The sequence below is a fragment of the Caldanaerobacter sp. genome (assembly GCF_049701115.1).
GTDB lineage: Bacteria > Bacillota > Thermoanaerobacteria > Thermoanaerobacterales > Thermoanaerobacteraceae > Thermoanaerobacter.
In genome coordinates this window covers 1-40,458 of the sequence record NZ_JBNATX010000016.1, presented here as the reverse complement: position 1 = coordinate 40,458, position 40,458 = coordinate 1, and the positions used below count along the sequence as shown (strand labels likewise).

General features: G+C 37.4%; 33 protein-coding genes, 5 tRNA genes, 1 other RNA gene and 2 other annotated features. Of the genes, 7 read left to right on the top strand and 32 right to left on the bottom strand.

All coding sequences use genetic code 11. The annotated features are described in order from the left end of the window. Positions 1–333: 333 nt before the first annotated feature. The 14 genes from ACPLVE_RS06375 to ACPLVE_RS06310 all read right to left on the bottom strand — a co-directional run bounded on the left by ACPLVE_RS06375 (position 334) and on the right by ACPLVE_RS06310 (position 10,435). The gene (locus ACPLVE_RS06375) at positions 334–600 is read right to left on the bottom strand and encodes a DUF1657 domain-containing protein (protein ID WP_424610732.1); all 267 of its coding nucleotides are present in this window, start codon (positions 598–600) and stop codon (positions 334–336) included. An 82-nt stretch (positions 601–682) separates the two neighbouring features. Then, positions 683–955 carry a pro-sigmaK processing inhibitor BofA family protein gene (locus tag ACPLVE_RS06370; protein ID WP_424610731.1) on the bottom strand — a complete coding sequence of 91 codons (273 nt, stop codon included), beginning with the start codon at positions 953–955 and terminating at the stop codon, positions 683–685. 53 nt (positions 956–1,008) lie between these two features. Next, positions 1,009–1,281: a DUF2508 family protein gene (locus ACPLVE_RS06365; RefSeq protein ID WP_424610730.1), complete on the bottom strand. Its 273-nt coding sequence runs from the start codon at positions 1,279–1,281 to the stop codon at positions 1,009–1,011. A gap of 50 nt (positions 1,282–1,331) precedes the next feature. Beyond that, positions 1,332–2,504: an HD domain-containing phosphohydrolase gene (locus ACPLVE_RS06360; RefSeq protein WP_424610729.1), complete on the bottom strand. Its 1,173-nt coding sequence runs from the start codon at positions 2,502–2,504 to the stop codon at positions 1,332–1,334. Positions 2,505–2,642: 138 nt separating this feature from the next. After that, positions 2,643–3,245, bottom strand: a complete 603-nt coding sequence (recR, locus tag ACPLVE_RS06355; protein ID WP_424610728.1) for a recombination mediator RecR — start codon at positions 3,243–3,245, stop codon at positions 2,643–2,645. Between the two features lie 9 nt (positions 3,246–3,254). Beyond that, positions 3,255–3,590 carry a YbaB/EbfC family nucleoid-associated protein gene (locus ACPLVE_RS06350; protein ID WP_424610727.1) on the bottom strand — a complete coding sequence of 112 codons (336 nt, stop codon included), beginning with the start codon at positions 3,588–3,590 and terminating at the stop codon, positions 3,255–3,257. Between the two features lie 61 nt (positions 3,591–3,651). After that, complete coding sequence (gene dnaX, locus ACPLVE_RS06345; protein ID WP_424610726.1) at positions 3,652–5,211, bottom strand: DNA polymerase III subunit gamma/tau; 1,560 nt, start codon at positions 5,209–5,211, stop codon at positions 3,652–3,654. A 94-nt stretch (positions 5,212–5,305) separates the two neighbouring features. Continuing rightward, on the bottom strand, positions 5,306–7,204 hold the full coding sequence (locus tag ACPLVE_RS06340) for an HD domain-containing phosphohydrolase (RefSeq protein WP_424610733.1): 1,899 nt from the start codon (positions 7,202–7,204) through the stop codon (positions 5,306–5,308). Between the two features lie 164 nt (positions 7,205–7,368). Next, an RNA gene (ffs, locus tag ACPLVE_RS06335) (signal recognition particle sRNA large type) lies at positions 7,369–7,635 on the bottom strand. Positions 7,636–7,660: 25 nt separating this feature from the next. Beyond that, a tRNA-Ser gene (locus tag ACPLVE_RS06330) sits at positions 7,661–7,754 on the bottom strand. A 12-nt stretch (positions 7,755–7,766) separates the two neighbouring features. Further along, positions 7,767–7,857 (bottom strand) — tRNA-Ser (locus ACPLVE_RS06325). A 4-nt stretch (positions 7,858–7,861) separates the two neighbouring features. Beyond that, a complete protein-coding gene (tadA, locus tag ACPLVE_RS06320) occupies positions 7,862–8,308 on the bottom strand; it encodes a tRNA adenosine(34) deaminase TadA (protein WP_424610725.1) in 447 nt (148 codons plus the stop codon). Positions 8,309–8,375: 67 nt separating this feature from the next. Further along, positions 8,376–9,698: a transglutaminase-like domain-containing protein gene (locus ACPLVE_RS06315; RefSeq protein ID WP_424610724.1), complete on the bottom strand. Its 1,323-nt coding sequence runs from the start codon at positions 9,696–9,698 to the stop codon at positions 8,376–8,378. Then, complete coding sequence (locus tag ACPLVE_RS06310) at positions 9,698–10,435, bottom strand: SGNH/GDSL hydrolase family protein (protein WP_424610723.1); 738 nt, start codon at positions 10,433–10,435, stop codon at positions 9,698–9,700. The genes ACPLVE_RS06315 and ACPLVE_RS06310 overlap by 1 nt, the downstream gene beginning before the upstream one ends. A gap of 131 nt (positions 10,436–10,566) precedes the next feature. Between ACPLVE_RS06310 and ACPLVE_RS06305 the strand changes: the two genes are divergently transcribed. Next, positions 10,567–12,264 (top strand): ABC-ATPase domain-containing protein, encoded by a 1,698-nt coding sequence (locus tag ACPLVE_RS06305; RefSeq protein WP_424610722.1) that lies wholly within the window; start codon positions 10,567–10,569, stop codon positions 12,262–12,264. Here the strand turns inward: ACPLVE_RS06305 and ACPLVE_RS06300 are convergent. The 4 genes from ACPLVE_RS06300 to ACPLVE_RS06285 all read right to left on the bottom strand — a co-directional run bounded on the left by ACPLVE_RS06300 (position 12,251) and on the right by ACPLVE_RS06285 (position 18,705). Continuing rightward, on the bottom strand, positions 12,251–12,895 hold the full coding sequence (locus tag ACPLVE_RS06300; protein ID WP_424610721.1) for a hypothetical protein: 645 nt from the start codon (positions 12,893–12,895) through the stop codon (positions 12,251–12,253). The genes ACPLVE_RS06305 and ACPLVE_RS06300 overlap by 14 nt on opposite strands. An 88-nt stretch (positions 12,896–12,983) precedes the next feature. Then, positions 12,984–15,596: a calcium-transporting P-type ATPase, PMR1-type gene (locus tag ACPLVE_RS06295; protein WP_424610720.1), complete on the bottom strand. Its 2,613-nt coding sequence runs from the start codon at positions 15,594–15,596 to the stop codon at positions 12,984–12,986. Between the two features lie 240 nt (positions 15,597–15,836). After that, positions 15,837–15,913: transfer RNA gene (locus ACPLVE_RS06290), tRNA-Arg, on the bottom strand. A gap of 53 nt (positions 15,914–15,966) precedes the next feature. Beyond that, a complete protein-coding gene (locus tag ACPLVE_RS06285; protein ID WP_424610719.1) occupies positions 15,967–18,705 on the bottom strand; it encodes a UPF0182 family protein in 2,739 nt (912 codons plus the stop codon). A 192-nt stretch (positions 18,706–18,897) separates the two neighbouring features. Here ACPLVE_RS06285 and ACPLVE_RS06280 point away from each other — a divergent pair, with 192 nt between their 5' ends. After that, positions 18,898–20,112, top strand: coding sequence for an LCP family protein (locus tag ACPLVE_RS06280; protein ID WP_424610718.1), 1,215 nt, complete (start codon positions 18,898–18,900; stop codon positions 20,110–20,112). Between the two features lie 51 nt (positions 20,113–20,163). Here the strand turns inward: ACPLVE_RS06280 and ACPLVE_RS06275 are convergent. The 4 genes from ACPLVE_RS06275 to lepB form a co-directional block, all read right to left on the bottom strand. Continuing rightward, positions 20,164–20,258, bottom strand: a tRNA-Ser gene (locus ACPLVE_RS06275). 12 nt (positions 20,259–20,270) lie between these two features. Next, positions 20,271–20,359: transfer RNA gene (locus ACPLVE_RS06270), tRNA-Ser, on the bottom strand. Positions 20,360–20,433: 74 nt separating this feature from the next. After that, entirely contained in the window at positions 20,434–21,711 is a 1,278-nt protein-coding gene (serS, locus tag ACPLVE_RS06265; protein WP_424610717.1) for a serine--tRNA ligase, read from the bottom strand. 39 nt (positions 21,712–21,750) lie between these two features. Next, positions 21,751–21,944 (bottom strand) — a binding site (T-box leader). Between the two features lie 52 nt (positions 21,945–21,996). Then, positions 21,997–22,527: a signal peptidase I gene (gene lepB / locus ACPLVE_RS06260; RefSeq protein WP_424610716.1), complete on the bottom strand. Its 531-nt coding sequence runs from the start codon at positions 22,525–22,527 to the stop codon at positions 21,997–21,999. Between the two features lie 127 nt (positions 22,528–22,654). Between lepB and ACPLVE_RS06255 the strand changes: the two genes are divergently transcribed. Both ACPLVE_RS06255 and ytvI read left to right on the top strand, forming a co-directional pair. Next, a complete protein-coding gene (locus ACPLVE_RS06255; RefSeq protein WP_424610715.1) occupies positions 22,655–22,825 on the top strand; it encodes a hypothetical protein in 171 nt (56 codons plus the stop codon). Between the two features lie 76 nt (positions 22,826–22,901). After that, positions 22,902–23,966, top strand: a complete 1,065-nt coding sequence (gene ytvI / locus ACPLVE_RS06250; RefSeq protein WP_424610714.1) for a sporulation integral membrane protein YtvI — start codon at positions 22,902–22,904, stop codon at positions 23,964–23,966. Positions 23,967–23,995: 29 nt separating this feature from the next. Here ytvI and ilvB read toward each other — a convergent pair whose 3' ends face one another. From ilvB to gyrB, 10 genes are all read right to left on the bottom strand, one after another. After that, entirely contained in the window at positions 23,996–25,654 is a 1,659-nt protein-coding gene (gene ilvB / locus ACPLVE_RS06245; protein ID WP_424610713.1) for a biosynthetic-type acetolactate synthase large subunit, read from the bottom strand. Beyond that, the gene (ilvD, locus tag ACPLVE_RS06240) at positions 25,651–27,321 is read right to left on the bottom strand and encodes a dihydroxy-acid dehydratase (protein ID WP_424610712.1); all 1,671 of its coding nucleotides are present in this window, start codon (positions 27,319–27,321) and stop codon (positions 25,651–25,653) included. Before ilvD ends, ilvB begins: the two co-directional genes overlap by 4 nt. Positions 27,322–27,325: 4 nt before the next feature. Continuing rightward, positions 27,326–28,393 carry a 3-isopropylmalate dehydrogenase gene (leuB, locus tag ACPLVE_RS06235; RefSeq protein WP_424610711.1) on the bottom strand — a complete coding sequence of 356 codons (1,068 nt, stop codon included), beginning with the start codon at positions 28,391–28,393 and terminating at the stop codon, positions 27,326–27,328. Next, positions 28,393–28,878: a 3-isopropylmalate dehydratase small subunit gene (leuD, locus tag ACPLVE_RS06230; RefSeq protein ID WP_424610710.1), complete on the bottom strand. Its 486-nt coding sequence runs from the start codon at positions 28,876–28,878 to the stop codon at positions 28,393–28,395. Before leuD ends, leuB begins: the two co-directional genes overlap by 1 nt. Further along, a complete protein-coding gene (leuC, locus tag ACPLVE_RS06225) occupies positions 28,878–30,137 on the bottom strand; it encodes a 3-isopropylmalate dehydratase large subunit (protein ID WP_424610709.1) in 1,260 nt (419 codons plus the stop codon). Before leuC ends, leuD begins: the two co-directional genes overlap by 1 nt. Next, positions 30,128–31,321 carry a 2-isopropylmalate synthase gene (locus tag ACPLVE_RS06220; RefSeq protein WP_424610708.1) on the bottom strand — a complete coding sequence of 398 codons (1,194 nt, stop codon included), beginning with the start codon at positions 31,319–31,321 and terminating at the stop codon, positions 30,128–30,130. Before ACPLVE_RS06220 ends, leuC begins: the two co-directional genes overlap by 10 nt. 18 nt (positions 31,322–31,339) lie before the next feature. Continuing rightward, complete coding sequence (gene ilvC / locus ACPLVE_RS06215; protein WP_424610707.1) at positions 31,340–32,335, bottom strand: ketol-acid reductoisomerase; 996 nt, start codon at positions 32,333–32,335, stop codon at positions 31,340–31,342. A gap of 1 nt (position 32,336) precedes the next feature. Further along, positions 32,337–32,840 (bottom strand): acetolactate synthase small subunit, encoded by a 504-nt coding sequence (gene ilvN / locus ACPLVE_RS06210; protein WP_424610706.1) that lies wholly within the window; start codon positions 32,838–32,840, stop codon positions 32,337–32,339. 39 nt (positions 32,841–32,879) lie between these two features. Continuing rightward, positions 32,880–33,130, bottom strand: a binding site (T-box leader). Between the two features lie 288 nt (positions 33,131–33,418). After that, a complete protein-coding gene (gene gyrA / locus ACPLVE_RS06205; RefSeq protein WP_424610705.1) occupies positions 33,419–35,842 on the bottom strand; it encodes a DNA gyrase subunit A in 2,424 nt (807 codons plus the stop codon). 12 nt (positions 35,843–35,854) lie between these two features. After that, positions 35,855–37,756 (bottom strand): DNA topoisomerase (ATP-hydrolyzing) subunit B, encoded by a 1,902-nt coding sequence (gyrB, locus tag ACPLVE_RS06200; protein WP_424610704.1) that lies wholly within the window; start codon positions 37,754–37,756, stop codon positions 35,855–35,857. 169 nt (positions 37,757–37,925) lie between these two features. On the opposite strand from gyrB, the gene ACPLVE_RS06195 reads away from it, so the two are divergent. The 3 genes from ACPLVE_RS06195 to ACPLVE_RS06185 are packed head-to-tail and all read left to right on the top strand — an operon-like array spanning position 37,926 to position 40,363. Continuing rightward, positions 37,926–38,255: a tRNA-binding protein gene (locus ACPLVE_RS06195; protein WP_424610703.1), complete on the top strand. Its 330-nt coding sequence runs from the start codon at positions 37,926–37,928 to the stop codon at positions 38,253–38,255. A 12-nt stretch (positions 38,256–38,267) separates the two neighbouring features. Next, complete coding sequence (locus ACPLVE_RS06190; RefSeq protein ID WP_424610702.1) at positions 38,268–39,620, top strand: MurT ligase domain-containing protein; 1,353 nt, start codon at positions 38,268–38,270, stop codon at positions 39,618–39,620. Then, positions 39,620–40,363, top strand: a complete 744-nt coding sequence (locus tag ACPLVE_RS06185; protein WP_424610701.1) for a type 1 glutamine amidotransferase — start codon at positions 39,620–39,622, stop codon at positions 40,361–40,363. The genes ACPLVE_RS06190 and ACPLVE_RS06185 overlap by 1 nt, the downstream gene beginning before the upstream one ends. Positions 40,364–40,458 lie beyond the last annotated feature (95 nt).

Sequence of the window (40,458 nt, the reverse complement as noted above, 5' to 3'; positions counted from 1 at the left end):
CGTTCGTCCTGAGCCAGGATCAAACTCTCCAGCTAATCCCTCTAAAACTTCCTTATCTGCCTCGCTGTCCACTTTTCAAGGTCCCTCTATAAAGCTTTTTTATCATATCATAAATTTAAGTCTTTGTCAACTAGAACAAAAAAACAATAATGCTCAAACATGTAGTTGTATTGTATCATAATTATAAGTTCAGCTCAACTTTTAAAAAAACCTATTAATCTCAAATACCAGCCATTTAATCCTTAATTTCGACCCCTTTTAGCTATATACTCATTTTTATTCCCTTTATCTGCGTAAACCTTATCTTAATAAAAGGAGGCACAAGGCCTCCTTTTATTGTTTTTTATTCGTGAGCACATTTTGCTGATTCTGCTGCGTAGCTTGCTGAGAAACTTGCGGTTGCTGATTTAACTTATTATTTGTATTAAGATAATTCAATCTATTAGTGAGCATCGTCACATGTCTCTGCATGTCCTGTTGCATCTGTTGAAACATTTGTTTAGCAGCCGGATCTTCTGTAGCACTGGCAAATTGAGCATAAGTTCCAAGTGCCGCCTGCGCCGATGCTATAGCCTTTTCTATATCACTTTTGACAGTCATAAACAATCCTCCTTTTGTCTTTTTTCAAAACTTATTATTTCAAAAAGAAGAGGGATTTAAACTGTCTATTTCTGTACTAAATTCAAACAATATACTTAAGAATTATAAGTAAAATTATCCCTGGTATCCCTAAAAAACCAGCTACAAGCGCAGTCACAGGGTTTACAGCTATTGATATGTCAAAAGGTTTTCCTACTATATTTATGAAAAAGAGAACTATACCTCCTATGATGCCATTTAATATAATTCTAATCAAAATTTTACGAGGCACTACCAAGAGCCAGCCTAAGAAATAAAGTAAGAACAAACCTATCAAATACGCTATTATTATATTATATTCGATGCTTATGTTCATAATAAAACCCCCTAAGAGTTTACTGTTATATTTATACTTAGGGGGAGGACAAATTATGATAAGAGAGAAGAAAAATTATCAAAATTAATTCCTTCCTTTTTTGCTTTTTTTATTAAGTATATGTACTTTCTTTTTAGACTTTCTAACCTGTATATAGCGTAATCTACCAAATCAGGGTCTGTAACATTGTGAAAATAAATTTCCGCTTCATTAAGCTCCTTTATCGTTCGTCTGACCTCATCCACTAACTGCATTTCGTCTATATTGTAGTCGTATGTATTTTTGGTAGCTGCCATTTCTTTTAAATAATCGAAAAGTATGCCCATATAATCCCTCCTCAACCGTATTATTTCCTAAAATACGGTTGAGTATACCTTCAAAAAACCACTTTTTTCAAAATCTCCAGAGACTCTTCATTTAGCTTTCCATTTTTTACTTCTTTTTCAATAATCCTTATAGCCTCCATGGTGTTCATCCCCTTTCTGTAGGGCCTATCCTCCGTCAAAGCTTGAAATATATCGCATACAGCAAGGTGTTTATCAATATCTCCCATTTCGTATCCTTTCAACCCTTCAGGATATCCACTCCCATCAAGTTTCTCGTGATGATTTGCTGCCCATTCGGCTATATCGTCTATTCCATCAATCTCTTTCAAAATTATTTTTGTATAATAAACGTGAGATTTCATTATCATAAATTCTTCTTCTGTAAGTTTCCCAGGTTTATCAAGTATAGAATTAGGCACCGCCAATTTCCCTAAATCATGCAAAAGTCCCGCAACTTTTATTTTCCTGCAGGTTTCTTCATCATATCCTGATACTTTAGCCATTTGATAGGCTAAATTTGAAATTCCTCTAGAATGCGTGTAAGTAAAACGGCTCCTTGTATCTATTATATCTGCAAAAGCCTCCGCTATATTCTCTAATTCCTCTATTCCTATCGTAATCACGTCTTTAGGTTCCATTTTTTTTAAAATGCTCTTCATGTCAAAAAACTTATAATCAAGCCAAAACTTCTCTTGCTTCATAAGATCAAGTAATGCCTTCGAAACCAAGGGATTAAACATCTTTCCTTCATTATCCTTTATGCACTGTTTCAGGTCTTCTCTTATATTATACTCCCTTTCCTTTTGGGCCATAGCAATATAGCGTATGTCAAATTGGTCAGAAATAAAGACTATCTGAGCTCCTAATGGAATTTCATCACCTTTTAATCTGAAATATCCACTTCCGTCATAATTTTCATGGTGATACCTTATAATTTCTGAAAATTTCTCCCCAAATGGCAATTTTAAGACAATTTTGCTACCCCTATCAGCGTGTTTCCACCACTCATCCGTATAAAAATCTTCATATATATCGCCTTTACCTACATCGTGTAAAAGAGCAGAGTAATAGATTTTTTTCCTCTCTTCCTCGTCAAGTCCCAATGTTTCTGAAATTCTGAGAGAAACATATGCAACCCTTCTTGCATGTCCCATGTTTTTATATTCTTGAACGTCAAGAGCTAGAGAAAAAGCTGATAATAGATTGTTATAACTTAAATTCACATTTTATTCCTCCTAACTAATAATTCTTTTCATCTGATAATATTATACATTAATTTTCTAAAAGTGCATAGACAATTTTCGACATTATTCTAAAAATTAATAAAAAATTCCCCAACAGGTTTGTACCTGTTGAGGAATTTAAAGTATTTCTCTTCTTCCCTCAAGCGCTCTCGAAAGAGTAACTACATCTGTATATTCCAAATCCCCTCCCACAGGTATACCGTGGGCAATCCTTGTCACCTTAACCCCAAAGGGCTTTAAGAGTTTTGCTATATACATTGCAGTAGCTTCTCCTTCTATATCCGGATTTGTAGCAAGTATTACTTCTTTTATATTGCCCTTTTTCACTCTTTCCAGTAGCTCCTTCAATCTTATATCTTCCGGCCCTACACCTTCTATAGGGGAAATAACACCATGCAGCACATGATATACTCCCCTATACTCTTTAACCTTTTCCATCGCTACTACATCCATCGGATGGGAAACAACACATATAGTAGAATGGTCTCTATTTTCATCACTGCAGATATCACATATTTCTTTATCAGTTATATTAAAGCAAATCTTACAATATCTTAATTTTTCTTTTGCTTCTATAATAGCTTGAGAAAGGTTTCTAACTTCCTCCAATGGCATATTTATTATGAAGAAAGCCAACCTTTGAGCAGTTTTAGGGCCTATCCCCGGTAATTTGGAAAATTCTTCTATAAGTTTTGCTATAGAAGTAGAATAATAACTCATTTTTTCACCTCAAAACAAGCCTGGAATATTAAATCCTCCCGTTATTTTGGCCATTTCGGAAGCAATCATCTCCTCCGCATTCCTCAAAGCCTGATTTACAGCGGCTAATACTAGATCTTCTAAAGTTTCTACATCCTCCTTATCCACCACTTCAGGATTTATGGTTATGCTCACAAGCTCTTTTCTACCATTCGCTACAGCTTTAACCATACCTCCTCCCGAAGTTCCCTCCACCGTTTTTTGCATCAGCTCTTCTTGCATCTTCTTTATTTCTTCTTGCATCTGCTGCGCCTGCTTTATCATGTTGTTGATATTGAATCCTCCTGGAAAACCACCTTTTGCCATTTCGCTACCTCCTAATTTTTCTACTTTATTTTAAAAATATGCAATTTACGTGCACCTTGCTCTATATCACCTCTATGTCAATACCTTCACCAAAAATTTTTTTAACCTGGTCAATCAAAAGGTCCTCTTCTTTTTTTTTCACAACAAACTCAACAGGGATTTTCTTTCCTACAACCTTTTCTACTGCATTATCGATGAGTGATTTGTTCTCCGGTTTTTTCAATTCCTCCACCAAAAGAGCCTCTTCTTCTGAATACTCTATAACAATTTTCCCGCTTTCCCATTTAGGAGAACCTTTCTCTAAAAAGGTAAAAAGGATCATCCTATCTTTCTTGACAACTCCTTTTACTTCTGGCCATACTTTTTTTAAGTCCAAACTTTTTTCCTGCATTTCAGATATTCCAGCACCATTTTCCGTTTTTTCAGAAACCTTTTCCTCGGTCGTCACTGCAACTTCTTTTTTTCCCTTTATCTCATCTCCCTTATACATCTTTTTTTCTAGATTTTCTATCCTCGCAATCAAACTAGCCATGTCATGAGAAATCTCTGGCTTTATCATCTTCAAAATAGTTAGCTCAAGTAAAGTAACAGGCGAAACAGCATATCTTATTTCTCTCTGCAAAGAAGTAAATCTTTCTAAAGCATTTGTCAAAAATTCCAACGTATATTTCTGAGATTTTTCCTTAATAGTATCATAATCTCCATATATGATGTCACTAAGGTCATCTCCACCTGTCTTGTAAATAACCATGTCTCTTAAAAGATAAGTGAAAGACCTCAAAAAGTTACCCAGGTCTATTCCATAAGACAGTATTTTGTCCAAATTAATAAGAGAAGCCAAAGCATCTTTCTCGTACAAACTATCCAGCAAAGAAAAAAGCATCTCCTGGTTTGCAATTCCTAATATCTCACAAACATCCTCATAGGTAATGAGCCCTTCTTTATAAGAGGCAGATTGCTCTAAAAGACTTATAGCATCTCTCATTGAGCCATTTCCGTAAAGGGCAATAGCTTTTATTCCATTATACTCAATTTGTATCCCGCTATCTTTACAAATCCTCCCCAAGTTCTCTACGATTTGTTTTGTAGGTATCTTTTTAAAATCAAATCTTTGACAGCGGGAAAGAATAGTATCGGGCAGTTTTTCGGGCTCAGTAGTAGCAAGTATGAATATCACATGCTGAGGAGGTTCTTCTAAAGTCTTTAAAAGTGCGTTAAAGGCTCCTGTAGAAAGCATATGCACTTCATCTATTATATATACTTTGTACTTTGTCAAAGAAGGAGAATAAATTACTGATTCCCTAAGCTCTCTTACGTCATTTACACTATTATTAGAAGCAGCATCTATTTCTAGTACGTCCATAGTTGATCCAGTATTTATCGCTTGGCATACTTCGCAGGAATTACATGGTTCTCCATCTTTTGGATTTAAGCAGTTGACGGCTTTTGCAAAAATTTTCGCTACACTAGTTTTCCCCGTCCCTCTTGTTCCGGTGAAAAGATAAGCATGCCCTATTCTGCCCAGTTTTATTTGATTTTTCAAAGTTCTTACTATATGGTCCTGTCCTACTACTTCACTAAAACTTTTTGGCCTGTATTTTCTGTACAAAGACTGATACATACGCTAACACCCCGTTATATTAAATTGTAGCAAAAAAACTTCTCCTTCGCTATACCTTTTCAAAATAAAAACTCGGCTTCTTGATAAAGCCGAGTTAAGAAGCAGATTCTAAAACTTGATTTTTTATCTCTTCTAATCTGTGCCTTTCATTTATATATATAGATATCAAAGCATCCACCACATCGGGATGAAATTGGGTACCCTTATTTTTTAAAACTTCATTTATTGCTTCTTCTATGCTCATGCCTTTTCTATAAGCTCTGTCAGAGGTCATCGCATCAAAAGCATCAGCAACCCCTAAAATTGCAGCTTCTTTTGGTATCTCCTCTCCTTTTAATCCATAGGGATAACCTTTACCATCATATCTTTCATGATGTTTGGCAACCGCCTCAATTATCTCTTTAGGCAAGTCTATCGGAGCCAATATTTTTCTCGCTATCTCCGGATGCAATTTCATTATCTCGTATTCTTGTACTGTCAATTTCCCCTTCTTCAAGAGAATAGAATCTTTTATTCCGATTTTCCCTATATCGTGTAAAATACCTGCAATTCTCAATTGTTCAACCTTTTCTCTGGGAAATCCCATATATTCCCCTATCAAAGCCGCATATTGAGACACTCTCATCGAATGACCTTTTGTGTGGACGTCCTTTGCTTCTATGGCATAGGCCAGGGCCTCTATAGTTTTAATGTATACCTTTTTTATTTCCTCATAAAGTTTAGAATTTTCCATTGCTAAAGAAATAGCACTGGCAACAGATCTTAATAAGCTCATGTTTTTAACCGTATTAGTAGAAGCCCATACAGTAAAAATACCTTTTGTTTCGCTTCTAAAGATTAAAGGAACCACTACTACAGAATACACGCCCCTACTTTTAAAGATAGGGTCTATTCTTTCACTATGAGGGAACTCATCAACATCTTTTATCTTTATCTCTTTCGAAGTTACTAACTCCTCAATGTCTTTTTCCGTCAGTCTTATCTCTTCAGAAACCGGATAATTTTTTAATTCTCCCCCTTTGGCCAACAATACAAATTTTCTTGAAGCAGCATTATACTCTCTTACAGTACAAAGAGGAGAATTCAAAAGGCCGGCTATTTTCTCTACAATAGTTTCTAAAACTTCCTTCATGTCACTACCAGAAATGATCAATCTGCCTACATCGCTTATAGCAAGGATTTCGTTGTTCTTTTCCTCAATTTGCTTTTTTATATAGTAAGTCTCGGTAATATCCCTTGAAATGCCCTGCAAACCTATAATTTCTTCTCCGACTTTTAACCTTTTCACCTGAGTCTCCGTTAAAACCAAAAGCCCGTCTTTCGTTCGAAAACCTATTTCTGCAAACCTAACTTTTCCTTCCAGCATGTTCTTTAAAGTATCTTTTGATTCTTCATCTACTATCTTAAAAAGGCTTTCTCCAATTAATTCTTGAGGTGTATAGTTAAGATATCTTACTACTCTAGAATTTACAAACTCAATCTTAAATTCCTTATCAGTCACCCATAAAATATCCCTTATATTTTCCACTAAAAATCGATATTTTCTTTCGGAAAGCTCAAGTTCATGAGTCAAAGCCTCTAACTGCTCATAAGAAGCTTCTAATTCCGCATTAAACTCCTGCAATTCCTCATTTTGCTTTATAAGGCTCTCTGTCTGCTCTTTTAACTTGTCATAAGCTTCTGCGAGTCTTTCCGCCATGAAATTGAAATTTTCTGAAAGTTCCTTAAACTCCTGTGAGGATTTCAATTCTAAGCGATAACTAAAATCTCCTTCGGCTACCCTTTTCACCCCTTCTTTCAATTTTTCCACAGGCTCAGATAACCTTTTCGCTAACAATCCAGATAAGGTTACAGACAACACTAAAATTAATCCACCTATGAAAAGCCTTCTTTCAGTGCCTGATAAAAAATGCAAAAGAGATAAAAAATACACCAAAGCCGAGAGTCCAGTCAAAACCAGAAAAAGCTTCCTCCTATACTCTTTTCTAAACATAAGCTCCTCCATTTTCTCTTATGTGAAAATATATACCCCTCATTTTATTTCGGCAAAAAAATCTCAATCTTAAGCTATTAATTTTAGATAAAGGAGCAAATGTTTAAAGATTTTTAAAGGAAAATAAGTAAAATTTTTACATTAAAAGGGCATAAATATAGGGGCCGTACACCCAGCTTCGACCCGTCCCCATAAGCGTTACGCAAGCAGTTAGCTCCACTCAAGCGCCCCTGCGGCACACGGAGGTGTTTGCTTACCGCTGCTTCCTTCCGGACCTGACGGGGTTTGCAAATCTCCGTTGCGCAGGACTCAAGTATCAACGCCACTTACTTGCGCCAGACCTTACAAAGACAAGGCCTCAGCCTGGGAATTCGACCCTGCTATAGCGGGTTGCAGGTTACAGGGCACCGCTACCTCCCCGTCTAGTACGGCCCCAATTTGCTTTTCTAAATTAAATGGCGGAGAGAGAGGGATTCGAACCCTCGGTACCCCTTTTTAGGGGTACACACGATTTCCAGTCGTGCACCTTCGACCACTCGGTCATCTCTCCGCGGTCTTTTAATGGCGGAGAGAGAGGGATTTGAACCCTCGAGGCGAAAAATTCGCCCACTCGCTTTCGAGGCGAGCGCTTTCGACCACTCAGCCATCTCTCCGCACTTACTCTCTTAAATTTTCAAAAAACTTCTTTAAGAGTTCTTTAGCTTCTTCTTCCATTATTCCAAAGTAAACTTCGGTGTTAGTTCCCAGATCTTTATTATTTAAGATATTTATTACAGAACCAGCTGCTCCTGTTTTCGGACTCTCTGTCCCTATATAAACCCTTTTTATTCGGGCTTCTACAATAGCACCCGCACACATAGGGCAGGGCTCCATGGTAACATATAGGCTACAATCTTCAAGCCTCCAACTCCCCAACCTTTTGCAGGCTTCTCTTATGGCAATTATTTCTGCATGAGCTGTCGCATCGTTTGACGATTCTTTTTGATTATGTCCTCTTGCTATTATTTCCCCATCTTTCACTATGACAGCTCCGACAGGAACTTCGCCTAATTCGAAGCTTTTTTTAGCTTCTTTCAAGGCCTCCTCCATAAATTTATTTGCCATTGCTTTTCACTCTCTGCATGAATGTATTTTATCAGAGAATCTCTCACATGTCAAGTGAACACAATCATTAATTTGTGGAATTAAACTCCAAAATATTTATTTCATATAAAAAATTGTAAATATTGTTATACACTGTCTCCACTTCACCTACCTGGTTATCACAAGGGTCACTTCTCCAATGAGTTTTAGATGGAATAAAATCTTTCATAAAATCACTATTAGCCACCATTCTAAACCCATCCAAATTCCCAAAGTAGAAATTGCGAAACTCTTCCTTCGTCTTGTAACGGCCTCCAAAAGAAAGGTCTGCAGGCAACCAGCCGTAAGGTGGTACAAAAAACAGCGCCCAATCATGGGGAGATGTAAAGAAGGGACTTATGTACCATCCAGACTGCCATCTTGCAGGTACCCCCACAATTCTACAGAGGGTTATGAATAAAAGTGCTTGAAAACCGCAATCCCCCTTCAAATTAGAAGCGACAAACTGAGATATATTGTCATAAATGGCGTAAGGTTTAACGTAAGAATAATTTACATTTAAAGTAATCCAATCGTATACTTTTTTAGCTTTATAATATGGATTCTTCTCATCTCCTACAATTTCGTAAGCAAGCTTTTTAAGATAAGGAGTAAAAACTATGTGCGGAGGTTGTTCTTCTAGAAAAACACTGCCCTTTGCTTCTGGGATTTTTTCAGGTTCCACTTTATTTACCCACTCTGTTATGGTATATTCAAATTCCACAAAATACTCCTCCGAGCTTTTCCCTTCAAAGTAAATCGTCCTTTGAGGAGCTTCACTGGGAGCAAGTATGTATTTTTCATGGCTCTTTGATATAAGTTTCACATCTTTTTGCTGAAACTCTTCTTTAGGGAAAGGAAGCCATACTCTTACCTCATCTTTTACATCCTCTTGTACTTTTAAACTTAACCGCGCTTTAATTCTATATTCCTCTGGCTTATCTCCTTTTATCAGACTACTAAGCCTATCCTCGAGTAATTTTCTGTCCTTTTCTATGCTTTCAGACCTTTTTATCCTCTCTTTATACTCAGGAAGAGCATAGCCTATATTGTATGCATACCTTCTTTCATACTTTTTCACTCCATCCACAACGATGTAATCAATAAGCCCTTCTTTAAAAAGCTCATAAAACTCCTCTTCAGTAAAATCCTTTATTATTTCTTTTCCTCTTTCAATTGCCTCCTCTTCCACGTAAGGGTAGCTTGAAAGAAGAAGTTTTATCCTATACTTTTCAAAGTCAAGTCTTTTTTTAAGCCACGTAGGAATGTCCTTCTTTAGCCATCCGTCAATAAGCTTTAAAGCCCTGTCATAATTCCCTAATCCCTCCTCTCTTTCGATCTCTTCCGGAAGAGGTACATTCATAAAATCCATTAAAATCCCCCTCTCATATTTTTAAAGTTCTTTAAAATATAAGGATAATGACACTCTAAATATTCAATTATTTTCGAAGCCATTATTTTATGCCCCTCTTCATTCGGATGAATCCCATCTTTGCAGAGGAAATTTCTAAAATCAGATTGATGTAAAAAAGCCGTTCGTAAATCTATCAAAAGAGTATTTGTATGTTCTGCCACCATCCGTATTGCTGAATCGTATTTTTCATGCCACCAATATATTTTCGTCACACTACCAAGCCATGTAAGGATATTTTGCTCCATTTCTTTGTTCATTTTACTGATCCATTTAAGATACCTATCTGCATCCAAAGGAGGTAAGGTCATAAGCACAGGAATTACTCCAAAATCGCGAGAGAATTCGATGATTTCTTTAAGTTTTTGAATGAATAGATGATAACCGGTTTTGGGAAAATGTTCTTCACCGGGTTTTTTAGCTACTTCCTCCCAGTTAAAATCGCAGTCATTTCCTCCAAATTCTAATACAATTATATCGGGCTTTTCTTTTTTAAATTCCCTATCCACCATTTCTATCCCTTTTAAAATAGTTGCTCCAAACTTAGATATATTCTTAACCGTACCTTTTATCTTTTCTTTCACAATATTGACATAGTTTTCATCTGTAACTATGTATCTATTCCTCTTTTCTTCCAATATCACACCTTTTGATATAGAATCTCCTGCGAGCAATATTGAATAGCTTTCTCGTGTCATTATTTACCACCTCAAGGAATTTAATCCCACTATCATTATATCACTTTTAAGGCAAGGTCAAAAGCTTTTGAATTTATTTCTAAAAAGTATTAAACTAATTATTAAGACACTTGCAAAAGGAGTTGAAGGAGATGACAAAAGAACAACTAGAAAAAATAATAAAAAAAATCGATGGGAAGGGATATAAAGCTTATAAAGAAATAGAAGGAGAATATCAGTTTGAAAAATTTACACTTTATATAGATCATGTCCAACCAGACCCTTTTGCTCCACCCTCAAGAATTAGGGTACGGATTCCCCAGTCTATATCAGGCTTTGAAAAGGAGTTTTTTAGTAACTCCTCTAGGCAAGTAGCACTGGAAGATTTTTTAGCAAGGTCAGTTGCTCAAGTAATAGAAAAGCTCCCTTCAATAAAAGGAACGGGTCATAGCGGTAATATATACATAGACAGAGGAGGACAGGAAATATTAAAAAGAAGCGCAATGGTAGTAACAGAAAACCATATAGAAGCGAGGATGAGCGTTGGTCTTCCCGCTTTTGGAAGAAAAATAAATGGAAGAGGAGCTTTGACACAATTTTTAGATTTTATACCTCAAATCGTGGAAAAGGGTCTTTTAAAGAAAAATTTAAATCTAGATAAAATATGGCTTTGGGTCACCACTGTAGAAGACCAGGACTATCTAAGAAATCTTCTAAAAAAATTAGGGCTTGTGGCTTTTGTAGCGGATGGGTCAATACTTCCAAGGGAAAGCGGCGTAAGCGACAAACCTTTGAAGGGCAAAAACGTAGTGCCTTTCAAATCCCCTGAAAGTCTAAGGGTCAATGTAACTCTCCCAAATAGAGGAGAAATAACTGGAATGGGCATTCCTCAAGGAGTCACTCTTATTGTCGGCGGAGGGTACCATGGAAAATCTACCCTTCTTAAAGCCCTAGAAAGAGGTATCTACAATCACATTCCGGGGGATGGAAGGGAATTTGTAATAACTGTAGAAGATGCCGTAAAAATAAGGGCAGAAGATGGAAGGCGGGTAGAAAAAGTAGATATAAGCGCTTTTATAAAAAACTTACCTAACGGCGAGGACACCACCTCTTTTTCTACAGAAAATGCTAGCGGTAGTACTTCTCAAGCAGCAAACATAATTGAAGCTATTGAAATAGGTACCAGCCTTCTCCTTCTAGATGAGGATACATCTGCTACAAATTTCATGATAAGAGATGCCAGAATGCAAAAATTAATAGCCAAAGATGAAGAGCCTATTACACCTTTTATAGATAGGGTAAAGCAACTTTATGAGCAGAATAAAATATCTACCATCTTGGTGATGGGTGGCAGTGGAGATTATTTCGATGTAGCAGACTGCATCATAAAAATGCACAATTACAGGCCTTTTGACGTAACTGAAGAAGCTAAGAAAATTGCACAAGAAATAAAGACAGAGAGGAAAATAGAGTCAGGAAACACTCCTATTACAGTAAAAGACCGAATACCTCTCAAAGAAGGGCTTAGAGCAAAAGGGAAAAAAGTAAAATCAAAAGACAAAGAAACTATACGCCTTGGATATGAAGAAATTGAACTTGATTATGTTGAACAAATCGTAGATAAGAGCCAGACTAATGCCATAGCAGAAATAATACGATACATGGAAAAATACATAGATGAGAAAAAAAGTTTGAAAGAAATTTTAAAGGCAGTATTCAAGGATATAAACGAAAAAGGCCTGGAAATAGTTTCCCCATTTTATGGGAAACACCCAGGCAATTTAGCTCTACCTCGAATCCAAGAAGTAGCAGCAGCCATCAACAGGTTAAGAAGCTTTAAAGTGAAATGAGGTTTACTACAAACTGCAGATTGTCCAATTTAAATAGAGAAAAATTATCCCAAAAAATACAGCTTCCACAGACTATAAGCTTACTTCCAGAATCAAAACTTTTCTGTGCTATCAATACGGGAGAAGTCCCATTGCTATCTGTAAAGCTGGTACTTCTCCCTTTTAACACTACTTCTACTCTGTCCCTAATTTCTATAGGAGCTGCATAAGGAAAGACTATTTCCTTTACTCCTTCAGAATAAAGGAAAATCTGGTCAGTAGTTATTATGAAAGGGTCTTCTTCTAGATAAAACTCCTTTTCTTTTACGCCTTCCGGAAGTACATATATTCCGTAATCCTTTGTAACCCCATTACAAATCTCTGAAACTTCATCTTTATTTCTAAAGTGGGATGCAAAGATTATTTTCTTCTTCCCACTTTCTAGGGCTTTTTTTATAATCATCTTCTCTTTCTCATCAAAAGGGTCTTCTGGATAATTAAATATTACCACATCGTATTGAAACAATTTCTCAAAATCTCCTACTTCTTCTACCACTATCCCTCTTTTTAAAAGTTCTCTGTGAAGGCCTGAAAAGTAATACCCATCTGAGAGCAAAAACTCACTGTGGGTCGCACTCCATGCCACCTTCATCGCAAATTCACCCAAGCTCTATTTTTAAATTAAAATTCGGCTCTTTCCTATTATACTCACTCAATTTAATTTTGTCTAGCATAAAAAGTCAATTCGCTTTTTTGAAAAATTTAACCACTTCCATTACTAAAAGAGGTAAAATTGCTATTGCAATAATTATATCCCAATCATAGACATTAATATTTTTAAGTCCAAAGACTTCGTTTAAAGGAGTTACAATCAGAATAACCTGTAACAAAATCGCCACTATCAAAGCAAGAATCATGTACTTATTTGTAAACAATCCTATCTTAAAAATGGACTTGTCTGACCTTACATTTAAAGCTTGGGCAAGCTGTGATAAAATAAGCACCGCAAAAGCCATAGTCCTCGCAGTTTCTATATTTTGTTTAAGCCCTATCATAAAAGCAATTAATGTTGTGAGTCCAATTAACATACCTTCAAAAAGTATTCTATAAGCTAACCCTCCTGCAAAAATACTCTCCCCCTTTGGCCTGGGCTTCTTCTCCATTATATCTCTTTCCGGCGGTTCAAATCCAAGAGCAAGTGCCGGAAGACTATCAGTTATAAGATTTACCCACAGTATATGAACAGGCTTTAAAGGCATTGGCATTCCTAGTATTGTAGCGATAAAGAGCGCAACTATTTCACCGAAATTGCAACTTAATAAATAGTGAATAGCTTTCTTTATATTTGCAAATATAGTTCTACCCTCTTCTACTGCTGCAACGATTGTCGCAAAATTGTCATCCGCTAAAACCATATCTGCTGCTTCTTTTGCAACATCAGTACCAGTTATACCCATTGCGACTCCGATATCTGCTTGTTTGAGGGCAGGTGCGTCATTCACACCATCACCTGTCATTGCCACAACAGCACCTTTTTTTTGCCACGCTTTTACAATTCTCATTTTGTGCTCAGGAGATACCCTTGCAAAAACAGATATTCTTTTTATCCTTTCTGCCAACTCGTCATCAGAAATTCTGTCAAGGTCTTCACCTGTTACTGCTTCATCATTATCCTCAAGAATTCCAAGTTCTCTCGCTATCACAGAAGCCGTTATCTTATGGTCACCTGTTATCATAACAGGTTTTATTCCTGCTTTTTTGCATATCTCAACTGAATGTTTTGCTTCACTTCGCGGTGGATCTATCATACCTATAAGCCCTATAAATATCAAATCTCTTTCCATTTCATCGCTACTCAAATTTTCAGGTATTTCTTTTATATCTTTATACGCAACTGCAATAACTCTTAAAGCCTCTCTTCCCATTTCTTCGTTGATAGAACTTAGTTTATTTTTTTCTACTTCATCAAAGGGTAAAATCTTATTTTCTTTCAAAATATATTTACACCTTTTTATGATATTATCAGGCGCTCCCTTGGTAATTAATCTAAAACCTTCTTTATCCACTGTATGTATTGTTGACATCATTTTTCTATCCGAATCAAAAGGTATTTCTGCAACTCTTGGAAATTCTTTTTCTATATCGGCTTTTTTTAAGCCTACCAAATCATTTAACGCAGCAACAATCGCAACTTCCGTAGGATCGCCAATTCCTTTTCCTTCCTCATCTATAAAAGCATCAGTACATAATGCAGCATTCTTTAAAAGGAAATAATCTTCTTGTTTTAATTCATCTTTTTGAACATTCACTTTTTTATCATTAACATAAAACTTCACAACACTCATCTTATTTTGTGTAAGGGTTCCTGTTTTGTCAGAACAAATAACACTTGTACTGCCAAGCGTTTCTACAGCCGGAAGTTTTCTTATTATCGCATTTTTCTTGCTCATTTTCTGCACACCAAGAGCAAGGGTAATAGTTATAATGGCAGGAAGCCCCTCAGGAATCGCAGCAACAGCAAGACTAACAGCCGTCATAAACATGTCAAATATTGGCCTTTTTTGAAGCACTCCTACTCCAAACATTATCCCACTTATAATGAGGGCAGCTGTCCCCAAATATTTACCCAATTCTTCCAGCTTTATTTGAAGAGGTGTTTTAACGTCTCTTTCATTTTCTATTAACCTGGCTACTTTCCCCATTTCGGTATCCATGCCCGTAGCGGTCACAATAAATTTTCCTCTACCGTAAGTAACAGTAGTTCCCATGTAAACTAAATTAAACCTGTCACCCAAAGGTATATCCTCTTTTTCTATTACTGTATCAACTTTTTCAACAGGTACTGACTCACCAGTCAATATTGATTCATCTACTTTAAGATTTTTAGCCTCTACCAGTCTCCCATCTGCAGGTATGATATTCCCTGCCTCTATTAACACTACATCTCCTACTACAAGAGATGATGCTTCAACCTCTCTTACTTTTCCATCTCTTATTACTTTTGCAAGGGGCTGAGACAATTTCTTAAGAGCTTCAAGCGATTTCTCAGCTTTATTTTCCTGAACCGTTCCCAACAACGCATTTAAAATCACAATAGCTAATATTATACTCGCATCCGTCGTCTCCCCAAGAAAGAAAGATATAATCGACGCAACTATAAGGATCAGGACCATATAATCTTTAAACTGTTCAATAAATAAAGAGAATACAGATTTTCTTTGCTTTTCTCTCAAAATGTTCTTGCCGTGTTTTAACAATCTCTCATTGACTTGCTCTTGCGTCAACCCATACACATCATCAGTTTCTAATTCTTTTTTTATTTCTTCTATTGACATATTCCAATACTTTTTCATTAGCACTCCTCCTTACAGAAATTTTGCAAAATGAAAAAGACCTTTACTTTGTAGTATTCTACAAAGTAAAGGTCTCACTCGCATTATCTGCTCAATCAGCCGGGCAAAAGCCGTCATGACGACTGATTGATTTAGAGTTACTCCCCTTTACCAAGAAAAGAAAATTATACTTTTGTCCTCCACAAAATTAGAAACTAAAATTGCATTGAAATCGCATCAATATGAAAGCATTGATTTTACTGGTGCGCCCGGAGGGACTCGAACCCCCAGCCTTCTGATCCGTAGTCAGGCGCTCTATCCAATTGAGCTACGGGCGCAATCATTTTTACTATCAATATAATAGCACATTTCACTTTAGTTTTCAATCTTTTTAATCTTTTACTCCTTCTCTAAGAAGTTTTAAAATCTCTTTGAGTTCCTCCATGTACTTTCCAAAAGAAGCCCAATCTCCCTTTTTCACTGCTTCCATGGCTTTTTCATAGGTATCATGGGCTTTTATTATTAATTCTCCTTGTTCTTCTACTGAACCCTTTCCCCTTCCTTGAGTTTGTTCAATAATTTCAGAAGCTGCGGCATTCCCCAAAAATAGTTTCTTAAGAGATTCTTCTAAAGTAGGTTCCATGGCTATCTGGTCCTTGTACGCTACAATAACTCTCTTTACTTCAGGCAGAGCATTTTGATTTTGTGATTGTATATAAAGAGGCTCTACATAAAGCACAGAATCGTCTATCGGGATTACCAGCAAATTCCCCCTGCTTACAGTAGAACCTTGTTGGTTCCATAGGCTTAGCTCTTTTGAAATACTAGGGTCTTGATCTATCATGTTTTCTATTTGTAAAGGTCCGTACACAATTGTGTTCTTGGGGAACTTATATACCACCAGTTTGCCATAATTGTCATTATCCATCCTTGCAGCCATCCAAGCTACCATGTTAGCCTTAGTTGAAGGAGTATAAGGTATCATCAGTATAAACTCTTCTTTTTGCTCTCCTGGCAGTTTCATTATCATGTACTGGGATTCCTGATACTGAACTTCGTTGTCAAACTTCTCTTTTGCAATGTCCCACGCATCTTCTTTATTGTAAAAAACCTGAGGATCTGTCATATGGTAAGTCTTATAAACTTCTGTTTGTATATCAAATAAAAATTGTGGGTATCTTATATGCTGTCGGAGTCCTGCCGGCATTTTTTCAATGTCTTTAAAAAGACCGGTAAAAATCTTTCTATATGCCTGGATGAGGGGATCTTTTTCATCTGCGATATAAAAATCCACTTCTCCGTTATAAGCATCTACTACAACTTTTACAGAATTTCTAATATAATTAATTCCTATATTACTATAAGGTTGTGAATAAGGGAAATTTGCAGAATAAGTGTAAGCATCTATTATCCAGTAGAGCTTGCCATCGCTCACTACTATATATGGATCATCATCATACAGAAGAAAAGGAGCTATCTTTTTTGCCCTTTCAAGTATGTTGCAGTGAATCAAAATCTTGCTATCTTTTGTTATGTCAGCAGAAAGAAGGATCCTCGGCTCCTTTTCATAAAGAGCAAAAAGAATCCTATTGGGAAATGTCATTTGAATACCTGTCGTGCCATTATAATTCGTCTGTATATTTTTATCTCCAGAGGGATAATCAAACTCGCCTGTCTTAGTGTTTACAATAACATAGTCATTAGTGAGTTCTCCAAAGTAAATTTGAGGAGTCTCTATTTTTATATCGGTGGAAGTAGTCGGCGGAATATCTTTTACTATCATTTCAGGAAGCCCTGTAGAAGTAACATCATTTACTAGAGACATAACTATTCCATAACCGTGGGTGTACTTGAGGTGTAAGTTTATCCAAGTTTTAGCTTGAGAAGATAAATTTTCTTTATCTATTTCCCGAGCAGCTATAAAAACTTGCTTATATTTACCATTTGTTGTATATCTGTCTATGTCTATATCATTAAATTTATAATAGAGCCTTAACGCTTGCAATTGATTATAAGCCTGTTTTACAGGACGATAGTCATTTATCATTATATTATCTATGGTAGCTCGATTTTTCTGTAAAACTTCCCAATTTAAATCCTCTTTTGAAGGATAATTTTTTTCTTCTATTTTATCAAGCGCAAAACCTTTCCGAGTGTATTCTATGTTGTAATTTATATACCTACTTTCTTTGTCAAGCTCATTAGGAGATACTATCAAATTTTGAACCGCTGTTTCTGTTAAAGCCATTATAAGAGAAAATAGTGGCAATAAAAGGACAGAAATTATGGCATATTTTAAATTTTTCTTCATCAAAAATACAAATACTAAAAAAGCTACTACAATAGAAACGGCAGATAGGATGTAATAAAAAGGTAAAACCACGTGAACATCTATGTACGTTGCTCCGAAGACTCTCCCTTTTGTAGAATACAAAACCTGAAATCTAGCAAAATAATATCCAACCGCTAAAAACAAGAAAAATATGGCGGCAAGAGGAGCTATTTCTTTAAAAGCTTTTTCCAAAATCTCTTTATTGTATATTGCTTTAAACAGATTTCCATCTATTTCAGATATTTCATAAAATCTGGTTTTATCTGAAAGGTACATAAGAACATAAGCTATAATAGTAACAGATATCACTAGAGTTAAAATGGCTATTAGAAGATGGTAAATGTCATAAATAAAAGGCAATTTAAACACATAAAAACTGATATCTTTTTTAAAAATAGGGTCAGAATAGTCATAGCTTACAGCATTTTTAAAGAAAAGCCAGTCATTCCACCAACTCAAAGCCGCATACAAACTTACGAAAAAACTTACAAAAAGAGAGGTGTAAACACCTATTCTTTTATACTTACCTGCACTTCTTTTCACCACAATATCCTGAGCAAAATTTATATAATCATTAACCACTTTCACTGAGTAAAAATACAAGAAAACAAAAGTGACTAGAAAAATGGGTATGCCCAGTTCTAGCTGGGCTAAAAATTTCCTAAAATATACAGAGAGATAGTTAAGATCTGAAAACCATTGCAAGTCGACTATAAAGTTTATTATTTCTTTTCCTACAGAAATAACCAATAAAATTAAAAAAGCCATCAGTAAAAGCTTTATATTAGGCTTTTTCAAATCTAGCACCCCTTTTAATAGTCTCTTTTATAATTATAGCATACTTTTATACATCACCGATAAGGAAATACTTTGCGAAATTAATAAAAATTTAAGAATTTGTAACATTGTATTAATTGACATTATTAGACTGTAGTGTTATATAATTAGGATATGATGTAAGTGATATAACAATCACTGGGAGGCAAGAAAATGAAGAAAATAGCAAAAATAATGGGCATAGTACTTTTAGGAATAGTACTTTCTGTCGGAATAGGCGTTTACATATTTTATAAAAATATTCACGTACCTACTGCCCAAGAAAATAACTTAATATCCTCTTCCAATCCAACAGAAAAAAAAGATGAAGATTCTTCTCCTAAGAACATACTGGTCGTTGGCAGTGATGAAAACAATTTGAGTGATACTCTTTTTGTGGCCAATTACAATCCCAAAAATAAAACTATAAGTATAATATCTATTCCACGGGATACCTACTACCCACGGCCCGGTTATAATTCTCCCGGAGATAAAAAAATAAATGCAGCCTTTGCGGAAGAAGGGATCAACGGCACAAAGAAAGCGGTAGAAAATCTCCTTGGCATAAACATAGACCACTATATTACTTTAGACTACGAAGGTTTCAAAAAAGTGATAGATTTAATAGGTGGCGTAGAAGTAGATATCCCTTTTGACATGAAATACGATGACAACAGTTCTAATCCCCCTCTTCACATCAATTTAAAAAAGGGTCGTCAGGTACTGGATGGTGAAAAAGCAATACAATTTGTAAGGTATAGACATGGTTACATTGATGGTGATTTGGGAAGAATAAAGGCTCAGCACCAATTTTTAGAAGCTCTGTTTAAAAAATTAACACAGCCTTCTACCCTGCCAAAACTTCCTTCTTTAGCTATAGCTGTAAGCAAACATTTGAAAACCGACCTCACAGCAACAGAAATTGCTCAGTACGCTTATCAATTCGTAAAGGACAGGCCTTCTTCCATAAGGTCTTTTACCCTGCCCGGGGAACCGGATTATAAAGATGGGGTAAGTTATTTCTTTCCAGATAATACAAAAATCCCTGAAGTTGTAGCAGAATTTTTGGGGGATAAAACTATTTTTTCTTTTGACTCTTCCGAAATAGAAAAAAACAAGACTATAAAAGTCGAAGTCTTAAATGGAACAAATACGCCTGGCCTTGCTTCTAAATATGCTGATATGCTTAGAAAACAAGGTTTTGATGTAGTAAGGATAGGAAATATAACAGGGACTACTTTCTCCACCTCCCGCGTATATGCTAGAAGCGATGAAGAGAAAGCAAAAAGAGTGGCAAATGCTCTTTCTATAGTCCATGTAGAAAAAGATATTACTCCGGATTCAAATGTAGATGTAACTGTCATACTTGGTAAAGATAAATCAAAATAAAGACAAAAAGCTGTGAAGAAGCTCTTCACAGCTTTTATTTTCTTAAATAAATGGCGGAGAAGGTGGGATTCGAACCCACGCGCCGGGGTTTTTCCCCGACCTACAGTCTTAGCAGGACCGCCCCTTCACCACTTGGGTACTTCTCCGCGAAAACTTTCTGGCGGAGAGGGTGGGATTCGAACCCACGGCCCCTTGCGGGGTCACTGGTTTTCAAGACCAGCTCCTTAAACCACTCGGACACCTCTCCCAGCTGGGACGATATAAAGTATATCACAACCCAGCCTTATTGTCAATATTATCTACCAGTAAAATATTGTAAAATTATTCTTCTTTTCTTATAACGTCTACTTTCATATATGGCCTCAATACTTCAGGCACAACTACAGACCCATCTTCCTGCTGATAGTTTTCTAAAATTGCTGCAAAAGTCCTCCCAACTGCCACTCCAGAACCATTTAAAGTGTGAACATATTGTAGTTTACCTCCACCTTTTGGCCTATACCTTATGTTAGCTCTTCTGGCTTGAAAATCCTCGCAATTGCTGCAAGAAGATATTTCTACATATCTTCCATAACTCGGCATCCAAACTTCTATGTCGTATTTCTTAGATGCAGTAAATCCCAGATCCCCTGTACATATAGCAACTACTCTGTAAGGAAGACCAAGAGCCTGCAAAACCTCTTCTGCATCTTTAGTCATTTTTTCTAATTCCTCGTAGGATTTGTCCGGTTCAGTAAATTTTACCAGTTCTACTTTGTCAAATTGATGCTGTCTTATAAGCCCTCTGGTATCTCTTCCTGCAGCTCCAGCTTCTTGCCTAAAGCAAGCACTGTAAGCGCAGTGGTATATAGGAAGTTTCTCCCCATCTATTATAGTCTCTCTGTAAAGATTAGTCACAGGAACTTCTGCAGTTGGAATCAGGAAATAGTCTGTTCCTTCTACTTTGAAGGCATCTTCTTCAAATTTTGGAAGCTGACCCGTGCCAAACATGCTTCTTCTATGTACAAGGAATGGCGGAAAGACTTCTTTATACCCGTGCTTTTCTATGTGGAGGTCCAGCATAAAGTTTATCAAGGCCCTTTCAAGCCTTGCTCCTAGCCCTTTATAGAAGACAAAACGAGACCCTGTAACCCTAGAAGCCGCCTCAAAATCCAGTATTCCTAAAGCTTCGCCTATCTCCCAATGGGGTTTAGGTTCAAACTCAAATTTTCTAGGTTCTCCCCACCTTCTAACTTCTACATTGTCTTCATCGCTCTCTCCTATAGGAACGCTCTCATGAGGAATATTGGGAATCGTCCAGAGGATCCTCTCGATTTCCTCTTCTATCTCCCTCAATTCCTGTTCCATGTCTTTTATCTTATCTGAAAGTTGTTTCATTTCAGCAATCAATGCTGACGCATCTTTACCTTCTCTTTTTAAACGGGCAATATTGTCCGATTCTGTATTCCGCTTATTTTTTAATGCTTCCAACTCCACCAACATTTCTCTTCTTTTCTCATCCAATGAAAGTAGCCTATCCAAATCCGCTTTTTCTCCTTTTAATTCTATAGCCCTTCTGACTACATCTGGATTGCTCCTTATAAATTTTATGTCAAGCACTTACACCCCTCCTCCTTTCTAAAAATAATTCCCGTCCCACAAAGGGACGGGAATCCCGTGTTGCCACCCTCTTTCGGCCCAAAAATTGGGCCCTCCACATGATTTAACGGTCGCCCGAAGGTCATTACACCCTAGCTCCGGGATGGACTTCATAAGTAAAACTTACTGGTTCGCACCACCCACCAGCTCTCTTAAAAGTCTTTACTTACTACTCGTCCCTTCATCGCTTAAAGCTATTCACTTTTTTTAAATTATTATACTACTTTATCAAAGTATTTTCAACCCTCATTTTCCTTCCATGCATCCAATTCTGCTGGGAGGCCATATTCTAAATACTACTTTACCCAAAATCTGATCTTTTGATACGTATTTGTGCTGCCAGAATCGACTGTCCATAGACTCATTCCGATTGTCTCCCAACATAAAATAGTGACCTGGAGGCACCACATAGGGGCCAAAATTTCCTTTCATAGGTTCTTTTACATAAGGCTCATTTACAACCTTTCCGTTTCTTATTAATTTCCCATCTTTTATTTCTATTACATCTCCTCCTATTCCTATTACTCTTTTTACGAAATTAATCTTCGGATTATCTGGAAAACGAAATACCACTATATCTCCTCTTTTTACAGGTTCAAATCTGTATATAAATTTGTTTACAATGAATTTGTCGTTTATGTGTATTGTGTCCATCATTGAACCCGTAGGGACATCTACAAGCTCAAATATATAGGTCCTTATGAAAAGCGCAATTACAAAGGCAAGAAGTATAGTAAAAATCCAGCTCAATATCTCTTTCCCTGTATTTTTCCTCATACTTACTCTCCTCACTCGAAAGTACAATGATATTATAACATAAATTACAAATAAATTCTAACCTCACTGTATATTTTGCTAATATTTGTCAATAATAAAATCAGGACAAAATAAAGGAGAGATAAAAATGAAAGAAATTGAATATCTTATCACTTTAGCTGAAATAAAAGACACAGAATATAAAAATTTGCTGGCATTAATTTCCCTTATAGATTTATTAGTAGAAAAGGGAATTATAACAAGAAGTGAGCTTGTACAAAAGTCAAAAGAAATAGCAAAAATAAAAACCGCCCTTTAAAATTTTCTGGCGGTTTTTTTGTTAAGTAGACTTTTCAATTTCCGAATATTATAATAAGTGTGAGGAGGGAAACATCGTGGAGAATTTTTTTGCAAAATATGGAAGTATAATAAGGCAAATTTTTATAGTAATATCCGTCTTTTTAATCTTTTACATCATCATATTTAAATTGATTCCATTTTTAATGCCCTTTGTAGTAGCACTCATTTTTGCGGTTATAATAGATCCCGGAGTAAATTTCTTAGAAAAAAAACTCCGAGTTCCTCGCGGTTTGGCCTCATTTTTTCTTCTTCTTTTATTAGTGGCTTTAATCACATATGCAATTGTCTTGGGTATATACCAGCTTATATACGAATTTAACAGCCTAGCAGAAATGGCTCCCGCTTTCACACCTTCTCTTAATACTTATGTCAACAATCTTATAGAAAAGGTAAAAAGCTATTACATAACTTTGCCACCAAACATCACTTCCTTTGTGGAAGGTGAAATTCAAACTATTGTAGATTATCTTTCTAATTTTGCTAAAAATATAGCTGGGTGGTTAATAGCACTTGCAACAAAACTACCAAATTTCTTCTTTATGACCTTGATATCGCTTGTATCTGCTTTTTTTATGAGCAAGGATAAATACCTTATATTAGACTTTATAAAAAGACAATTTCCTCCCCATTGGTCTGAACACGCAAAGAACATTCAAGTAGACCTTTGGAAAACGGCTTTTGGTTATCTAAAAGCCACCCTAATAGTACTTTTTATAAACTTTCTTGAAGCATCAATAGGCCTCGCAATAATTGGAATAAAATATTATATTCTTCTAGGCCTTTTGATTAGTGTCGCAGATCTTTTGCCCGCTTTAGGTTCGGGTTTTGTGTTAATTCCTTGGGCTTTGTATCACATACTGACAAAAAATTATCTTTTAGGAATTTATCTTTTGATACTCTATGGAGTAATAACGGTGGTAAGACAAATGGTAGAACCAAAAATTCTAGGGGTGACAATTGGACTTCATCCTCTCGTCATCCTTCTATCAATGTTCATAGGCGCTAAGCTTTTTGGGTTCATAGGACTTATAATGGGACCTGTTTTCGTAGTAATATTCAAAGCCTTGCAAAGAGCCGAAATAATTCCTCCTTGGAAATAAAAAGAAAGGGCATAAACCCTTTCTTTTTATTATGCAATGGTATCTTCGACAGTACCACCGGCAGGAATAAAAGGAAGCACCATCTCATCTTTATCTATAATGCACTCTATCATAAAAGGTCTCTTTTCGCTGTAAGCCTTTCTAAAACTTTCTTCAAACTCTTCTTTCGTGGTAACTCTTATCCCCTCAACACCAAAATCTGTAGCTATTTTTGCAAAATTAAGGTGTGGATTCAAATCTGTATGAGAGTATCTTTTTTCATTGAAAAGATGCTGCCACTGTCTAACCATTCCAAGGGACTGATTATTAAGAAGGACGATTATCACAGGAATGTTGTAAAAAGCTGCTGTCTCTAAAGCATGTATATTCATCCTGAGGCTTCCATCTCCTGCAATATTCACTACTCTTCTATCTGGTCTTCCTACCTGCGCACCTATTGAAGCTGGAAGCCCAAACCCCATTGCTCCTAATCCCCCTGATGTCACAAAGGTTCTGGGCTCCTTAAATTTAAAAAATTGTGCCGCCCACATCTGATTTTGCCCCACTTCCGTTGCTATAATTAGGTCGCCATTTGCAATTTCCTGAATTTTTTCCACAATCCATTGAGGCCTCAAAAAATCGTCTTTTTTATACCTCAATCCATGCTTTTCTCTTAATTCTCCGATCTCCCTTATCCACTCTCTTCTATCCATGTGCGAGGTCCTATCAATGAGGAGCTTCAAAACCCCTTTTATTCTCCCAACTATTCCTACATCCACTTCAACATTTTTCCCTATTTCTGCCGCATCTATATCAATGTGTATAAATTTTGCTCTCGGTGCAAGGCCTCCTGCCTTTCCTGCCACTCTATCGCTAAATCTCGTTCCTATAGCTATTACAAGGTCTGAATGGTATACAGCTAAGTTTGCAAATCTGCTTCCGTGCATTCCTATAAGTCCCAAAGACAAAGGATGGTCTTCTGGAAAACAACCTAACCCCATCAGAGAAGTTGCAACAGGGATATTCGTCTTTTCAGCAAATTCCAAAAGTTCCCCACAGGCTTCTCCCCATATCACTCCCCCGCCTGCAAAGATAACAGGCTTCTTGCTTTCTAAAATCAACTCCACCGCCTTTGACAAGCTCTCTTCAGAAATAATTTCTTTTATCCCATTTTTGTATTCTATTGCTCCCTTTCTTTCATACTCTATTTCTGCATTTTGTATATCCTTTGGAATGTCCACCAAAACAGGCCCTGGCCTTCCGCTTTTTGCAATTGCAAATGCCTCCCTTAAAGTATCTGCCAGCTTTTCAGGAGATTTTACCACAAAATTGTGCTTTGTAATGGGCATTGTGATGCCTGTAATGTCTACCTCCTGAAATGCGTCCTTTCCTATCAGGTAAGTTGGAACCTGGCCGGTTATAGCGACAACCGGAACAGAATCCATATAAGCATTGGCAATCCCTGTAACTAAATTAGTAGCTCCTGGCCCTGAAGTTGCAATGCACACTCCAACTTTTCCGGTAGCCCTAGCATACCCATCTGCCATATGAGCAGCCATTTGCTCGTGTGTCGCCAGAATATGCCTTATATCAGAATCATACAACGCATCATAAATTGGAATAACTGCGCCTCCAGGGATTCCAAATACAGTGTCAACCCCCATCTCCTTTAAAACTTCTATCACAACTTGAGATCCTTTTAGCTTCATACTCCTCCCTCCCCAAATACCGCTCCTTTACTCCCCGAAGTTACCTCTCTTGCATACCTCGCCATATAGCCCTTCTTTATCTTTGGTTCTGGCCTCTTCCAATTTGCCATCCTTTCCTTTATTTCCTCATCACTCAATTTGACATTTATCTTCCTCGCCGGAATGTCAATTTCAATAATGTCTCCATTCTGAATTATGGCAATCTCTCCTCCCTCCATTGCCTCAGGAGAAACATGTCCTATAGAAGCTCCCCTTGTCGCTCCTGAAAACCTTCCATCCGTTATTAAAGCAACATCTTTATCAAGACCCATACCTGCAAGGGCAGATGTAGGGCTAAGCATTTCTCTCATGCCCGGCCCACCTTTAGGTCCTTCGTATCTTATAACCACAACGTCTCCTTTTTGTATCTTTCCGCCGTATATTGCTTCAATAGCCTCTTCTTCCGAGTCAAAAACCCTGGCAGGTCCCTCATGTCTTAACATCTCTGGTGAGACAGCAGAAGCTTTCACAACAGCCCCTTCCCTAGCTATATTGCCAAATAATATAGCTATTCCACCCGTCTTACTATACGGATCTTCTACGGGTCTTATAACATCTCTATTTTTAACCTTTGCATCTTTTATGTTTTCTCCAAGAGTCTGACCTGTCACTGTCAAAGCATCAAGGTGTAAAAGGCCTGCTTTTGAAAGCTCTTTTAGCACAGCAGAAACTCCACCTGCAAAGTGAAGGTCTTCTATGTGGTATTTCCCTGCAGGACTTAACTTGCAAAGGTTTGGAACCCTATCGCTAATCTCATTTATCTCTTCTAAAGGAATATCTACTCCTGCCTCATGAGCTATGGCTTTTAGGTGAAGGACCGTATTAGTAGACCCTCCTAATGCCATATCCAGACTAAAAGCATTTACAAACGCTTCTTTTGTGAGTATCTGTGAAGGAGTTATGTTTCTTTCAACAAGCTCTACTATTTTCATCCCGGCTTCCTTTGCAAGCCTTATCCTATCTGAATACACGGCCGGTATTGTACCATTGCCGGGAAGACCCAAACCTAAAGCTTCTGTAAGGCAGTTCATTGTATTTGCTGTAAACATTCCTGAACAGGACCCGCAAGTAGGACAGGCATTTCTTTCTATACTGTAAAGTTCCTCTTCTGTTATCTTGCCAGCCTTTAATGCTCCTACCGCCTCAAAAACTGTGCTCAAATCACAAGTTGTGCCATCACAAATACCTGCCAGCATGGGGCCGCCGCTTACTACAATCGCTGGAATATCAAGCCTTGCCGCCGCCATAAGCATGCCTGGTACTATCTTGTCACAATTGGGTATGAGTACAATTCCATCAAAGCCATGAGCCATTGCCATTATCTCTATACTGTCAGCAATTACCTCTCTACTTCCTAAAGAATACTTCATCCCTCCATGACCCATGGCAATGCCATCACACACTCCAATGGTAGAAAATTCAATTGGTGTCCCTCCTGCCATTCTTATACCTGCTTTCACCGCTTCTGCTATTTTATCAAGGTGAATATGCCCTGGAATTATTTCATTTTTTGAATTGGCAACCCCTATTATAGGCATTTTTAGTTCTTCATCAGTAAGACCTAGAGCATAAAGCAAGGACCTATGGGGCGCTCTTTCTACCCCTTTTTTTATTGCGTCGCTTCGCAAAATATCACCCCTTTACATACTCGACAATTTTATCACCCATCTCTTCCGTAGAGAGCACTATCCCCTCACCCAAATCCGCTGTTCTAAAACCTTCCTCTAAAGCTCTTTCCACCGCCTTCCTTATATCTTGTGCAGCCTCTTCCTCACCAAAAGAATACTGAAGCATCATAGCAACGGATAAAATTGTAGCAAGAGGATTTGCTATTTTTTTTCCTGCAATGTCAGGAGCAGACCCGTGTATTGGCTCATAAAGTCCCACTTTATCTCCCCTCAAGCTAGCAGAAGGGAGCATTCCAATAGAACCTACTATTTGCGCAGCCTCATCGCTTAGAATATCGCCAAACATGTTATTGGTGAGAATCACATCAAACTGAGTGGGATTTTTTACAAGTTGCATAGCACAATTATCCACGTACATGTGCTCAAGCTCTACTTCAGGATATCTCTTAGCAACTTCTTCTACGGTCTTTCTCCAAAGTCTTGAAGATTCCAGTACATTCGCCTTGTCAACAGAAGTAACTTTTCTTTTTCTCTTTAAAGCCGCTTCAAAAGCAATAACCGCGATTCTCTCTATCTCATGCGTTTCATAAACTTCCATATCATAAGCCCTAAACCCTGAATCTATAGGTTCAATACCCTTTGGTCCAAAGTAGATTCCTCCTGTAAGCTCTCTCACAATAAGTATATCTATACCCTTCTCTAAAAGTTCGTCTTTCAAAGGGGAGGCCTTTTTTAAATAAGGATACAAAACTGCTGGTCTCAAATTTGCATATACCTTCAAACTTTTTCTAAGCGCTAAAAGTCCTGCTTCAGGCCTTTTATTTCCTTCCAACCGATCCCATTTAGGTCCCCCTACGGCTCCTAAAAGAACTGCATCACTTGAAAGGCATCCGTTCTTTGTCTCCTCAGGATAAGGATCGCCATACTTATCAATAGCCTCTCCTCCAAAAGGATATTCCTTTATCTCAAACCTAAGGTTGTACTTTTCGCCAACCGCTTTTAAAACTTTTAAACCCTCTTTTATCACTTCTGGACCTATCCCATCTCCTGGCAAAATTGCGACCTTGTACACTAGCGCACCTTCTCTCTTACATAATTTATAAGACCTCCATACTTCATAATCTCTTTTATAAATTCTGGAAATGGCTGTGCACTAAATTCCGTCCCCTTGCTGACATTTCTGATTATTCCTCTATCTACATCTACAGAAATTATGTCTCCTTCTTCAATGCCCTCCACAGCTTCTTTGGACTCCAGTATGGGGAGGCCTATATTTATAGCATTTCTGTAAAAAATTCTGGCAAAAGACTTGGCAATTATACAAGAAATTCCAGAAGCCTTAATGGCAATAGGAGCATGCTCCCTTGAGGAACCGCAGCCAAAATTTTCTCCTACAACGAGTATATCTCCTTCTCTTACCTTATTTTTAAACTCTTTATCCAAGTCTTCCATGCAGTGCTGGGCTAATTCTTTTGGATCGGAGGTATTTAAAAATCTGGCAGGTATTATTACGTCTGTGTCGATATTGTCTCCATATTTTATGGCTTTACCCTGCATTATTCCACCTCCTCTGGACTCACAATGTATCCAGCTACTGCTGAAGCTGCTGCGACTGCCGGACTTGCGAGATAAACTTCGCTCTCCGGATGCCCCATTCTTCCAACAAAGTTTCTATTAGTTGTGGCTATAGCTCTCTCTCCTTTAGCAAGTACTCCCATGTGTCCTCCAAGACAGGGTCCACACGTAGGAGTTGAAACTGCTGCTCCCGCCTTTATAAATTCTTCAATATATCCTCTCTTTACGCACTCAAGGTAAATCTCTTGAGTAGCTGGGAAAATTATGAGCCTTACATCTGGATGAACCTTTTTCCCTTTCAATATTTTATATGCTATCTCCATGTCAGAAAGCCTTCCGTTTGTACAAGAGCCTATGACCACTTGATCCACTTTTATTTTTTTGTTTATCTCATCCACATCCACTGTATTCTCTGGCAGGTGAGGCAATGCTACCTGAGGCCTTATTTCTTCGAGATTTACCTCGATAATCTCACTGTATTCTGCATCTTCATCCCTTTCAAAAATCCTGTAATCCCTCTTAGCCCTATCCCTAACATATTCTTCTGTAATCTCGTCAAAATCAAAGATTCCATTCTTCGCTCCTGCTTCAATCGCCATATTTGCAATTGTAAACCTGTCATCCATCGACAAGGCCTTTATATTCCCTGTAAATTCCATGGATTTATATAAAGCCCCGTCAACTCCAATCTTGCCAATGATATAGAGTATCACGTCCTTTCCACTCACCCATTTGCCAAGATTCCCTTTTAAAACAAACTTTATTGCCTCCGGCACCTTAAACCAGGCTTTTCCTGTCGCCATAGCAGCTGCCATATCGGTACTTCCTACACCTGTGGCGAAACAGGTAAGAGCACCGTAAGTACAGGTATGAGAATCAGCTCCTATCACTACATCACCTGGTAAAACAAGGCCCTGTTCTGGAAGGAGGGCATGCTCAATGCCCATCCTTCCTACTTCAAAGAAATTAACTATATTATATTTTTTGGCAAATTTTCTCATTATATTTACCTGTTCTGCTGATTTTATATCCTTGCTGGGTACAAAGTGGTCTGGCACCAAAGCTATCCTTGTGTTGTCAAAAACTTTATCTACCCCTATTTTTTCGAACTCTTTTATTGCAACAGGCGCTGTGATATCATTACCCAACACCATATCCACGTCTATCTCTATCAATTCACCGGGTTTTACTTCTTTTCCGGCTTTTGCAGATAAAATCTTCTGTGTTAAAGTCAAGCCCAAGCTTCTCCCTCCCTAAAGCTTCTGAATTCTTCTAACGTTTCTTCTACTACAAACCTTATATCTTCTTCCACTATCACTTTTTTCCTATCTGCCAAATCTTTAAATCTTCTAAAGGCTTCGTTTATTTCTCCTGGTGAGAGATTATAGCCTAATTGCCTTACTTTGAGCTCAAAAGCATTTCTCCCAGAAAGTTTACCTAAAGCAAAAGTATCTGGAACAATTCCTATGTCCTCTGGTTTCATTATTTCGTAAGTCAACCTGTTATTTATCACCCCATGCTGATGTATACCCGACTGATGCCTAAAAGCATTGGCACCAACTATGGCTTTGTTCGGCTGGAGTTTTATTCCCGTTAATTCACTGACTAGCCTGCTAGTGTTGTATATCTCTTTTGTGTTTATGCCGTGTATAAGTCCGAAATAGTCTTTCCTGGTATTTAAAGCCATTATTACTTCTTCCATCGCTGCATTTCCCGCTCGCTCTCCTATTCCATTTATGGTAACCTCCACTTGAGTTGCTCCATTTTCTATGGCAGAAAGGGAATTTGCTACAGCAAGCCCTAAATCATTATGACAGTGGGCACTTATTACAACACCATCAATATTTGGTACATTGTTTCTTATATATTTTATAAGTTCTCCGTACTCCCTCGGCATAGCATAACCTACCGTATCAGGCACATTTATAATATGGGCTCCTGCATCTATAACTTCACTAAAAACTTTGACCAAAAAATCCCAATCAGTTCTTGAAGCATCTTCGGCCGAAAATTCTATTTCATCAAATTTCCCTTTAGCATACTTCACCATTTCTACTGCTTTTTTCAGAACCTCATCCCTCGTCATTTTCAACTTATACTGAAGGTGTATATCTGAGGTAGCTATAAAAACATGCAAGCGAGATTTCTCTGCATTTTTAAGGGCATTGCTAGCCCTGTCAATGTCTTCTTTTACCGCTCTTCCCATTGCAGCTATTGTAACTCCTTTTATGTGGTCGGCAATGTTTTTCACGGCTTCAAAATCTCCATTAGAAGCCGCAGGAAATCCAGCTTCTATCACATCTACTCCTAATTTTGTCAGCTGATATGCTATTTCAAACTTATCTTTTGCATTGAAATTAACACCTGGAGTCTGCTCACCATCTCTTAAAGTAGTATCAAAAATCATCACTCTTTTAACTCCCATCTTAAATCTCCCCCCTCTTTATTTTTTGTTAAGCCAAGGCATCATTTCTCTTAAATTTTTACCAACTTTTTCTATAAGGTGGTTCGCTTCTCTTTGTTTTATAGCGTTATACTGAGGCCTTCCTACCTGATTTTCCAGAAGCCATTCTTTCGCGAACTTTCCTGTTTGGATCTCTTCCAAAACTTTCTTCATTTCCTTTCGCGTCTCTTCTGTTATTATCCTTCTGCCCGTCATGTAGTCACCAAACTCTGCAGTATCAGAAATTGAATATCTCATATAGCTAAATCCACCTTCATATATAAGGTCAACTATTAGCTTCATCTCATTTACACACTCGAAATAGGCGATCTCCGGCTGATATCCTGCTTCAACAAGCGTTTCAAATCCCGCTTTCATAAGTTCAGTCAAACCTCCACAAAGTACAGCCTGTTCTCCAAATAGGTCTGTCTCCGTTTCTTCCCTAAAAGTTGTCTCTATAACACCTGCCTTTGTCCCTCCTATTCCTCTGGCATAAGCCAAAGCCATTTCAAAAGCCTTGCCTGTGTAATTTTGATGCACTGCTACAAGACATGGTACTCCCTTTCCTTCCTGATACATCCTTCTTACCAAATGTCCCGGTCCCTTAGGAGCAACCATAAACACATCTACATTCTCAGGAGGGACTATCTGCTTAAAATGAATGTTAAAACCGTGAGCAAAGGCTAAGGCTTTACCTTCTTTTAGGTTTTTCTCTATGCTTTCTTTATACACTTTTGCCTGTTTTTCATCTGGTATGAGCATCATTATTACGTCCGCTTTTTCTGCTGCCTCCTCCACAGTCAAAACAGTGAGCCCCTCTTTTTCTGCTCTTTCTTTTGACTTGCTCCCCTCATAAAGCCCTACCACTACATCAAAACCGGAATCTTTCAAATTTAACGCATGCGCATGCCCCTGACTTCCAAAACCTATAACTGCAATCTTCTTTCCCTTAAGAACTTCTGTATTAGCATCTTTGTCATAGTACATCTTTGCCATCTTACAGTTCCCCCTCATATTCTTTTAGTGTTTTATTACCCCTTTCCAAAGATATAAGTCCTGTCCTTACCATTTCTTTTACGTCAAATTTTTTAATGAGATTTAAAAAAGCTTCTATCTTTTCTGGATCTCCTGTCATTTCGATAATCAAAGATTCAAGAGAAATATCTATTACTCTTCCCCTAAAAGTCTCCACAATGTGCATTATGTCGTCTCTGTTGTTTGAATCATATCCTACCTTTACCAATAGAAGTTCTCTTGCCACGTTATCCCTAACTCCTATATTCTGAACTTTTATCACATCCACTAGTTTGTTAAGCTGCCGGATGATTTGAGTAACAGTGTATTCATCTCCTAAAACAGTAAGTGTGATTCTTGATACATCATCTCTTTCCGTAGTACCAACAGCAAGACTTTCTATGTTGTAGCCTCTCCTCGAAAAAAGTCCTACAACTCTTGACAAAACTCCTGGATGATTGTTTACTAGAACTGAGATAATGTGCAAAAAACATCACCCCCCTTAAAAACTTTTCCCCGCCCTTTGTAACAGGGCGGGGACTTTTCATCCACGCGGTACCACCTGTCTTCGCTATCGCCTCACGGTCGATAGCCTCACCAAGTTTTTGCAAACTTGAACTGTAACGGGCAAGCCCGGTGTAGCCTAGTGAGCCCTTCTTAAAGGACCGTTCAGCCACACAGCTCCAGAGCGATCCAATATGTGCCTCGGCACCGGTTCGCACCAACCACCGGCTCTCTTGAGCCTTAGCACATACCCCTCTCCTTCATCGCTTTTTAACATTACTATTTTGAAACTGTAAATTTTCATGAAAGTTACTTGTTATTTTATCAGGCTATCTTACTTTAGTCAACTAAATTATTTGTAAATTTACAAAAATCCATCGTTTACATTTACTAAAAAATTTTAAAAAGATATCAAAAAAATTGCCTATTTTTATAGTAAAAATAAAAAACCCTCTTTTCCAGGAGGTTGGTTTGTTTATAAAAACAAAGAAGTGGCAATTTATACACAAAACGCCACTTCTTTGTTTTTAAACAGTTTACCTTCATTTTTCAGGAGGCTTTTCATTCTTCGGCTTCGATCCTTGCAGTAGAAACCACTCTATCTCCATCTTCCAACTTCATCAACGTAACTCCTTGAGTATCTCTATGCATTTTTGATATATCTTTTACCTTCATCCTTATCAGAATTCCATTGGCAGATATTATCATAAATTCATCCTCTGGATGAACACATCTTATAGAAACTAGATTTCCCGTCTTTTTGCTAAGTTTCATAGCAATAATGCCTTTTCCTCCTCTGCCTTGTATTCTATACTCTTCTACGTCTGTTCTTTTACCAAATCCGTTTTCTGTAACAGTTAAAATCTCTCCAGTAGGGTCTACTAAATCCATCTCTACTACTTCATCACCTTCTCTTAAGGATATGGCGATGACTCCCCTTGCAACTCTACCCATCGGCCTTATATCTTTTTCACTAAATCTTATAGCATACCCCTGACGAGTTCCCAGTATTATCTCTCTCTCCCCATTTGTCAGTTTGACGTTTATTAGCTCATCATTTTCCTCTAATGTAATTGCTATTATCCCATTTTTCTTAATAGACTTGAACTCCTCAATAGAAGTTTTCTTTATTATTCCTCTTCTAGTGCACATGAGTACATACTTTATTTCATCAGATTTTTTAAGAGGAATAACAGCCGTTACCTTTTCTCCTTGAGAAATTTGTATCAGATTGACTATAGCGGTACCCTTTGCCTGTCTTCCACTTTCAGGAATATCTATTGTCCTTAGACTATAAACTTTACCTTTATTAGTAAAAAACAGCAATCTGTCGTGGGTGGTTGTTATGAATATATCCTCTACAAAGTCATCTTCCCTTGTAGATATTCCTAAAATCCCTTTTCCTCCTCTTTTCTGAGATTTATAAGTATCAAGAGGCATTCTCTTTATATACCCGTAGTGGGTCATAGCCACAACCACATCTTCCAGCTGAACTAGATCTTCAAAGTCCAATTCTTCTTCCTTTGCTACTATTGCCGTCCTTCTTGGAGAAGCATATTTACCTTTAATTTCGAGAAGCTCTTTTTTGATTATCTCAAGAACCTTTTTCTCATCAGCCAAAATCTCTCTGAGCTCTTTTATCTTTTCTGTAAGTTCTTTAAGTTCATCTTCCACTTTTTGCCTTTCAAGCCCTGTCAACCTTCCCAATCTCATATCAACGATAGCTTGGGCTTGTTTATCAGAAAGTCCAAACCTTTTCACGAGATTTTCTTTAGCTATGGCTTCTGTCTTAGAACTCCTTATTATGTTTATTACCTCATCTATGTGATCTAAAGCTATTTTTAGCCCTTCTAAAATATGCGCCCTTTCTTCCGCTTTTTTTAAATCAAACCTCGTTCTTCTTGTTACAACTTCTGCTTGATGGTCTACATATTTTTCGATAATCTGCTTGAGATTCAGTATTTTTGGTTCTCCATCTACTAACGCTAACATTATTGCTCCAAAGGTCTGTTGCATCTGGGTGTGCAGGTAAAGCTTGTTTAAAACAACTTTTGGATTGACATCTCTTTTGAGCTCTATGACTATCTTCATTCCATTTCTGTCCGATTCGTCTCTTAAATCAGCAATTCCTTCCAATTGTTTGTTATGAACTAATTCGGCTATCTTTTCAATCAACTTAGCCTTTAAAACCATGTAAGGAATTTCTGTTATTACAATCCTTGTCTTCCCTTTGTGTTCTTCAATTTCAGCCTTTGCCCTTATTACAATTTTGCCTCTTCCCGTTTCATACGTTTCTTTTATGCCATCTCTTCCTAAAATTATTCCTCCTGTCGGGAAATCAGGTCCCTTTATATATTTCATGAGCTCTTCTATCGTAATATATGGATTATCTATATAGGCAACTATTCCATCTATAACTTCTGCCAGATTGTGGGGAGGTATATTTGTAGCCATTCCCACTGCAATTCCCTGCGAACCATTGACTAAAAGGTTTGGAAATCGGGAAGGTAACACTACTGGTTCTTTTAATGTTTCGTCAAAGTTTGGCACAAAATCTACGGTCTCTTTATTTATATCTGTGAGCATTTCAAGGGCAATTCGGGAAAGTCTGGCTTCTGTATATCTCATTGCAGCAGGAGGATCACCGTCTATGCTTCCAAAATTTCCATGTCCATCTACCAAAACCTCTCTCATTGAAAAATCCTGTGCAAGTCTGACAAGCGTATCATATACTGCTGCATCTCCGTGAGGATGGTATTTCCCTAAAACTTCTCCAACCACCGCAACACTTTTTTTATAAGGCTTGTCTGGCGTCAGACCCATCTCATTCATTGCATAAAGAATTCTTCTGTGAACGGGCTTTAACCCATCTCTGACATCAGGAAGAGCCCTTCCTACAATAACACTCATCGCATAGTCTATATAAGAATTTCTCATCTCATCTTCTATGTCAACTGGAATGACCTTCTCCATCTCTTCGCTCATCTATTTCACCTCTCATATATCCAAATTCCTTACTGTTTTAGCGTATTTTTCTATAAATTCTCTTCTTGGTTCAACCTTATCCCCCATTAGGATGGTGAATATCTCGTCGGCAGCAATAGCATCCTCAAGAGTTACCTTAAGCATTGTCCTTTTCTCTGGGTCCATTGTAGTTTCCCAGAGCTGGTCTGCATTCATTTCACCCAAACCCTTATACCTCTGCACTACAATATTGTCTCTACCTATCTCACTTAAGATTTTTTCCAGTTCCCTGTCCGAATAAGCATAGTACACCTTTTTCCCTTTAGTAATTTTGTAAAGAGGAGGCTGAGCAATATATATATGCCCATTTTCAATAAGAGGTCTCATGAATCTGAAGAAAAACGTGAGAAGAAGAGTCCTTATATGGCTTCCGTCTACATCAGCATCTGTCATGATTATCACCTTATGATATCTCAATTTGCTTATATCAAAATCCTCTCCAATTCCTGTTCCCAAAGCCGTTATTATAGCCCGAATCTCTTCATTAGAAAAAATTTTATCCAAACGAGCCTTTTCTACATTCAAAATCTTACCTCTTAAGGGTAGTATCGCTTGAAATCTGCTGTTTCTTCCCGCCTTGGCAGAGCCTCCTGCTGAATCACCCTCCACAATAAAAAGCTCGCATTTTGCAGGATCCTTTTCCGAACAATCTGCTAATTTTCCGGGCAAAGTGGTATTTTCAAGAGCAGATTTCCTTCTTGTAAGCTCCCTTGCCTTTCTCGCTGCTTCTCTGGCTCTAGCTGCTTGCAAAGCTTTTTCTACGATCACACGCGCTACAGAAGGATTTTCCTCCAAATATGCCGAAAGTTTTTCTGTAACAATACTTTCAACTATAGACCTCATCTCGGGATTCCCTAATCTGGTCTTCGTCTGCCCCTCAAACTGAGGGTTTTTAAGCTTGACACTTATTATAGCGGTTAGTCCTTCTCTTACATCCTCCCCCTGAAGGTTCTTCTCCCCGTCTTTTATCATCCCATATTTTTTGGCATAGTCATTTATTACTTTGGTTAAAGCAGCTTTAAAACCTATTAAATGCGTTCCTCCTTCTTTCGTGTCTATATTGTTGGCAAAACTGTATATGTTCTCATTGTAGCTATCATTGTATTGCATGCACACTTCTACTTCATAATCGCTGTTTTTTGCTTCCATGTATATAGGCTCTTCATGAAGTACCTCTTTGTTCCTGTTCAAATACTTTACAAAAGCTACAAGCCCACCCTCATAATTAAAAACTTCTTCCTTTCCATCTCTTTCATCCAAAAGCCTTATGTTTATTCCCTTGTTTAAAAAAGCTAATTCTCTTAATCTCTGGGAGAGTATATCATAATCAAATACAATTTCATCAAAAATTTCCTTATCAGGCTTAAAAGTAATAATGGTTCCCGTTTCTTCTGTCTCTCCTATTACCTCAAGAGGAGTCTTTGGCACTCCCCTTTCATACACCTGCCTAAAAATTTTACCTCTCTGCTTTATTTTAACTTCAAGCCTTTCTGATAAAGCATTTACAACTGACACACCGACTCCGTGAAGTCCACCGGATACCTTATAAGCTTCATTATTAAACTTGCCTCCGGCGTGAAGCATTGTTAGAGCTACTTCCACCGCAGGTTTCCCAACTTTTGGATGTATATCCGTAGGAATTCCCCTACCGTCATCTTCCACTGTAATAGAATTATCTTTGTGAATAATTACAGTTATATTTTTACAGTAGCCCGCTAAAGCCTCATCTATGCTGTTGTCAACTACTTCATAGACCAGATGATGTAAGCCTCTGCTTCCAGTAGAGCCTATATACATCCCTGGTCTTTTTCTAACAGCTTCTAAACCTTCTAATATCTGTATTTGACTCGCAGTATAAGTTTCATCCTTTGCCATATCCATGCCCTCCAAAAATTTATCCAACAGTTTTATTTTATCATTCTTTTTTAAATTGCTCAATTGAAAGAAAATTTCCCGGGAAATGTTTATTTTTATTATTCCCTATACTATAATATACTTAACAAATCTGCCTATATTATAATATACTTAAATTGAGGTGAATTCAATGGCCACCTATGAAGATTTTTTGAAACTTGACATACGGGTGGGAAGAATAATAGAAGTAGAGGATTTCCCAAAAGCCAAAAAGCCCGCTTACAAGTTAAAAATAGACTTTGGGGACCTGGGCGTAAAAACCTCTAGTGCTCAAATAACAAAATTATATAAAAAGGAAGATTTATATAACCGCTTAGTTGTGTGCGTAGTAAACTTCCCTCCTAAAAAAATAGCAGATTTTCTTTCAGAAGTTTTGGTATTAGGAGTCGACGACGATGAAGGAAACGTCGTTCTTCTTCAACCAGAAAGGGAAGTAAAAGTTGGGAATAAAGTATATTGAAGGTGGGAAAAAGTGAAGGGATTAGGAGTAGCGATAGGTAAAATAGTCAATATATCCTGCAAGATAACAGGAAAGGGAGGCACCTCTCTTCCTGGCAAAATTGCTCTTATGACAGATAAAGATATTATAAAAAAACTTTTATCCTCCTTAGAAAAAAATAAAGTAATAGTTACGGGTACTAATGGCAAAACTACTACTTCTGGACTTGTAGCTCATCTTCTATCATTTTCGGGAATGAAAGTCGTTCATAATAAAGAAGGGGCAAACATGAGAACAGGAATAGCTACTTCTCTTGTAAAAAACAGCAATCTTATGGGTTATTTAAAAAAAGACGCCGCGATTTTTGAGGTAGATGAAGCTAATCTCGGATTACTAGTCGACGAAATAAATCCAAACATAGTTATAGTGACAAATTTCTTCAGAGACCAATTAGACAGATTTGGCGAAATAGACCTAATAGTAGACAAAGTGGCAAAGGCTTTATCACGCTTGCAAAAAGACTCCATAGTTCTTCTCAATGCAGACGACCCTTTTGCTTCTTCCCTTGGTGACACCCTAAGGTCAAAAGTCATGTACTATGGAATCGAAGAAGAGGTAGAAAGCATAAAATCTTTTTCTTTTGAACAAAAATTTTGTCCCGTGTGTGGAACAAAATATGAATACAAAAAAATATATTACGGTCACCTGGGAGATTACTATTGCCCGAAGTGCGGTAAAAAACGCCCTGATCCCGATTTTAAAGCCAGTGGTATAATTTTAAGCGAAGAAAATGGAATAAAATTCAAAATATCTTACAAAAATAAAAACTTCACCGTAAAAAGTGGCCTTATAGGCCTATACAATGTGTATAACCTCCTCGCTGCAGTATCCGCTGGGATTCTACTGGGTTTAGAAGATTCCGTTATTTTAAGGGCTGTAGAAACCTACAACCCTATAGAAGGTCGTCTCCAAAAAATTCAATGGAAGGATAAAAAAGCTATAATAAACCTCGTAAAAAATCCTGTAGGCCTTGAAAGTACTCTTAATATGCTCCTACAGTTTGAAAAACCACTAAATCTTTTAATAATAATAAATGACAATTACGCAGATGGAAGAGATGTTTCCTGGCTCTGGGACGCAAATTTAGAAGAATTTTTATCCAAAGCCAATGTAAATTACGCAGTGGCTTCTGGGCTAAGGGGAGAAGAAGTGGCTTTGAGGTTAAAATACGCAGGTTTCGACAGCAAAAAAATAAAAGTTATACCGCTTGAAGAAGCTGTAAAGGAAATTTTCAATGTGACAGATAAAGAAATTATCGCAATACTTCCCAATTACACCGCTTTGCAGGAACTAACCAAATATCTCAAATCTCAGGGGGCATTATGATGAAGCTTGTCATTGGATATATGTATCCAGAGCTTTTAAATCTGTACGGAGACAGAGGAAACATAATAGCGCTGAAAAAGAGATGTGAATGGAGAAAAATAGATGTGGAGATAAGGGAAATAAAGGTTGGAGCAGATGAAAATTTTAAAGACATTGACCTTCTTTTCCTTGGAGGAGGGGCTGATAAAGACCAGAAAGTAGTTAGTGAAGACCTTAAAAACAAGAAAAAAAACCTGATACAAGCGGTAGAAGATGGCCTTACTCTTTTAGCCATATGTGGAGGATATCAGCTTTTAGGAGAATACTATGAAATCTCCAAAGAAAATAAAATAGAAGGAATTGGAATATTAGATGCCTATACCGTGGCAGGCAACAAGAGGTTAATAGGAAACATCATAGTAAAAGCAAATTTTCTCGGAAAAAACTCTTTTCTGGTAGGTTTTGAAAACCATTCTGGAAAAACTTTTTTGAGAAATTGCAATCCTCTTGGCACCGTAATCATAGGGCATGGCAATAACGGCGAAGACAAAAAAGAAGGGTGTGTATACAAAAACGTATATGGAACATACTTGCACGGCCCTCTTCTCCCTAAAAATCCTGAATTTGCCGATATGCTTCTCAAGATTTCTCTCTCAAGAAAATATGGCAGAGTCAACCTTGAACCTTTAGAAGACACCTTTGAAAATAAAGCAAAAGAAGCTTTCTTAAAAAGATTTTTAAAAGATAAAAAGCTGAGGTTTTAAATAGAACCTCAGCTTACAGATTGTTGATAAAGTGCTTCTTATTTAAGTGGCATTTTGTGTTAATGCTCCAGAGTTGCAAAGCGACTAAACTAAGG

What these genes read in the sequence shown, in the direction of transcription:
- ACPLVE_RS06220 (WP_424610708.1), bottom strand. Translation starts at nt 31,321, where the DNA reads ATGGGAGTTAAAAGAGTGATGATTTTTGATACTACTTTAAGAGATGGT.
- ACPLVE_RS06300 (WP_424610721.1), bottom strand. Translation starts at nt 12,895, where the DNA reads ATGAAGGTGGCATGGAGTGCGACCCACAGTGAGTTTTTGCTCTCAGAT.
- gyrA (WP_424610705.1), bottom strand. Translation starts at nt 35,842, where the DNA reads ATGAGCGAAGAGATGGAGAAGGTCATTCCAGTTGACATAGAAGATGAG.
- ACPLVE_RS06295 (WP_424610720.1), bottom strand. Translation starts at nt 15,596, where the DNA reads ATGAAAAAGTATTGGAATATGTCAATAGAAGAAATAAAAAAAGAATTA.
- ilvB (WP_424610713.1), bottom strand. Translation starts at nt 25,654, where the DNA reads ATGAAGCTAAAAGGATCTCAAGTTGTGATAGAAGTTTTAAAGGAGATG.
- ACPLVE_RS06310 (WP_424610723.1), bottom strand. Translation starts at nt 10,435, where the DNA reads ATGACACGAGAAAGCTATTCAATATTGCTCGCAGGAGATTCTATATCA.
- ACPLVE_RS06280 (WP_424610718.1), top strand. Translation starts at nt 18,898, where the DNA reads ATGAAGAAAATAGCAAAAATAATGGGCATAGTACTTTTAGGAATAGTA.
- ACPLVE_RS06315 (WP_424610724.1), bottom strand. Translation starts at nt 9,698, where the DNA reads ATGGATTTTATGAATGTACCTCTTCCGGAAGAGATCGAAAGAGAGGAG.
- recR (WP_424610728.1), bottom strand. Translation starts at nt 3,245, where the DNA reads ATGAGTTATTATTCTACTTCTATAGCAAAACTTATAGAAGAATTTTCC.
- dnaX (WP_424610726.1), bottom strand. Translation starts at nt 5,211, where the DNA reads ATGTATCAGTCTTTGTACAGAAAATACAGGCCAAAAAGTTTTAGTGAA.
- ACPLVE_RS06195 (WP_424610703.1), top strand. Translation starts at nt 37,926, where the DNA reads ATGGCCACCTATGAAGATTTTTTGAAACTTGACATACGGGTGGGAAGA.
- ACPLVE_RS06185 (WP_424610701.1), top strand. Translation starts at nt 39,620, where the DNA reads ATGAAGCTTGTCATTGGATATATGTATCCAGAGCTTTTAAATCTGTAC.
- ACPLVE_RS06365 (WP_424610730.1), bottom strand. Translation starts at nt 1,281, where the DNA reads ATGGGCATACTTTTCGATTATTTAAAAGAAATGGCAGCTACCAAAAAT.
- tadA (WP_424610725.1), bottom strand. Translation starts at nt 8,308, where the DNA reads ATGGCAAATAAATTTATGGAGGAGGCCTTGAAAGAAGCTAAAAAAAGC.
- lepB (WP_424610716.1), bottom strand. Translation starts at nt 22,527, where the DNA reads ATGAGGAAAAATACAGGGAAAGAGATATTGAGCTGGATTTTTACTATA.
- ACPLVE_RS06305 (WP_424610722.1), top strand. Translation starts at nt 10,567, where the DNA reads ATGACAAAAGAACAACTAGAAAAAATAATAAAAAAAATCGATGGGAAG.
- ACPLVE_RS06255 (WP_424610715.1), top strand. Translation starts at nt 22,655, where the DNA reads ATGAAAGAAATTGAATATCTTATCACTTTAGCTGAAATAAAAGACACA.
- ilvC (WP_424610707.1), bottom strand. Translation starts at nt 32,335, where the DNA reads ATGGCAAAGATGTACTATGACAAAGATGCTAATACAGAAGTTCTTAAG.
- ACPLVE_RS06375 (WP_424610732.1), bottom strand. Translation starts at nt 600, where the DNA reads ATGACTGTCAAAAGTGATATAGAAAAGGCTATAGCATCGGCGCAGGCG.
- ACPLVE_RS06340 (WP_424610733.1), bottom strand. Translation starts at nt 7,204, where the DNA reads ATGTTTAGAAAAGAGTATAGGAGGAAGCTTTTTCTGGTTTTGACTGGA.
- leuD (WP_424610710.1), bottom strand. Translation starts at nt 28,878, where the DNA reads ATGCAGGGTAAAGCCATAAAATATGGAGACAATATCGACACAGACGTA.
- gyrB (WP_424610704.1), bottom strand. Translation starts at nt 37,756, where the DNA reads ATGGCAAAGGATGAAACTTATACTGCGAGTCAAATACAGATATTAGAA.
- ACPLVE_RS06350 (WP_424610727.1), bottom strand. Translation starts at nt 3,590, where the DNA reads ATGGCAAAAGGTGGTTTTCCAGGAGGATTCAATATCAACAACATGATA.
- ACPLVE_RS06370 (WP_424610731.1), bottom strand. Translation starts at nt 955, where the DNA reads ATGAACATAAGCATCGAATATAATATAATAATAGCGTATTTGATAGGT.